The 46,667-nt window shown below is 45.8% G+C and carries 37 protein-coding genes and 1 tRNA gene; 22 read left to right on the top strand and 16 right to left on the bottom strand.

The annotated features are described in order from the left end of the window. The first annotated feature begins 709 nt into the window (after nt 1-709). Nucleotides 710-1,444, top strand: a complete 735-nt coding sequence (locus tag QT979_RS11915) for a phosphoadenylyl-sulfate reductase (protein WP_333211291.1) — start codon at nt 710-712, stop codon at nt 1,442-1,444. Nucleotides 1,445-1,738: 294 nt separating this feature from the next. Then, nucleotides 1,739-2,716 carry a class II fructose-bisphosphate aldolase gene (locus QT979_RS11920; protein WP_333211289.1) on the top strand — a complete coding sequence of 326 codons (978 nt, stop codon included), beginning with the start codon at nt 1,739-1,741 and terminating at the stop codon, nt 2,714-2,716. Nucleotides 2,717-2,771: 55 nt separating this feature from the next. Here QT979_RS11920 and QT979_RS11925 read toward each other — a convergent pair whose 3' ends face one another. Further along, entirely contained in the window at nt 2,772-3,611 is an 840-nt protein-coding gene (locus QT979_RS11925) for a Uma2 family endonuclease (RefSeq protein WP_333310100.1), read from the bottom strand. A 162-nt stretch (nt 3,612-3,773) separates the two neighbouring features. Here QT979_RS11925 and QT979_RS11930 point away from each other — a divergent pair, with 162 nt between their 5' ends. Beyond that, nucleotides 3,774-5,984, top strand: coding sequence for a Tex family protein (locus QT979_RS11930; protein ID WP_333310103.1), 2,211 nt, complete (start codon nt 3,774-3,776; stop codon nt 5,982-5,984). Nucleotides 5,985-6,213: 229 nt separating this feature from the next. On the opposite strand, the gene QT979_RS11935 is transcribed toward QT979_RS11930, so the two are convergent. After that, entirely contained in the window at nt 6,214-7,461 is a 1,248-nt protein-coding gene (locus QT979_RS11935; RefSeq protein WP_333310106.1) for an MFS transporter, read from the bottom strand. 489 nt (nt 7,462-7,950) lie between these two features. On the opposite strand from QT979_RS11935, the gene QT979_RS11940 reads away from it, so the two are divergent. Then, on the top strand, nt 7,951-8,115 hold the full coding sequence (locus QT979_RS11940; protein ID WP_333310109.1) for a hypothetical protein: 165 nt from the start codon (nt 7,951-7,953) through the stop codon (nt 8,113-8,115). A 293-nt stretch (nt 8,116-8,408) separates the two neighbouring features. Here QT979_RS11940 and QT979_RS11945 read toward each other — a convergent pair whose 3' ends face one another. Next, nucleotides 8,409-9,488, bottom strand: coding sequence for a PIN/TRAM domain-containing protein (locus QT979_RS11945; protein ID WP_333231576.1), 1,080 nt, complete (start codon nt 9,486-9,488; stop codon nt 8,409-8,411). A gap of 395 nt (nt 9,489-9,883) precedes the next feature. On the opposite strand from QT979_RS11945, the gene hemW reads away from it, so the two are divergent. The 4 genes from hemW to QT979_RS11965 all read left to right on the top strand — a co-directional run bounded on the left by hemW (nt 9,884) and on the right by QT979_RS11965 (nt 14,062). Next, entirely contained in the window at nt 9,884-11,227 is a 1,344-nt protein-coding gene (hemW, locus tag QT979_RS11950; RefSeq protein ID WP_333211279.1) for a radical SAM family heme chaperone HemW, read from the top strand. A gap of 226 nt (nt 11,228-11,453) precedes the next feature. Beyond that, a complete protein-coding gene (locus QT979_RS11955; RefSeq protein ID WP_333211277.1) occupies nt 11,454-11,675 on the top strand; it encodes a hypothetical protein in 222 nt (73 codons plus the stop codon). Nucleotides 11,676-11,830: 155 nt separating this feature from the next. Next, the gene (locus QT979_RS11960; RefSeq protein ID WP_333057596.1) at nt 11,831-12,103 is read left to right on the top strand and encodes a DUF1830 domain-containing protein; all 273 of its coding nucleotides are present in this window, start codon (nt 11,831-11,833) and stop codon (nt 12,101-12,103) included. A gap of 393 nt (nt 12,104-12,496) precedes the next feature. Further along, nucleotides 12,497-14,062, top strand: a complete 1,566-nt coding sequence (locus QT979_RS11965; RefSeq protein ID WP_333211275.1) for an FAD-dependent oxidoreductase — start codon at nt 12,497-12,499, stop codon at nt 14,060-14,062. A 181-nt stretch (nt 14,063-14,243) separates the two neighbouring features. Here QT979_RS11965 and QT979_RS11970 read toward each other — a convergent pair whose 3' ends face one another. Further along, a complete protein-coding gene (locus QT979_RS11970; protein ID WP_333211273.1) occupies nt 14,244-15,113 on the bottom strand; it encodes a lipid kinase in 870 nt (289 codons plus the stop codon). 228 nt (nt 15,114-15,341) lie between these two features. Between QT979_RS11970 and QT979_RS11975 the strand changes: the two genes are divergently transcribed. Next, nucleotides 15,342-16,634, top strand: a complete 1,293-nt coding sequence (locus QT979_RS11975) for a HEAT repeat domain-containing protein (protein WP_333310111.1) — start codon at nt 15,342-15,344, stop codon at nt 16,632-16,634. A gap of 112 nt (nt 16,635-16,746) precedes the next feature. On the opposite strand, the gene QT979_RS11980 is transcribed toward QT979_RS11975, so the two are convergent. Then, nucleotides 16,747-20,175, bottom strand: a complete 3,429-nt coding sequence (locus QT979_RS11980) for a PAS domain S-box protein (protein ID WP_333310114.1) — start codon at nt 20,173-20,175, stop codon at nt 16,747-16,749. A 595-nt stretch (nt 20,176-20,770) separates the two neighbouring features. Here QT979_RS11980 and QT979_RS11985 point away from each other — a divergent pair. The 7 genes from QT979_RS11985 (at nt 20,771) to QT979_RS12015 (ending at nt 27,938) form a co-directional block, all read left to right on the top strand. Continuing rightward, complete coding sequence (locus QT979_RS11985) at nt 20,771-21,745, top strand: LysR family transcriptional regulator (protein ID WP_333211244.1); 975 nt, start codon at nt 20,771-20,773, stop codon at nt 21,743-21,745. Nucleotides 21,746-21,941: 196 nt separating this feature from the next. Beyond that, complete coding sequence (locus tag QT979_RS11990; RefSeq protein WP_333211243.1) at nt 21,942-23,006, top strand: anthranilate phosphoribosyltransferase family protein; 1,065 nt, start codon at nt 21,942-21,944, stop codon at nt 23,004-23,006. 285 nt (nt 23,007-23,291) lie between these two features. Then, nucleotides 23,292-23,897: a molybdenum cofactor guanylyltransferase gene (locus QT979_RS11995; protein WP_333310116.1), complete on the top strand. Its 606-nt coding sequence runs from the start codon at nt 23,292-23,294 to the stop codon at nt 23,895-23,897. 130 nt (nt 23,898-24,027) lie between these two features. Further along, nucleotides 24,028-25,203 carry an aminotransferase class V-fold PLP-dependent enzyme gene (locus tag QT979_RS12000; protein WP_333310119.1) on the top strand — a complete coding sequence of 392 codons (1,176 nt, stop codon included), beginning with the start codon at nt 24,028-24,030 and terminating at the stop codon, nt 25,201-25,203. Between the two features lie 421 nt (nt 25,204-25,624). Beyond that, nucleotides 25,625-25,972 carry a DUF6717 family protein gene (locus tag QT979_RS12005; RefSeq protein ID WP_333211239.1) on the top strand — a complete coding sequence of 116 codons (348 nt, stop codon included), beginning with the start codon at nt 25,625-25,627 and terminating at the stop codon, nt 25,970-25,972. 14 nt (nt 25,973-25,986) lie between these two features. Further along, a complete protein-coding gene (locus QT979_RS12010; RefSeq protein WP_333310122.1) occupies nt 25,987-27,336 on the top strand; it encodes an LCP family protein in 1,350 nt (449 codons plus the stop codon). 92 nt (nt 27,337-27,428) lie between these two features. Further along, the gene (locus tag QT979_RS12015) at nt 27,429-27,938 is read left to right on the top strand and encodes a pentapeptide repeat-containing protein (RefSeq protein WP_333310124.1); all 510 of its coding nucleotides are present in this window, start codon (nt 27,429-27,431) and stop codon (nt 27,936-27,938) included. A 128-nt stretch (nt 27,939-28,066) separates the two neighbouring features. Here QT979_RS12015 and QT979_RS12020 read toward each other — a convergent pair whose 3' ends face one another. Further along, nucleotides 28,067-29,320, bottom strand: coding sequence for an S-layer homology domain-containing protein (locus QT979_RS12020; protein ID WP_333310126.1), 1,254 nt, complete (start codon nt 29,318-29,320; stop codon nt 28,067-28,069). Nucleotides 29,321-29,666: 346 nt separating this feature from the next. Here QT979_RS12020 and QT979_RS12025 point away from each other — a divergent pair, with 346 nt between their 5' ends. Continuing rightward, nucleotides 29,667-31,145 carry an amidase gene (locus tag QT979_RS12025; RefSeq protein ID WP_333310128.1) on the top strand — a complete coding sequence of 493 codons (1,479 nt, stop codon included), beginning with the start codon at nt 29,667-29,669 and terminating at the stop codon, nt 31,143-31,145. 207 nt (nt 31,146-31,352) lie between these two features. Here the strand turns inward: QT979_RS12025 and QT979_RS12030 are convergent, their stop codons facing one another. Continuing rightward, nucleotides 31,353-32,045: a GDSL-type esterase/lipase family protein gene (locus tag QT979_RS12030; protein ID WP_333216046.1), complete on the bottom strand. Its 693-nt coding sequence runs from the start codon at nt 32,043-32,045 to the stop codon at nt 31,353-31,355. Nucleotides 32,046-32,125: 80 nt separating this feature from the next. Here QT979_RS12030 and QT979_RS12035 point away from each other — a divergent pair, with 80 nt between their 5' ends. The 4 genes from QT979_RS12035 (at nt 32,126) to QT979_RS12050 (ending at nt 33,884) form a co-directional block, all read left to right on the top strand. Then, nucleotides 32,126-32,362 (top strand): DNA-directed RNA polymerase subunit omega, encoded by a 237-nt coding sequence (locus QT979_RS12035; RefSeq protein ID WP_333080095.1) that lies wholly within the window; start codon nt 32,126-32,128, stop codon nt 32,360-32,362. A 252-nt stretch (nt 32,363-32,614) separates the two neighbouring features. Beyond that, entirely contained in the window at nt 32,615-33,256 is a 642-nt protein-coding gene (locus QT979_RS12040) for a hypothetical protein (protein WP_333310130.1), read from the top strand. A 148-nt stretch (nt 33,257-33,404) separates the two neighbouring features. Continuing rightward, a complete protein-coding gene (locus QT979_RS12045; RefSeq protein ID WP_333233128.1) occupies nt 33,405-33,773 on the top strand; it encodes a DUF1818 family protein in 369 nt (122 codons plus the stop codon). Between the two features lie 37 nt (nt 33,774-33,810). Continuing rightward, nucleotides 33,811-33,884: transfer RNA gene (locus QT979_RS12050), tRNA-Pro, on the top strand. 238 nt (nt 33,885-34,122) lie between these two features. Here the strand turns inward: QT979_RS12050 and QT979_RS12055 are convergent. Both QT979_RS12055 and QT979_RS12060 read right to left on the bottom strand, forming a co-directional pair. Further along, entirely contained in the window at nt 34,123-35,799 is a 1,677-nt protein-coding gene (locus QT979_RS12055; protein WP_333310132.1) for a mechanosensitive ion channel, read from the bottom strand. Nucleotides 35,800-35,900: 101 nt separating this feature from the next. Next, nucleotides 35,901-37,103 (bottom strand): transposase, encoded by a 1,203-nt coding sequence (locus QT979_RS12060; RefSeq protein ID WP_333310134.1) that lies wholly within the window; start codon nt 37,101-37,103, stop codon nt 35,901-35,903. Nucleotides 37,104-37,250: 147 nt separating this feature from the next. On the opposite strand from QT979_RS12060, the gene QT979_RS12065 reads away from it, so the two are divergent. Further along, entirely contained in the window at nt 37,251-37,715 is a 465-nt protein-coding gene (locus QT979_RS12065) for an SRPBCC family protein (RefSeq protein WP_333057572.1), read from the top strand. 159 nt (nt 37,716-37,874) lie between these two features. Here the strand turns inward: QT979_RS12065 and QT979_RS12070 are convergent, their stop codons facing one another. From QT979_RS12070 to QT979_RS12100, 7 genes are all read right to left on the bottom strand, one after another. Next, entirely contained in the window at nt 37,875-38,696 is an 822-nt protein-coding gene (locus tag QT979_RS12070) for an alpha/beta hydrolase (protein ID WP_333310136.1), read from the bottom strand. A gap of 187 nt (nt 38,697-38,883) precedes the next feature. Beyond that, nucleotides 38,884-39,708, bottom strand: coding sequence for a transglutaminase family protein (locus QT979_RS12075; RefSeq protein ID WP_333310138.1), 825 nt, complete (start codon nt 39,706-39,708; stop codon nt 38,884-38,886). Nucleotides 39,709-39,876: 168 nt separating this feature from the next. Beyond that, nucleotides 39,877-41,754, bottom strand: a complete 1,878-nt coding sequence (mutL, locus tag QT979_RS12080; RefSeq protein WP_333310140.1) for a DNA mismatch repair endonuclease MutL — start codon at nt 41,752-41,754, stop codon at nt 39,877-39,879. Nucleotides 41,755-41,936: 182 nt separating this feature from the next. Further along, nucleotides 41,937-43,046 carry an ATP-binding protein gene (locus QT979_RS12085; RefSeq protein ID WP_333310141.1) on the bottom strand — a complete coding sequence of 370 codons (1,110 nt, stop codon included), beginning with the start codon at nt 43,044-43,046 and terminating at the stop codon, nt 41,937-41,939. A gap of 335 nt (nt 43,047-43,381) precedes the next feature. Then, nucleotides 43,382-44,617, bottom strand: coding sequence for a beta-ketoacyl-ACP synthase (locus tag QT979_RS12090; RefSeq protein ID WP_333310143.1), 1,236 nt, complete (start codon nt 44,615-44,617; stop codon nt 43,382-43,384). A gap of 105 nt (nt 44,618-44,722) precedes the next feature. Then, entirely contained in the window at nt 44,723-45,505 is a 783-nt protein-coding gene (locus tag QT979_RS12095; RefSeq protein WP_445242650.1) for a peptidylprolyl isomerase, read from the bottom strand. A gap of 316 nt (nt 45,506-45,821) precedes the next feature. After that, complete coding sequence (locus tag QT979_RS12100; RefSeq protein ID WP_333216027.1) at nt 45,822-46,388, bottom strand: photosystem I assembly protein Ycf4; 567 nt, start codon at nt 46,386-46,388, stop codon at nt 45,822-45,824. Nucleotides 46,389-46,667 lie beyond the last annotated feature (279 nt).

Below are 46,667 nucleotides of genomic sequence, written 5' to 3' on the forward strand. Positions count from 1 at the left end.
ATTTTTGGTGATTCGCTGTGTTGAAACCAACAACTCTTAGTAGAAGGAGCGCTTGGGGTACTGAAGCGATATTTTCTACGTATATTTTTGAAATTTGTTCCCAACTATCTAGTTAATTTTATTGCCTAAATAATGCTAGCTAATTGATTTAATTAGTGCCAATAACGGTCACTCAAAAGTAGCTATGACGGGGGAAGTTATGGCAGTGAGAGAAACTTTGTTCACTTAATATACAGCGCTATATTTCTGAGCTAGCGCTATTTTGTAATTAATAATACAAGCTTAATTTTAGGAGGGTAACAATGACATTTAAAGAATTTTATTGTCTGTGCTTTATAATTTGGAGGCAAAATAAATTGACCGCGCGATAGTCCCATTTGACCCAGTAGAGGAGTGTTGAGTTCACCAAAACTACTGCCAGCAGGCGATATCAATCCTTGAGCTTGATTGTGAACCCCGCCGAAAAGACTGCGGAAAGATGCGGTCAATCGATTTTAGATTTTAGATTTTAGATTTTAGATTTGAAGAAAGTGCTCGCGCTGATAAATCTGGGGGCCGGTGATGAGCAGTCGGAGCTTTTTCCTCGCTTCACGGATGAATCCGGGAGCCCCGGACGACATTGCTTGATTGTCAAATTAGTCGGCGAGGGAGAGACGGCGATCGGCTATAATAAAGGGCTAGAGGAAAAGAACACCGAAAACCCGAAAATATGGTTGCCATCCAAAGAAATCTCAACATTGCCGCCCTAGAATCAGAATACAGTCAAAAAACACCGCGAGACATTCTCAAATTTGCCCTAGAAAATTTTGACAATATCTCCATTTCTTTCAGCGGGGCTGAAGATGTAGTTCTGATCGATATTGCCTCAAAAATTACCAAAAATTTCCGCGTTTTCACCCTAGACACCGGACGATTGCACTCGGAAACTTATCAGTTTTTGGATCAAGTCAGAAAACATTACGGCATTAAATTAGAAGTAATGTTTCCCGATGCAGCCGAAGTACAAGCCCTAGTAGAAGAAAAGGGATTGTTTAGTTTTTATCAAGACGGTCACAAAGAATGCTGTGGCGTCCGGAAAGTCAAGCCGCTGCGCCGCAAATTGAATACTCTTGATGCTTGGATTACCGGTCAGCGGAAAGACCAAAGTCCCAGTACCCGCAACGGTATTCCGGTTATTGAAGTTGACACTGCATTCTCAACTCCTGACCATGAATTAATTAAATTCAACCCCTTAGCAAACTGGTCTTCGGCAGAGGTTTGGGAATACATTCGCGCTTTGGATGTGCCTTACAACAAGTTGCACGAACGCGGTTTTGTAAGTATTGGTTGCGAACCTTGTACAAAGCCGGTATTGCCGAACCAACACGAACGCGAAGGTCGCTGGTGGTGGGAAGAAGCGACCGTAAAAGAGTGCGGTTTGCACGCAGGTAACGCCCAAAAATAGTAAATCACTTAGTGGGGTGCACCTAGCGCACCCTACTATTTGTTTGGTGCGCCTAGCGCACCCTACCCAAGAATAAATGCACTTCACAACATAAATAGTAGCGGAAGAATTCGCAATTAAAATAAACAAAAGTTACGCTGAGCTTGCCCTTGAACTTTGATAAAATAATCGATAGTCAGAATAAATAGTAGCGGAAGGATTCGCAATTAAAATAAACAGAAATTACGCTGAGCCTGCCCTTGAACTTTGATAGAATGATCAACATTCAGAAAAGTTTTTAAAGCAGGTACTATTATGCTTGTCTCAACTCGCGAATTGCTGAACACGGCCCGGAGAAAGGCTTATGCGATCGGCGCTTTTAACGTCTACAACCTCGAAGGAGTAAAAGCCGTCATCAATGCGGCCGAAGCGCTGGACAGTCCTGCGATACTGCAAATTCACCCCAGCGCCCTCCTATACGGAAAGTCGCCTTTAGTCGCGCTGTGCATCAAAGCTGCCCGCACATCTTTAGTACCGATCGCAGTACACTTAGATCACGGCACCTCAGAAAAAGATATTCACGTCGGTCTAGCCGCCGGCATTAAATCAATTATGGCAGACGGTTCTCCTTTGCCCTACGAACAAAACTTAATATTTACCCGGGAAATGACTAAATTATCCCACGCTAACGGTGCGGCAGTTGAAGCAGAAATCGGCAGAATTAGTGGCAGGGAAGAAGGTTTGACAATCGATGAGAAAGCCACAAGGATGACAGATCCAGTAGCAGCAGTAGACTTTATCAAAGAAACTAAGGTGGATTTTTTAGCCGTAACAATTGGTAACGTTCACGGCAAATATTTAAGCCAACCCAAACTCGATTTTTCGCGTCTGGCAAAAATCCGGGCTGCTGTTTCAGTGCCGTTAGTGATGCACGGGGCGAGCGGTTTGCCGAACTCAATGATTCATCAATGTATTAAATTCGGAGTATCTAAATTTAATGTGAATACGGAAGTTCGCGAAGCTTATATGGACGTGTTAAAAAGTAACATTTCTGAGCCACATCCGGATTTGTTGGAAATAATGGAAAAAGCTATCGCTGCTATGCAATCGGTCATTTCTGACAAACTGCAACTTTTCGGTTCTGTCGGTAAAGCTTATTTGCATCAATCTCCCTACGCGGATGACTTGACTGACCAGAGTACCAGCAACAAAGAAATAAGCCGCAACCAATCAAGTTTTGATCAAATGTTAAAGCCTGCCTATAGTGAGGCCTTCAGTCTTATGTTGAAGTAAAAAAAAACTAACGTCCTGACGGCGAACCACTTTTTAGTCAGGACTTTAGTCCTCTTTAACCGTTTAACAATTTATCAGGATCGATGCCAGATTCCCGCAGCCGCCGAATTAAAGACTGTAATTGAGCTTCCGCTGACTCAGCCCGCTGCCGTTGCTGTTCCGCTTCAGTGAGAATCCAATTACCATCAACATCATACCAGCGCAACCACAGTCGATCGATTCCCTGAAACTCTCCTTGCCACAAACCCAAGCCCAAATTTAGGTCAGCAATCCACACTCGCGACTCGGGCAATTCTAATTCTTGATAGTGTCCGCCCTTCAATTCAAACACTCGCAATTTGTTAGTATAGCGGCTGAAAACTGCATAAATAGGAACCCGCAAAATTTGCTCGTAAACCTCCCATTTTCTCGGCGGTTCCTCCTTCGTCTCGTCCTCCAAAACTTGCCCGTTACCCGCAGTGTTTCCCGACTGAGGTGGCAAATTTTCTTCATCGGTATTGTCGCCTAAATCTTCTTTTTCCGTTCCCGGCGAAAGCAGTTCTACAATTACAAAAGGATTCACGCCTTCCTGCCAAGTAACATAACTCATCCGCAGTTCGGATCGATCGTAAAGTCGGGGAACTCCCACAACTCCAAACCAATCCGGTCGCTTGTGCCACAGAGTGTGATGCACGTCATAATAAAGGTTCATGTCGGTGCCGCTAAATATCTCAGAAGCCGGATAATTCCGAGATCGAAACGTCAGGCTCAACAACTGTGGCTGTAAATCGTGAAATTCGTCAGGCAAACCAGGTTCCTCCGGGTCTTCGCTGGGTAAATCGTACATCGTCGGCAGCGTTTCTCGGGGCGATCGCGGCGGATCGGTTTGCGGCACAGGATATTTAAAAGGAAACATATAATATTGAGAAATGACTGCATTTATGCTAACATCATTTTAATACTTGCAGGACGAGCGCCAACACCCTGTAAAACGTTTATTTCAAACTTTTCTTCCTCTTTTCCGTGAAGTCAATCTCACCTCTTAAATCTCAAATCGACTGATCCGAAATTCTGCACTATGATCGACATTCCTCAACTGATTGCTCAAGAACTTTCCATCAATTTGTCTCAAGTCAATAATGCTCTGGAACTTTTCGCCGAGGGAGCAACTATTCCGTTTATTGCCCGCTACCGCAAAGAACGCACGGATTTGCTGAATGAAATTCAGTTGCGGGACATCTCCGATCGCTTCACCTATCTGACGGAAATTGAAGACCGCAAAAAGTCGATTTTAGAGACGATTAGCTCTCAGGGAAAACTCACAGAAGAACTGCAAGCTAAAATCGAATCGTGCTTGCAAAAAAACGAACTCGAAGACCTTTATCTGCCTTACAAACCCAAGCGGCGGACGCGAGCGACAATTGCTAGGGAAAAAGGTTTGGAGCCGCTGGCGAATTTTATCAAAACTCTGAATTTACCGACGGCTAAACCAGCAGATTTGGAGGCGGAAGCTGCTAAATATATTTCGGAAGAAAAGGGAGTGAAGACAGCAGAAGAAGCTCTCAAAGGTGCTGCGGATATTTTGGCGGAAGCGGTTTCGGAAAAAGCCGAATTGCGGGCTTATTTGCGAGAGTTTTTGATGAAAACAGGAGTTTTTGTCTCGAAAATTAAAGATGATTTCCCGGAAGGAAGCACTAAATTTGAAATGTACCGCAATTATCAAGTGGCAGCGAGAAGCGTTCAGTCGCACAATATGTTAGCGCTGTTTCGCGGGGAAACGGAAGGGGTTTTAGATTTGGAATTGGCTTTTGATGAATCCGCCGTGATGGCTTATTTGGAAGCTCAGGAAATTAGAACTAGGATACCGGAAGTTAAAGAGTTTTATCGATCGACTTTGAAGGATGCCTTCAACCGACTGATGAAGACTTCGTTAATTACAGAAGTACGATCGCACAACAAAGCCGTCGCTGATATCGAGTCGATCGCCACTTTTGAAACCAACCTCCGCGAGTTGCTGCTGTCGGCGCCGGCGGGAATGAAACCCACATTGGCGATCGATCCGGGATTTCGCACGGGGTGTAAAGTTTCCGCCCTCGATGAAACCGGGCAATTTTTAGAATATCAAGCTATTTTCCCCCACCAAGCGGCCGCTCAGCGACAGCAAGCTGGTAAAATTGTCAAGCATTTAATTGAAAAATATAAAATTGAATTAATCGCGATCGGCAACGGTACAGCTTCCCGCGAAACAGACGAATTTGTTTCGGAAGTTTTGGCCCAAATGGACAGGAAACCGATTAAAGTCATGGTGAATGAATCCGGTGCATCGATTTATTCAGCAAGCGAAGTGGCGATCGCCGAATTTCCCGACCTCGACATCACCGTTCGCGGCGCAGTCAGCATCGGACGACGTTTGCAAGACCCCCTCGCCGAACTCGTGAAAATCGACCCGAAATCAATAGGAGTCGGTCAATATCAGCACGATGTTGACCAAAAACTGCTCAAAAAGAAACTCGACGAAACAGTCGAAAGCTGCGTTAATTATGTCGGAGTTGACTTAAACACAGCGTCCAAAGAACTGCTGACATTTGTGTCAGGAATGACGGCAACAGTTGCTAAAAATATCGTCAATTACCGCAACGAAAACGGCGCATTTAAAAATCGCCGCCAACTCCTGAAAGTTCCCAAACTCGGCCCAAAAGCTTTTGAACAAGCAGCCGGGTTTCTCCGCATTCGCGGCGGCGAAAACCCCCTGGACAATACAGCAGTTCATCCCGAAAGTTATCCTGTCGTGCAGGCGATCGCCAAGGATTTAGACTTGCCGCTGACAGGAATAACACAAATATCGGAAAAAATCAAGACTGTAAACATCAAGAAATATGTCACTGAAAAAGTCGGAGAACCAACACTCCGAGACATTATTTCCGAACTAGAAAAACCGGGAAGAGACCCGCGAGCCGAGTTTAAATATGCCACTTTCCAAGCAGGAATTAAAGAAATCTCCGATTTGCAAGTTGGGATGGAATTAGAAGGCATAATCACGAATGTAGCTAACTTTGGAGCCTTTGTTGATGTGGGAGTACACCAAGATGGTTTGGTTCACGTTTCTCAATTAGCCGATCGCTTCGTAGATGACCCTAAACAGATTGTTAAAGTCGGACAAGTTGTGAAAGTGCGGGTTTTGGAGGTGAATGAGAAGTTAAAGCGGGTTAGTTTGACAATGAAGCTGCAAGAAAAACCGCAACCGCAAAATGGCAATAGCGCGAGGCTTCCGGCCCCGCGCCGACGTTAAAACTTTGGGGGAAAGCTGAAATACTCACCGGCCTGAAGGCGCGGTGAGTATTTCAAAAGTCTGGAACTCTCATAAATGCGTGGAATGAAATTCGTCTGAAAGCGCTAACCCAAGCGTATTGCTCTATATATGCTCTATAACAGAACAGTATCAAGAGCGTTCTCACCACCAGTGAGCGCAATGATTTGAGCAGTATTAATGTATGCAACATTGGTTTGGGCAAAAGTCGCTAACCCCGTAATCGAGAGGGGACTTCCTGCCAGAATAGTGGGACTGCAATCAAACCAGTTATCAACTGAATGCCACCAAAGATAGCGAGAGAAGGCCCAAATCCAAAGCGCAGTAGCTCTCCAAATATGAAACTGCCTACACCAAATCCAGTAAAGAGAGTAAATACCTTCAGTCCCATCGTTTGCCCCAAATTGTTGTCATCTCCGAGATCGGTCACAATTCCTACAAACAACGGTTGAGTCAGGTCATACCCTAAAGACAAAATAAGAACTGCGATCGTCGTTCCGATTGGCGGAATCTCAAAAATCATTCCAATCCCAGCCACAGCAGCCATTACCAACCCTGCTGGAACTAGCCAACGCCGTCCCCACCGATCGACAGCTTGACCAATGAAAGAACTCAGCAATAAACCGGGAATGCCGTACCCAAGAATGTTTAAACCAATGCTCAACGCATCCATACCGTACCGTTCCGATAAATACAACCCTAGCCATGTATATACCCCAGAGTGGTAGATACCATTCCACAGAACATAAGCATATGTACGCTGCCCCCGAAAGGTTGCTAATATCTGGCTGTATCCCCTAAAGATTTGGCGAATAGGCGGTAATTTGGTGACTTTTGGTGTATCAAATAAAGAGCCGTAAGGATGAAGTCGCCAAAGCACAACAGCAGCAAGCACAGCAGTACCTAGAAAGAGCGATCGCCAACCTACAAATGGCTCAAGAATCGCTCCCCCCGCAGAGCCTGCTGCCATTCCCCCTTCCATTGCTGCAAACACCAATCCTAGCTTGGCACCTCGCTGATCAAACGGGAATAAATCGCCAATTAAGGCGAAGGTAAGGGGAATCACACCACTGGCTCCAATCCCGGTTAATAGCCGCCAGGTTGCCATCTGCGAAGCATTTTGAGCAGTGGCAGTTAAAGCCGTGAAAATGACAAAAAGAGCAAGCGAGATGCGAATAATAGACCATCGACCAAAGCGATCGGACAGGAGGCCGAAGAATAATGCCATCAGTGCATAGGACAGCATATAGGCTGGAACGATAAAGCCGATTTCCTGAACCGGAACATTAAAAACTTCCGCCAAACGTGGAATCAGGGGAGCAATCATGTACCCCTGTAGAAAAATTAGCCCCGCAGCGATCGAAAGCCAGGAAAACAGGTCTTTATGCTGCTTTAGGCGAATCGTGGCATCGGCTGGTTCGGTATGAGGGTGATTAAAAGATTCTTTGAGTTTCGGCATGGATTTAAGAGATTTCAACTCATATCACATTTCACAGATGACTAAAATCTGAGAACTTAGCTGGAGTGCCAACGCCAACAACCAAAGCCCCTAGCCTGGTAAAAGCTTGGAGTACCTTCTCAACTCTGGAGGTTACAAATTTTGTAGGTAAGGTGTGGAATCTAGCTCTTAATGTCAGGATAACTTGATAAATGTCATGATTTATACAAAAAATGTATATTTAGATACAGAATTTCTTATAAGACTTATTACTTCAGGCTATCAACAAAGCTATGGTTTACGCATTGAGCAAAAATTTTGGGTTTCAAGCCCCTTCTTCAGTGGCCGGCTTTATGTTAGAATTTAATTGATTGAAATACCCACCTAAGATTGCAGCAATATATACTCATTTTGAGTTGAAACCGCGACTGATTCAGTAATAGGGAAAGACTGAAGGTCAATGGTTAAAATCCAACAGATTACCGCACTTCTGAAAGTTTGCAAGAGGATGTGCTAATCAATCAAGAAAGAGTTAGTGTAGAGTGTTTTCGCCGGAATGCAGAGGATTTGTGGGTGCTTGATTCTTACACTCAAGGGCATGACGTTCAGTTGAAGAACGTTAATTTTAGCTGTGCGATCGAGACATTGTATGAAGATGCGATCGAGATTAGTTGATTTTAATTACTCCTGAATCACTGATATTGATATGATTGAACCGCGAAGACGCAAAGGACGCGAAGGAACAGAAAAGAAGAAGAAGCTGGTAATTGCTATTTTTTCTTGGTGGCTTTCCAAGTGCCGCCGTAGAAGTAAAAAGGATTGTTTTTACTTACCGATTTCCAACATTTAAGACATAAAAAAAACCACTGCCCCGACTCGTCATACCGGGCACGGTAGAGAGTCGGGGCAGATTGGGAACAACGATCGCAATATTTGATTCTGATTGCCCTGGCCATTGTTTCTCAGTTTTAAACAATAACGGACTCTTGAGGGCGGGCGAATATCATGCGACCGGCGCTAGTTTGCAGGGCGCTGGTGACTACGACTCTGGCTTCGCCACCGACATAGCTGCTTCCTGCTTCTACTACAACCATTGTGCCGTCATCCAAGTAACCGATTCCCTGAGAGGGTTCTTTGCCTTCTTTGCGGATTTTGAGTTCGATCGTATCTCCCGGCAAATAAGTCGGGCGCACCGCATGAGTCAAATCATTGATATTCAAAACCGGCAGTTTTTGGACGGTAGCTACTTTCGATAAGTTGTAATCGTTGGTAAGTAAAATGCCGTCGATATCCAAGGCGAAGCGGACTAATTTGGCATCGACTGTGGCAATATCTTCGTAGTCAGCCGAGTGAATTTGAATCCGTTCTGGATATGTTTCTTTGATGCGGTTGAGTACATCTAAGCCGCGGCGTCCGCGCACTCGCTTTTGATCGTTGGCTGAATCAGCTACCAGTTGCAGTTCTTGGAGCACGAATTGCGGTATGATAATTTGACCTTCGAGGAAACCTGTTTCTAGGAGGTTTTCAATCCGGCCGTCTATTATACAGCTAGTATCGACAACTTTGGCAGAAGCTGGTTTGAAAGTACCTTCAGCTACCAACACCGTGTCAAAGCTTTTGGGGTTGATCAGCCGCAAGAAAGCGCGGCCGTGGGTGTCGGTTAAGCTGACGCCTGTGAAGCCGAACATGACGCTTCCCAAGACTGCGACTAGAGGTTTGATGAAGCCGAACTCGCGGGGAATTGGCAGCAGGAACAGCGGAGCCAGCATTAAGTTTGCTACTAGCAGTCCGATGATTAAGCCGATCGCCCGCGTCAGCAGCATCTCCACTGGCATATCGCGGACTTGTTTTTCCAAGCGCCGATAGGTTGTTTGAGCCACTAATCCCATCACGAAGCCGATTAATGCTCCAAAGGAACCTAGTACAGAACTTAAGCCTTGTATATTTGTAACTTGCTGCAGGAGATTGCTCGGCAGGAGTTCGACTCCGTAATAGCCGATGCCTCCGCCTGCGATTATGAATGAGATTATTATGATTGCGTCTAGCATTAGTTCTAGGTTAATGAATTTATTCACATTATATCTTTGCAGTGCTGATACTTGTTTTCATGCTTTGGTCGGATATCGCCCTATTTACTCAGCGATTTTCATAAACTTATATTTCGCGGTTGTACCCTTTGGGGGATGTGCCAGGGAGGCGCTCGAATTTACTACGCCGGACCCAAAGCAGGCACGAAGTGCGAATAGACCGCCCTGCGGGATGTTCGGGGATTTTGGTCGATTAAAACTGGTATGAGGTTAAATTAACAGAGCCGTAGCTTGCGGGGCGGGACGCCATCGTTCGCAGCGCTTTTTTGGTAAGAAAATGTCATAATATACATAATTATTCATGATGGTTTAATTAAAATTTTAGATTTGAAGTTGCGCTTTTGGCTTGAAATGTAATGAACCCTCCCACAGATTATTTAACATTTGAATTAAAAAAAAGTGTGCAAGCGACAAATTCCGGGATTCCTAGTTCGGCTTACCTGCACATACCTTTTTGTCGCCGCCGCTGTTACTACTGCGATTTTCCGGTTTTTGTGGTGGGCGATCGCAAAAATGGCGAGAATTCCGGGACAATTGTGCAATATGTTGCTGTACTGTGTCAAGAAATTCAAGAAACTAAAAATTTAGGCGCATCTCTGAAAACAGTTTTTTTTGGTGGTGGCACGCCTTCGCTGCTTTCTGTCAGTCAGTTGAGCAATATTTTAGAGACTCTCGACGGCAAATTTGGGATTGCTGCTGAGGCGGAAATTTCTATAGAAATAGATCCGGGTACGTTTACTTTAGAACAGTTGCGGGGATATGTAGCGGCGGGAGTAAATCGAGTTAGTGTGGGAGTGCAAGCTTTTCAAGATGAATTGCTGCAAACTTGCGGGCGATCGCACTCTGTCGCTGATATTTTTGAAGCAGTAGAAATAGTGCGATCGGCGGGTATTGTCAATTTTAGTTTAGACCTAATTTCGGGACTGCCACACCAAACTTTAGAACAGTGGGAAGCTTCCCTGAAATCGGCCGTCGAAATTTCGCCGACTCACCTGTCGAGTTATGACTTAATTGTTGAACAGGGAACTGCTTTCGGGCGCTACTTTGAAGCAGGCGCGCAGCCGCTACCAGCAGATGAAACCGCTGCTGGAATGTACCGTTTAGCGCGGGAAATTCTGACAGGGGCTGGCTACGAACATTACGAAATTTCTAATTACGCTCGCTCTGGCTATCAGTGCCGCCACAACCGCGTTTATTGGGAAAATCGCCCTTATTACGGTTTGGGAATGGGGGCGGCGAGTTATGTGGAAGGCCGGAGGTTAACGAGACCTCGCAAAACTCAAGAATATTATCAGTGGGTGCGATCGATCTCTGGCCTCAATTCCCCAGCTACTCCTCGAATTGGGGGGGAAACCCAGCCAGATATTTACCCACCAATTGAGCAAAATTTTCCCGTCTCAGAAAATGACGTTTTGTTAGAAACGCTGATGCTAGGTTTGCGTTTAGCAGAAGGAGTTAGCCTGTCGGCGCTGACTGAAAAGTTTACTCAGCAAACAGTTGATAAAATTTGGCGTTGTTTACAGCCCTACTGGCGGCAAGGATGGGTAGAAATTATCACTGCGGATGGGGCGATCTCAAATTTAGGTGAGGGCGAGAAACTGCCACTGTCGGGCAATTTGAGGTTGAGCGATCCCGAAGGTTTTTTATTTTCTAATACAATTTTAGCCGATTTGTTCAGCAACTTAGGCGAAGATAATTAGCTCTGTCTGAGGAAGTATACCCCCTGACAAGCGCGATCGGCTCTAAAGCCGGGGCCGCCAATTCGATGAAAGGAAATTTAATCGCTCCCTAGCTTGATCCTCTCTAAAATAGTATATTTTCTCTCGATCCCTACACAAAACTTAAAGGCGAACTAAGCCTTGGGATAGACGCCACGACAGCACTCCAGCCGTCATACTTAAGACTGAACATTTAAAAAGTAATTTAATGAACACTTTAACAACTATCGAGCGCAACCAAACCCAAAACCAGCCCTGCCTTGTAATTAGCGATCGCGGGTGCAATCCTGCTTCCAAGTGTAATTTTTGCGGTCACTACCAACAGGCAAGAGGTTCAGTTGGTCACTGTCAATTGTTGAACGCACCTGTTAGGGGAGGATGGAAATCTTGCACTTTAGCACTGCCGGCTTTTGCACCTTCTTGGGAATAAGTGGAAGGCGCTGATGTTTCCCTGGCGCAATTTATTAATTAACCCAAAAAATATAAAAAAAATGTATAAAAAATTGTGTTTTAACTGGTAATATGCTATATTAAGTCTAGGTTCGTCGCCGATCGTTCGCACAATTGCACAAACAAGTTAAAAAAATGAATTTGACACTAAATCAGGTAATTTCCGAAGGTCATACGCGCATTTTGTGTTGGTACCTTAATAATACTAGCAAAGTGCAAATCGCTCGTATTACAAATATTCCTAATTGGTATTTTGAGCGGACGGTTTTTCCGGGAGAGCGTTTTTTGTTTGAAGCGTTGCCGGAAGCTCAGTTAGAAGTTTGCAGGAGTGCGGATACGGGTGGTATAGTGTGCGAGCGAATTTTGTGCGATCGGCTGCGAGTTGAAGAATTAAGCACGGCTGATTGAAGATAATTCCTTAGACTTACCAAACAGATGTAGAAACCCGGTTTTTTTTCAGAAACCGGGTTTCTCTGTATGATGATAAAAACTTCGTTTGCGATCGCACTCCCAACCTCATAAACCCGGTTGATTCCTAGATTCCTTGTTACTAAGCCCAAAATTCGTAGAAACTCACATCTTGCACCATTCTCAAGAACAGGCAAGATGCCTGTTCCACAAGAAAATCTACTCTTTGTGGAACAGGCATCTTGCCTGTTCCTAAAAAGCTTATTGACAAGGGTGCAACATCTTAGTATGAACCGGGATTCTCGCCACCCCATGCGTCAGCCCTGAAACTGTCGGAAATGTGGATCTAAGCTAAATTATAAAAAATCAACCACTGTTTAATACTAAAACCCGATGTCCCTCACCGAACAAATCCTCTCCCAACTGCCAGGAGACGCCCTCACAGGCCTGAGAAAAGTCGATCGACTCTGGGAAAACCTCAAACAAAACACCGCAGCAACACCCCAAGCAGTCAAACACAGCCAACAACCCCTCGAAACCCTCGACTTCGACATAGTTATCGGCGGCGGAACCCTAGGAATATTAATCGGTACAGCCTTAGCCGTGCGGGGTTGGCGAGTAGCCTTGATAGAACGCGGCACCCTGCGAGGACGCGATCAAGAATGGAACATTTCTCGCAAAGAATTAGACACATTCTTAGAATTAAATTTGCTATCTGTTGCAGAGATAGAAAAAGCCATAGCTACCGAATACAACCCAGCCCGCATCAGCTTTGCCAACAGCCCAGACATTTGGGTGCGCGACGTACTCAACATCGGAATAGACCCAGTTTACCTCCTAGAAACCTTGAAACAGCGATTCCTAGAAGCCGGAGGCGAACTATTTGAAAATACACCATTTAAAACAGCCACAATTCATCCAAATGGAGTCCTTGTAGAATCGGAAAATACCGATTTACAACTTGACAAAAAATTATTTAAAACCCGATTATTATTAGACGCAATGGGGCATTTTTCGCCTATTGTCCGCCAAGCAAGACAAGGCAAAAAACCCGACGCCGTATGTTTAGTAGTCGGCAGTTGCGCTCAAGGATACCCCAAAAACGACACTGGCGATATATTTGCATCCTTCACCCCAATGCAAAATCAGTGCCAATATTTTTGGGAAGCATTTCCAGCCAGAGACGGCCGCACCACCTACTTATTTACCTACATAGACGCCGACACAGAAAGATTCAGTTTAGAAACATTATTTGAAGAGTATTTGCGCTTGCTTCCCCAATATCAAAACGTCGAAATCGAACAGTTAAAATTCCAAAGAGCACTCTACGGATTCTTCCCCTGTTATCGCCAAAGTCCTCTAAAAACCCCTTGGGATCGCATACTTCCAGTCGGAGACAGCAGCGGTAGCCAATCTCCCCTCAGCTTCGGCGGTTTCGGCGCCATGGTACGCCACCTCAAACGCTTGACTCTAGGAATTGAGGAAGCTTTGACAAGCGACAGTCTCAGCAAAAATTCCCTCGCACTTTTGCAACCCTACCAGCCGAATCTATCAGTTACCTGGTTGTTTCAGCGTTCGATGAGTGCTGCGATGAATCAAAGAATAGACCCTAATCAAATAAATCAACTTTTGGCTGCCGTATTTCAGGTAATGGAAGACTTGGGAGAACCAATAATCAAACCGTTTCTTCAGGATATCGTGCTGTTTCCGGCTTTGTCACAAACCCTGTTTAAAACAGCAATTAGCCATCCCGGATTAGTTCTGAAAATTATCCCGCAGGTAGGAATAGCTAATTTGCTCGATTGGATGGTTCATTATGTAAATTTAGGAATTTATACGGGATTGCAGCCTTTGGGGAAAGCCGTAGAACCCCAGGTAAAAAATTTAGCCCCGGAGCAGCAATATTATTTTCACCGATTAGTTGAAGCCTGGAAATATGGCGCTGGAGGCGATTATTAACTGATTAATTGTGGCACAGGCATCTTGTTCGTGGCTAATATCTGAACAGGCAAGATGCCTGTTCCACAACACAATATAATTTATTGATTAATTGTGGCACGTGCAAGATGCCTGTGGCTAATATCTGAACAGGCAAGATGCCTGTTCCACAACACAATAACATCATTATATTAGTTGTGAGTCATGAAGGAGCTATAACTGCTAAAGCTTGGGGAATCACTCGAAATTTTGCAGGCGTGTAAGTTGTAATTTCACCGTCAGTATTAATCGGACGGCGTTTGCTAGTATTAACCTCAAATTCTTGAGCGTGCAAGGCGCGAACGTTAGGCCAACTGGTATGATTTCCTTGCCTCATAGCTGGCAGCAAAGCAATGATTTCCCACCATTTTTTTATTTCCAAACTGTACAAATCTAGTCGCTTGTCGTCGATTGTGGCATCCTCGGCAACTGTCATGCCACCGCCGTAGTAGCGGCCGTTGCCAATGGCAATTTGAATAGTTTTAACATTAAAAGATTGATTTTTTATCTTAATTTGTGCTCGGAAAGGTCGCGCTGAAAAAATTGTCTGCAAAGCAGTAAAAGCATAAGCTAACACTCCCCAGCGCTGCTTTACGTCTTTAGTCAGGCGCTGGGTAATTTCCACGCTTAGTCCCAAACTGGCAACATTAAAAAAATATTGGCTGTTAACCCAACCCAAGTCTATTAGCCGAACTTTACCGCTGGCAATTACTTGACAAGCTGCTGATAAATCTGTAGGAATCCCCAGAGTGCGGGCTAGGTCGTTAGCTGTTCCCATCGGCAAGATACCCAGGGGTAACTTGGTGTCTATCAAACCTTCTATGGCGGCGTTGAGAGTGCCGTCGCCACCGCCAATTATTACTAATTCGACTCGATTTTGGTAGTGGCGAATAGTGTCGGAAAGTTCGTGGGCGTGGTCGGTAGATTCTACCATTAACTCAAAACCCAGTGTTTCTAATTCTACAGTGGCTTGAGATAATAGCTTTTGCCCTTTTCGGGAGTGCTGGTTTACTAAAAGTAGAGCTTTCTTCATTTGTTAATTTTTAATTAGGAATATTGCGTATTTTAAATTACAAAAAGTATAGATTGATGCCTTAACTACATCAAATTAATGCTTTACTTCCATTTTACCAGTTATGATGGATTGACAAAAATGTTAAAAAATGGATAATTGTAGCAAAAGATTCGTACAAAGTAGTTCCCTCCCGCTCTGACCTAGCAGCAAAAAACCTTGCTTCTCGATCGAACTTAATTTAAAATCATGTATAATATTTTACAAAAAGCGCAAGTCGCTGCCGATCGCCAAAACTGGCCGGGGTTAGTCGAATGCTTGCAGCAAGTGACAGCCAAAGCCGGCAAGCCGCAGGAACAACACATTTTAGAGCAAGCTGTCAGTTTAGCAATAGAAGCCTTAGAATGGGGCGATTTTCAAGACCGCTGGGAAATTGCTAAAGTATTGCCCAATTTGGGAAATGGCGCGATCGCACCTTTAATTGCCGTACTCGAAGATGAAGACGCAGACACGGAGCCCCGGTGGTTCGCTGCCCGCATTCTCGGAAAGTTCGATCGCCCGGAAGTGATTCAAGCTTTAGTAGAATTGGTCAAAAATTCCGACGAAGAATTGAGCCAAATCGCCGCCCAAACCCTAGGGAATTTCGGCCCGACAGCCATAGAATCCCTCGCAACTCTCCTACTCCAAGAAGACTCGCGACAGTTTGCCACAGCAGCACTCGCCCAAATTCGGCGCACCGAAACTATCCCACCGCTGTTGAGCGTAGTCGCAGACTCTCAAGTTGCGGTGCGGGCGCACGCAATCGCTGCCCTGAGCAGTTTTCACGACTCCCGCATCCCCCCGATACTGGTAGCAGCACTCAAAGATCCGGCAACAGCAGTCAGAAAAGAAGCCGTGCGAGCTCTTGGGGTGCGCGCGTATTTAGATGCGGAATTAGATTTAGTTAACTTGCTCAAACCTCTGCTTTCGGACATCCGATTAGAAGTTTGTCAGCAAGCGGCGATCGCGATCGGGCGAGTAAAAACCGATGCTGCAGCGGCTGCTTTATTTGAATTGTTGCGATCGCCCACAACTCCGATTGAATTGCAAATCGAAACTGTGCGCGCCCTAAGCTGGATGGAAACTGCAACCGCTTTAGCATATTTGCATCAGACATTAATGGAGCAATTCACTAACATAAATTCTACTGTTTATCAAGAGATAGTCACTGTTTTAGGGCGAGTAGAAAAGCCAGAATTAAAAGCTGCTGCTGCTGAAATTCTGATTGATTTGTTGAAAACAAATCATCCGGCCGTGCAGGAGGCAGTCAGCAAAAAATCTTTAGCTTTAGGTTTAGGAAAATTAGGAGATATGAGAGGGCTAGATGCTCTGATTTCAATGTTGGGCGACACAGAAAGCAGCGTCAGGTTACACTGCATGGCAGCGCTCAAACAGCTAGGTGCTGCCGAGGCCAGGCAGAAATTAGAAAGCTTAGTTAAGCAAGACAATCTTGAACCGAGATTGAAACAAGGAATTGCGATCGCCCTGCAAGAATGGCAATAAAATCAAGAGCGAGCGGATTAGCGGAGAACATTTAAATTTAGGGTGCGCCATCAACACCTTACGTAGAACTTAAATATTGAATTGTGAAATCGATAACTGAAAAATCAAAACTTTAGCTCTGCTCAATTGGCAGCCGCACTCCGAAAGTCGATCCGAGTCCTTCCCCTGAACTTTCGGCCCAGACACTGCCGCCGTGGAGTTCCACGAGATGGCGGACGATCGCCAATCCCAGTCCCAGACCGCCGTAATTGCGCGTAGAAGTGCTGTCAGCTTGGCGGAAGCGATCGAACACAAAGGGCAAAAACTCCTTGCTGATGCCAATTCCCGTATCGCTGACAACGATCGAAACAGAGTGCACCGGAGACGGCCCAGACAATATGGCGCCAGCCGCTGCTCCCGGTTCCCCATCCTCCGAGAGCCTTATTTCCACGCGACCCGACGGCGGCGTAAACTTAATAGCATTCGAGAGCAAATTCCACACCACCTGCTGCAAACGAGTAGCATCGCCCTTCACCAAGCTCACCCCTTCGCCACAAAAACTCACCAATTCAATTCCCCTAGCTTCAGCATCAGGGCTCAGCGTCTTCAGCGCTGTTTCTACAATCCGCACCAAATCCACCGGGAACAGCTTCAAACACACTTTGCCGCTGACAATCCGGGAAACGTCCAGCAAATCCTCAATCATCTGAGTCTGCAACCGCGCGTTTCGCTCAATAGTCTCCAAACCGACAGCCGTTTTTTCGGCACTCATTTGGCGCTGCCGCAGCATCTGCGCCCAGCCCAAAATTGCGTTCAGAGGCGTCCGCAACTCGTGAGAAAGCGTTCCCAAAAACTCGTCTTTAATCCGGTTGGCCTCCGCTGCTTCCCGGTAAAGCCGCGCATTGTCGATCGCCACCGCGGCATCCCGCGCCAAATCCTCCAGCAAAACCAAATCGCTCTCCCCGCAGCGACGGCCAGATTCCCCGCACAGCAACGAAATCGCTCCCAGCGTCCGCCCGCGAGCGATTAGCGGCACGCAGATTGCCGACAGCACTTGGGATTGGGATCGCAGCACCAACTGCAGTTCCCTGTCGGGCACAACCGCCTCGATCACCCATTGCGGTATTTCTGGGTAGAGCTTCGACTCACCAGTCCGTAGCACCTTTGCTACTCCGTGCCGTCCCTGGGGGTCTAGCGGCATACGCCGATCGATTTGCCACAGCAGAGCGACTTTGCTCGGATCTGAGTGAGCAACTGCTTGCAAGCGGATCGAGCCGTCGGCATCAAGCAAATGCACACAGCACCAATCTCCCAGCCCCGGTACTGTTAAATCTGCCAAACCTTGCAGCGCCTTCTCGTAATCCAGGGAAGCTGACGACAGCAAAGCCAAAGCTTGAGCGTTAAAATAGGCTGTTTGGGCCGATCGCTGGCGATCGTCAATATCGGTACAAGTCCCGAACCATTTGAGAATTTTCCCTTCAGCGTCCAGCACGGGCAATGCCCTACCCAAATGCCAGCGGTAAGCTCCATCAGATGCCCGTTTAAAGCGGTATTCCACCTCGTAAGTCTTCCCCGTCTGCACCGAGGTTTTCCAACTTTCTACAGCATCTTCCACGTCATCTGGATGTAGAGGTAGCTGCCACCCCCAGCCTTGAGTTTCCTCCAGCGTCAAGCCAGTATATTCAAACCAGCGCTGGTTGTAGTAGTCGAACCAGCCGTCGGCTGTGGCAGTCCAAACTATTTGCGGGATCGCTTCAGCGAGGACGCGGTACAACTGTTCGCTGGCTTCGGCTTCGCGGCGGGCTGCCTGTTCCCGCGCCAATGCCCAATTCCGCTGTTCTTCGGCCTCTTTGCGAGCGGTGATGTCGCTAATTACGCCGATCCATTTGTAGGGATTGCCTTGTTTGTCAAGCACTGCTTTGCCCCGATCGATCCAGTGGAGTAAGCCGCCCCCTTGGCACTGAACGCGGTATTCCTGAAAAAATGGGGCGGCAGAACTGTCTGGCGCAGTCAAATACCGATCGACTGCCGCCAAAACTCGATCGCGGTCGATCGGGTGCAAGATACTGTTCCAAGCTGCTCTTGTCCTCGGAAATCCGCCTTTTGCGTACTCCAAATGTTCGTCTACGTGACCGAACCACAGCACGATGTCAGTCTCGATATCCCATTCATAAATCAAATCGCTGGCACTTTCTGCCGCAATCCGAAACCGCTCTTCAGACTGTCGCAGCACTTCCAGAAATTTAAAGCGTTCCGTCACGTCCAAAACCAGAGACAGCACCGATATCAACTCTCCCGAATCGCTGTAAAAAGCCGAATTGTACCACTCGCAGTGTACCAACGAACCTGACTTATTATAATTGCTGTTGTGAACTACATTGCACCGATTTTCTGGTTTTTTTAAACTATAAATTACCGATTTTACCTCTTCAAAATCGCCCTTACAAATAAAGTTCCATTCGCTAAAATGCTTGCCTAAAACTTCGGTTGATTCCCACCCAAAAATCTTCTGTGCCGCCGGTGACCACCCGCTGAGATGAAAGTTTTCATCCCACTCAATCACCGCTAGGGGGGTATTTTCAAAATGAGAAGTGAGTTTTTGCAACGCCTCGCGCAGGGATGCTTCTACTTGCTTACGCTCAGTAATATCGCCAAAAGAAATAGCAATGCCGTCGCCCAATTTAACGGTCATAATCCGAAACCAGCCGACAATGCCTTCGCTTTCGCTGTTGTAATAAATCTCGGTATCGAGGGGAATTCCTGTTTCTAAAACTTGGACGTAACGGTCGAACAAACCGCTATCTTTATGGCCTGGCAGCACTTGCAGCAATCGCTTGCCGATTAATTCGCCCGGGGTACTCTGCTGAATTTTTGCCGCTGCGGGATTGACGTATTCCCATTCAAAATCCACAATTGTGGATTCGTCACGAATGCTGCGAAACACGTTAAATCCGTCTAGAGATAATTCCTGAAAAACGCGGAAGCGTTCTTCGCTTTCTTGCAGCTTGCCTACGGTGTCAAGCAGGAGATCCTCGACTCGCTCGCGCTGTGTTATTTCTGCAAGCAATTGCTGGTTAATTTGCTGGAGTTCGGTTGTGGGGGATGCGACGGAATTTGTAATATCAGAGTTGGCTTGCAGTCGATCGACCTTTTGGGTTTCCAGCGCCGTATTTGCTGGTAAAGAGGCCGCCCCAGCCAAAGCCAACACTTGAGAAATCGAGGGTATCAGGGACGCTACAGCCCACAAAGAGATGATAGCGGTTAAGGCGGCGATCGAACTTGACAGCCATTCGCTGGGATGCACCAGCATCCAAACTTGCATCAAGTGAGTTGTCCCGCCGCAGAAAAACCAGGCTCCCAATAGGAGAAACCCCTTGCTCAAAGGCACCTCTCGCTGCTTCCGGGCATAGTATGTCAGAAGTGCTGGAATTGAATAATAAGCCAAGGCAATTAACACATCGCTGACCGCGTGCAGTCCCATCAACTGGGGTTGCCACTGGCAACAGCCATCTTGAGGAATAAAATTGTGGTTAAATGACATAATCTTAATAAATGGCAGCATTTCGGCTTTCCTGTGCGATCGATCCTAGTTGCACTTGTGTTGCTGACCCGCTAATTTCTAGTTTATACACAAAAAAACAGAAAACAAGAGTGACTTTAGTCCGGGGAGGAAAGTTCACAGCAGGCTTTAACCTGCCTGCAATATTAGTACATTAATTGAGAGGTAGAGGGAGAGTGAGGTACTATAATTCCCAAAGAGGTACGAAATTAAATGCTATTTTTTGAATTCACAACTTACGGAAAAACAGAACAATTAAACTCTGTTGATGAAGGGATTACTAGAGTGCCGTTCATTGAAACGGTTTAGCTAGAAACTGGCAATATTCGATAAATTCATCTTTATGGAATCTATTTTTTGATAATTTTGCAGATTCAGAAATCCCTTCAACATAGGAGAATCGACCTCTACTTGGAGGCTCAGAAATCCTGCCACAGCAGATTGATGCTTAGATCGCAGCATCCCCGCCTCTGACCTCGGAATCAAAACTAATCTGTACCTGTATCAAAGTCTACTAAATTCTGCTACTAAATCGGTTAATGTCACAGATTATCTTCCAGTAAAATTTCTGAAACCATCTCTCTCGAATTAAACCTCCATGCGCTTAGAGCAGCTTCAAGCATTTCTTTCAGTTGCTGAAACTGGTAGCTTTCAGCAAGCGGCCCGGAAGTGTGGCGTTACCCAATCGACTATTAGCCGCCAAGTGCAGGGATTAGAAGCGGAAGTGGGTTTGTCGCTGTTTCACCGCACGGCCCACGCGAAACTGACTGTGGGAGGGGAATGCCTGCTACCTCACGCTCGCAAAATCTGTCAGACTTGGCGAAATGCTGCTGAAGAATTGGGAGACTTACGGGCGGGAAAGCAGCCGGAACTTTGCGTGGCTGCGATTCATTCGGTTTGCGCTGCTTATTTGCCGCCTGTGCTGCAAAAGTTTTGCCGTGACTATCCAGACGTGCAATTGCGGGTGACTTCTCTGGGGAGCGATCGAGCTCTGAAAGTCCTCAAAGATGGTTTGGTGGACATAGCAGTGGTGATGAACAACCGCCATTTTACTCACGCCCCGGAAATGTTGGTTGAGGTGCTCTACAATGAGCCGATCGAGGTGTTGATGGCGGCGGGTCATCCCCTGGCCCAGTACGATCGAGTACCTTGGCCGGAATTGATTTGTTACCCGCAAGTGGTGTTTAAGGACGGGTACGGAATGCAGCGGATGGTGCAAGAACAATTTGGACGCATGGGTGCTAAACTTCATGCTGTTTTGGAACTCAACACTCTTGATGCTTTTCGGGGTGTGGTGCGACAGGGAGAGTTGATTGCTTTGCTGCCGCATTCAGCTTTGGTGGACGCGAAGGGCGATCGCACTTTAGCAATTCGGTCGATCGCCCAAGAGCGGTCAAATTCCAAGGTTTCGACGATCGGTCAATTGGCCGCAGATCCTACTTGGACTCGCGAAGTAGTGTTGGTGACAACTCACGATCGAATGCAAATTCCGCCGATCGCCCATTTTTGGAATCTGGTACGCGAATTTGTGCCACCACTTGATGTAATCAAGCTAGAAAAATCAGGGAGTTAATACCATTTTAGATTTTAGATTTTAGATTTTAGATTGGGAATGACTGATGAAATAATGGTTTGGATATTTCCAACAATTGCCTTCTTTTAGGGAACTGGTATAATTCGATAATTTTGAATAGATAATTCTGAAATTTAAATTTAAAACAGTTCAAATACTACCAATTACCCCTTACCAATTACCAACTTCAAAAGTTATGAGTGACGCATTTAGAGAATTGCTGCGAAAAATTGGCAGCGGAGTACACACAGGAGAAAACTTAACTCGTTCCGAAGCAGCAGCAGCCACGCGGATGATGCTGCTGGGGGAAGCAACACCGGCTCAAATCGGAGCTTTTATGATTTCCCACCGCATTAAACGGCCCACCGGCGAAGAATTAGCCGGAATGCTCGATGCTTATGAAGAATTGGGGCCTATGCTTGCCCCCCCAAACCGAGAAAAAGGGTTTTCCGTCTCTACCGTCGCCGTGTTTGGCATTGCTTACGACGGGCGATCGCGCACGGCTCCAATTAGCCCAATAACCGCCCTAATTTTAGCCGCTTCTGGCGTCCCAACCCTCATGCACGGGGGGGATACCATGCCAACCAAGGAAGGCATTCCCTTGATTGAAATTTGGCGCGGTTTGGGAGTTGACTGGAGAAAACTGAGTTTAGAAAAAGTCCAGCAAGTTTTTGACAATACGGGTTTGGGTTTTGTTTACCTTCCCAAACATTTTCCTCAAGCCGCTGCTTTAGTACCCTACCGCCGCGAAATTGGTAAACGGCCACCTTTTTCGACAATGGAGTTGATGTGGTGTCCCTGTGCCGGCGACGTTAACGTCATATCAGGCTACGTCCACCCGCCGACAGAAGGTATGTTTCAAAAAGCCTTTGAGTTGCGGGGAATCAAAAATTATACCACAGTCAAAGGATTGGAGGGAAGCTGCGATTTGCCGCGCGATCGTACTGCGATTATCGGCATTGCTAAGCCCGCTGCCGAGTTTGAACGAGTGCTTTTAGCTCACGGAGATTACGGTTTTAGCAACACAAATCCTGCCTTTGAATCAGCCCCTGAGTTATTCAAACAAATGCAGGAAGTTTTGCTGGGAAAACCATCGGAATTAATGCAGTCCGCTATCTGGAACGGCGGATTTTATCTGTGGCGCAGCGGAGTTTGTTTGGATATAAACTCTGGTTTGATTGAGGCAGAAACTTTATTAAGTCGCGGTCAAGTAGTGCAAAAACTTGAGGAAGTTAGCCAAGCCGTTAGTGTTTTGAGTTGACAGTTGACAGTTGACAGTTGACAGTTGACAGTTGACAGTTGACAGTTGACAGTTAACTAATGACTAATGACTAATGACTACTAGAGATCTCCAATAATTATTGTGGAACAGGCATTTGGCCTATTCAAAACAGGCAATTCTTGCGATAACTACTGACTGCTGACTACTGACTGCTGACTACTGACTGCTGACTACTGACTGCTGACTAATGACTAATGACTAATGACTAATGACTAATGACTACTGACTACTGACTACTGACTACTAACTACTGACTAATGACTAATGACTAATCATAAAATTGCCGTAATTGTGCTTGCAGGCGGCCAAAGTTCGCGGATGGGTAGTGATAAAGCTCTACTGGAAATAGAGGGCAAATCCCTCTTGCAGCGTGCGTTGGAAGTTGCCGCAGTTGTAACCCCCGAAGTTTATGTTCTGACTGCTTGGCCCGATCGCTATCGATCGACCTTAACCGAAACATCCCAATTTCTGGTAGAGTACAATCCGGGCTCCGGGCCCTTGGTTGCATTGACTCAGGGATTGACAGAAATAGCCGCCGACTGGATTTTACTGTTAGCTTGCGATTTGCCTTTGTTGGATGCCCAGATTATTCAGAATTGGGCAAGTCAGTTAACCGAATTTCCCCCATCAACTTTAGCAGTTGTGCCTTATCAAAATTCGCGCTGGGAGCCTTTGTGCGGTTTCTACCGCCAACAATCTCTGCCCAGCTTGCAAAGTTTTATTGACAAAGGAGGACGTTCCTTTCAAGTTTGGTTAAATCAAATACCCGCAATCCCTTTACCTGTAGGGGAACGAGAAGCAGTAATGTTATCGAATTGCAATACATTAGAAGAGTTTGAGCAATTAAAATGTAAAATGGTTAACGGTTAACGGTTGACAGTTGACAGTTAACTGACTACTGACTAAGGACAACTGGCTCATGACAGTTAACTGACTAATGACTACTGACTACTGACTACTGACTAATGACTAATGACTAATGACTAATTACTAATTACTAATGATTAACCAATATTGGTTGCTCGATCGCAATATAACTTTCCTCAATCACGGCTCTTTTGGGGCCTGTCCGATTCCCGTACTCGAAGCGCAAACCATTTTTCGAGAGCAACTAGAAAGAGAACCATTGCGCTTTTTACTGCGGGAATTTGAACCCTTGTTGGATAATGCAAGAAATCAGTTAGCAGCATTTATCGGTGCGAGTGAGGATGACTTGGCGTTTGTCCCGAATGCGACAACGGGAGTAAATGCAGTTTTGCGATCGCTCTGTTTTTCTCCGGGCGACGAATTGCTAACTACAAATCAGGAATACAACGCTTGCCGCAACACACTTAATTTTGTAGCCGAGCGTACAGGCGCTAAAGTAATAGTAGCAGAAGTCCCCTTTCCCATTGAGTCACCCGACCAAGTTATTGAAGCAATAATTAAGTGCGTTTCACCGCAAACAAAGTTAGCCTTATTAGACCACGTTGTCAGCCAAACAGGTTTAATTTTTCCCATCAAACACTTAGTGGGCGAGTTAGCTAACCGTGGCGTGGATGTATTGGTAGACGGAGCTCACGCGCCGGGAATGGTAGCACTGAATTTAGAGGAAATTGGCGCAGCTTATTATACGGGAAATTGCCACAAGTGGCTGTGCGCGCCGAAAGGTGCGGGCTTTTTATACGTGCGGCGCGACAAGCAAGATGCCATTCGGCCAACTACAATCAGTCACGGTGCTAATTCGCCCCGCGCTGATAAATCGCGCTTTCAGCTAGAATTTGACTGGATGGGAACAGTCGATCCTAGCCCCTATTTGTGCGTGCCTGTAGCTATTGATTTTATAGGTTCTTTGTTGAGCGGCGGATGGCCGGAATTGATGGCAAAGAATCATGCTTTAGCATTGGCGGGGAGAAAAATATTGGCGGACAAATTAGATTTGTCGCTACCTTGTCCAGATGAAATGGTGGGTTCGATGGCTGTTGTGCCACTGGCAGACTCCCAGTCTGATGTGGTTGCAAAGGGAGGAATTCCACCTTTGCAAGAGGCGCTGTGGGAGATTTTTAAAATTGAAGTTCCGGTGATTCCTTGGCCGGATGCTAGCAAGCAGTTGGTGAGGATTTCGGCTCAGTTATACAATACTTTGCCGCAGTATCAATATTTAGCTAATGCCCTGGTTGAGCTGACGAGAATTTGAGCGTGAGCTTCCCGAAAAGAAACATCACACCCAGCTACAAATAGTTATAGGTTTGTAGTTAGGGTGTCGGTTCTCATAGTTTGGGAGAATACAGACTATTTGTCCTTACTATAAACGTAGTAAAGGTTATACAAATAGGCCCCATAATAGTAAAAATCATGCCAGTAATCCCCTTTATTTCCATGATTAGAATACTATTTACCTAAAATAAAAAACACACAAAAATAGATCTAAAGCCCCATAGCCCTAAACTTCGCCAATCCGCCCAAACCGAATAAAGTTTGTAAATAACCCGCCAAAATTCCTAATTTAAAACAGGGTTGTCAAATCGGATAGCGCACAACTTCCGCGCAACAGAATATAATGTATCCACACTTGCATTTTTGCAGACAAAAAAAGGAAATGAAAAGAGGCGAATACCATGTCCAATGCCATGATGGTAATTTACCCCTATCGCGAACAGTACACCTGGGTTTTTGACGACGAACGAGTCGGACTTGTCCGAGAACCTTTTGTTCAGGGCGTCCCCGAAATGATTAACGTGCTCGTCGCAGACATTCCCAATGCCACTCAAGGTTTCCGACTTTTATTTTCAGCCAATCCATTTCCCGGATATCAAGCAGAAATGCTGTGGTTGAAAGCAGAATACGGCGGTAACTGGTATCGGTGGGAATCGAAAAATCTCGAAGGCTGGCTGTGTCCGGCTATGTTCAAATACTTTCCAGAAGCACCGCCCAAGTTTTACTGCAAAGCTGAAAAACTGCAATAATCAACAGCAAGTCAATGAAAAACTTGTCAATTTTTAAAAGAGACTTTGTTAAACCAGTCGATCAAATCTCTCGAAAAAAGCCTAAATTCTTCCTGTATATAGTGGGGCTATTTTTCCTAGTTTTCACAGCCGCCATCTCGGCTACATTGGGGGCAATTACCGCCCTTTTAGCTCCCGTGGAACCCCCAATTATCAATAGAGTATTAGAGGCGACGGGCTTTGACTATCTATCCTCCAACCGCTCTGGATACCGCCTGTCGCGGTCAGTTAATATCTTAATATTGGGAATTGACGGCGTGCCGGAAGATGTCGCCAATTCCCCTAAGATTTTTGAGGGTCGCAGCGATACCATACTCTTATTGCACCTCGATCCTAGAGATAAATCTATTAGTTTGCTTTCAGTTCCACGAGATACTCAAGTCGAAGAGCCCGGAATTAGCTTCAGCAAAATTAGCGAAGCCAATGCTAGAGGAGGAGCAGCTTTGGCGACGCAATTGGTTAGCAGTATGCTGAACAATACGAAAATTGAACGATACGTGCGAGTCAGCAGTAATGCGTTTCAGGAATTAGTCGATTTGTTGGGCGGAGTTGAGGTATTTGTACCTCGCGCGATGTCCTATACAGATAGCGCTCAAAAGTTAAAAATAAACTTAGGGCAGGGATGGCAAACTCTCAACGGAGAACAAGCAGAACAATTTGCTCGATTTCGCAATGATGGTTTAGGAGATATCGGCCGCATTCAGCGGCAGCAATCTTTAATTCAAGCTATTCGGGACCGCCTCGCAAGTCCATCAGTATTGGTGCGCTTGCCACAAATTGTTCGATTGATGCAAAAATATGTGGATACAAACCTAAATTATGAGGAAATATTGACGCTGGCAAATTTCGGTTTGCAATTGGAGCGAGATAATTTTAAAATGGTAATGTTGCCTGGACGTTCTAGTTCAGAAACAGGGGATTTGAGGAGTTATTGGATTGTAGATGCGCTGGGGCGCGATCGCATTATGACACAATATTTGAACCTGGGTGTGCCGGATTTTGAACAAGGACGAATTCGCAATCCCAGCGAGTCCCTGTTGCCCAAAAACCTCAAAATATCTGTCCAAAACGCTTCTAGCAAACCGACAACCGCAAAAAACGTTGCTGAATTTCTCACAAAAAAGGGCTTTTTTAATGTATCTGTAGTGCAGGATGCGCCCCAGAAGCAGCGTCAAAGTCAAATTATTGTTCAGCAAGGCGATTTAGAGGCAGCGAATCTACTGCAAAAAGAGTTAGGCGGCGGTAAACTTGAAGCATCTTCTACCGGTGAAATTAATTCTGACTTGACGCTTCGCGTTGGCGAAGATTGGGTAAAACGATTTTAATTAGTCAGTTGTTAGTTGTCAGTTGTTAGTTGTCAACAGTCAACAGTCAACCGTCAACAGTCAACTATTCCCCATTCCCCATTCCCATCATTATGAAAAGCGTTTTCCGAATATTCCTGAGCCTGTTTTTAAGTTTAGTGTTGGCTGTTGGGTGGGTGCTGCTGAGTGCTACTCCGGCATTTGCCCTGCCGAAAACAAATATTAATTACACAAATATTAATTTGTCCGATCGCGATTTTTCCAACTCGGATTTAGCGGGGGGAACATTTGTCGCTGCTGAAATGCGGGGAACCAATTTTCAAGGTGCTGATTTAACTAATGCGATTTTGACTAAGGGAGTTTTGCTGAATGCCAACTTGTCAGGTGCCAACCTCTCCGGTTCTTTGGCAGATAGAGTTACATTTGATGGCGCTAATTTGACGAATGCTAATTTTTCCGAGGCAATTATGACTCGAACTCGGTTTTTTGATGCTGCAATTTCCGGCGCTGATTTTAGTGACGCGATTATCGACGCTTATCAAGTGACTCTCCTGTGCGAGAAAGCAGATGGTGTCAATCCCGTGACGGGAGTTTCTACCCGCGAAAGTTTGGGATGTCCATAGGAATTCACACTTAAATAAAATCCCTGGCTCATTATCTGATTAGATGTACCTTTAGCGAGGTCAAATACACAGATTAAAGCCCCTCTCCTGCAAGGCGAGGGGTTTGAGGAAATTTCCAAATATCGGCTCTATCGAGCGCTACAAATGCCTGTGCTGGCAGTACCAACTACCAAATCGGAATTCAACAGCAAATCTAAATCGGTGTCGGGATTAACAGCATACAAATCGACTTTATCTCGACCCAAAAACACCCCGATCAAAGTCCCGATTCCCGCACCGCCGAGCACCTCTTCAGTGGCGATCGCCCGATCGCCCGTAACACCTGCGATCGCCGCCGCTGCTGCTGCACCCAACGCCGTATTCTTAACCAGATTACCAACATTAACGCCTTTCGTAACAGTTTCTTTCCTAGTAATCACTTGCGAAGTGGCATTGAGAGGCACTCTGCTGCCATTGATGATACTTAATTCTTGAGCCACAAACTGAACGCCCGAAGTAGTCGATCGCAATTCGCCGCTAATTTTCGAGCCTTCCGGTATCAGCACTTGGCCATTACTTCCCGTGATATCCGAAGCAACAGTCAGCGTAATCGGAGACTTGTCATTAGGGGCGAGCAAAATCTTGCCTTTTGCATACTCGATGGGGATAGTCACCCCCCTGGGAATTTTCACAGCAACAGACTCGCTAACATCAATCTTAGCAATGTAAGGAGAATTAATTGCTCTTGCTTGATTGGTACTCACTAATGTTTGATAGATAAAAGCAGCTACTTCAGCTCGCGTTGCTGACTTGTTCGGCTTGAGAGATTTAGGATTAGGATAGCTGACAACTAACTGTTTTTCAGTAGCAGCAGCAACGCTTTTGACAGCATAAGTTTGAATCTCACCCGCATCATTATAGTAGCTGAGAACATCTTGAAAATCGCACGTAGGCTCATAGCCCAGGCCGTTATTTAAAGCGACTACAACTTGAACGCGAGGAATCTGCTGTGTCGGCCTGAAAACATTGCCGGGATAGCCAGACATCCATCCCATTTCGTAAGCTTCGGCGATCGCCCCGCTTGCCCAAAAATTAGACGGAACATCGGCAAACCTTACAGCACCGCGGGTTTTTGCCTTTTTCACCGAACGGATCATAGCCGCAAATTCAGCCCGCGTTACCGGTGCATCCGGGCGAAAACTGCCATCGGGAAATCCTTTGATAATTCCTCTTTCGGACAAATCTCGAATAAAATCTTTTGCCCAGTAGTTATTATTAACATCCGAAAAAGCTGTTTGAGCAAAAGAAGGCGCGGGAGCTAGCATCGGTGCTGCGGTTCCGGCAACTGTTCCCAAGGTTAATAAAACAGATGTACCGGATTTGATGCGATGTAATACAGACATTTTTTGATTCTCCAATTTACACAATTTTTTTATTGAGGATAACTCAGTTTTTGATAGGCTGATTAATTACTGCCTAACTTGCTCTTTCCCTCAGTTATGTAATCATTATTGAAGATTTTTACTTCTTAAGCGGGGAAGATACGGTCTTTTAAAATAAATATTTTGATGCTTTTTGGGGGATTTTAAAATGCTTAAATTCCTTAAAATCCTTATGTTGCTTATCTCCCTTATCTACCTTGTGTCGGCAATTAACAGGATTTAGGGACAAAGCCGTTTGATATTAGTTAACTATATTAACTAAAAGTGAATATAATTGACTCGATCGAGAAATACCTGTTTGTTGCTTATGAGTAGCCTGACGTTTGCCTCTGCCCATCAGCTAGCGCGAATGATTCGCGATCGCCAAGTCTCTGCCGTCGAAGTTCTCGACGCTTACCTTACTCAAATCGCAAAGCACAACTCGCAATTAAACGCCCTTTGTACCCTGGATGAAGACAATGCTCGTACTAGAGCAAGACTTGCCGATGAAGCCCTAGCTAGAGGAGAAAACTGGGGTGCTTTACATGGGGTTCCCATCACGATTAAAGACATTTTTGAAACAGCCGGACTCCGCACCACAGCAGGCTATATTCCCCTCAAAGATTATGTGCCTCAACAGGATGCAACTGCTGTTGCAAGATTGCGGGCAGCAGGTGCTGTCATCATGGGAAAAACCAACATGGCGGAACTGGCTGCCGATTATCAAAGCACAAATTCTCTGTTTCCACGGGTGAATAATCCTTGGCATCTTGACTACACACCTGGGGGCAGTTCTGGAGGGAGTGCTGCGGCTGTCGCAGCAGGACTTTCACCGTTGGATTTGGGGAACGATTTCGGGGGTTCGGTGCGTCAACCCGCTCATTTCTGCGGCATATATGGTTTAAAGCCGACAGATCGCCGTATTTCTACAGCAGGGCAGATTCCTGAAGTGCCGGGAATGCCACTGTCTATTCGGCAAATGATGACCGTTGGGTGTTTTGCTCGATCAATCGAAGATATCCGGCTATGTTTTTCGTTAATTGCAGGCGCGGATCTGCGACGCCCTGATGTCCCGCCGGTTCCGCTCGATCGACCCTCTGGCAAGCCTTTGCAGAATTTAAAAATCGCTTGGACTGCTGAATGGGCCGAAGTTCCCGTTGCTTCTGAAATTCGAGCAGCTATGGAGTCGATCGTGCAGACACTCTCTGACGCAGGTGTCCAAATCGAACGCTGGCTTCCCAAAGACTTTGACCTTTCCAAAATATTGAATCTCTACGGACGGATGTCAATGTACCTCACTATCTACGCTCAACCGCAGGATAGATATAACCTGCGTCGTAGTTTAGAGTTAATCTTCCGCACCGCAACCCAAGGCGACAAGGAACTCCGAAAATTGGGAGATTTCAGCAGATTCCTACCTGAGATATTGAATCCAAGTTTGAAAGGATATTTCGAGGCACTCACACAGCGCGATCGCTTCACTGCCCATATAGATGAGGCATTAGAACCTTGGGATGTATGGCTTTGTCCCGTTGCTGCAACCGCTGCGTTTACTCACCGTCCCGCTTGGAGTGCCGTTGACATTGATGGCAGATCCTATCCTCATGCAGTGGCAAACGGGGCTTACACGATGCCTTCTAATCTTAGTGGACATCCTGCCGTGGTAATTCCAATTGGACAAACTCAAAATGGTTTACCGATTGGAATGCAAATTGTTGGTAAGCGGTGGCGTGAAATGGAGTTGTTGGCGATCGCAGAAGCGATCGATAAAGTGGTTGGTAGTTTGCAACATCCACCTGGTTATTGAGCCTTTTATCAAGTTTTCTTTGATGGTCAAGAATACAATCAGTGGTAGGGTTCGTCAGGTTTGAGATTTTCAATTTGCACGGAAAGTATGAATCTGACTCACCGTTTTTTGGGGGAGTGGGTCAGTTGTGAGATTCTTAGTTTGTAGCGGAAATAATGCTAGCTGACGCACCCTACTTCATTTTTACGGATGACTAATGACTACTGACTAATGACTAATAGAGGCTAGCGGCTCCCAACTTGTCACATCTTCAAATAAAGATTGATACCCCGCTGCATTGGGATGCAGCCCGTCTGCAATCAGGCGCGATCGCCACCAATCACTGCCCCGATTTATCCATTTATCAAAAATATCTAAATAGGGAATTCCCCGCAACTCACAAGCTAATTTCGTTGCTTCTTTATACCGATATTGGTCAGCATGACTGTAATACAAACAATCTTGAAAAGGCATTTTACTTTCATCCACCGGCACCATCCCGACAAATATCACCGGACAAAGTTGTTGGGACAGGTTTAACAAATGATCCAAAACAGTTTTAAAATGTTCAAACTCAGTGTAGCTGCGCCCGGTAGGCGACTGCACTCTCGCCGAATCGTTGAGGCCTACCGAAAGAATAATCGCATCCGGGAAACGGTTTCTCAGTTCGCCACGGTGGCGAAACTCGTTTTCGAGCCGCTGGGAGACTTGATAGGTGCGATCGCCCCGAACGCCCAAATTGTATAAAACGTGTCCTGCACTCTCCGGTAACATCCACTGGCGCCGCAATCTTTCCACCCAACCCCCACCTACACCGTCGCCGAAACCGTAGATTAAGCTGTCGCCGAAAGCAACCAATTTGAGGGGATGAGAATTTCCCCGATGCAAGTGACCAAAGGAATAGGCTGTTGCTACCTGCATAAGCAATGATACTCAGTTAATAAATTATGAATCTTGACATACTAGACTAGAATGTAACATTACATAAAGTAGGTAGTCTCATGGCTAATAAGCGTCCACCCTTCGATTCTACTCAGCTAACCCGTCGCGCGGAAGAGTTGATTAACGGTGCATCCAACCGCTATCGGATTACGGTGCAGGTGGCGAACCGCGCAAAACGCCGTCGCTATGAAGATTTTGACAATATGGACGACCATCAAATGAAACCTGTAATGCGGGCGATATTTGAGATGTCGGACGAACTGACTCAGCCGGAAATTATCGGAGACAAGTACTAGACTTCTGGAGTTTTGGGTTTTGAGTGGTGAATTGCCAGCAATTTTTGTCAACTCAAAACTCACAACTTTTTCAAACTAGACTTGGGCGCGCGGGAGGATAAACCCGGTTTATTTCTAGTTCCCTCGTTAACAAAAATCTGATTTTTCTAATAAACCGGGTTGAGGAGTGTAAATCCTAAAATTAGAAACTAGGACATCTGCTTGGGGGTAAGTTTATGAAATTATTCTATTTTTGAAAATTTTGTCAAAACCGTGAATAGATTAAAGCAGGGCTTAAGTTTTCTGTTGGTTACTTTGAGTGTAGCGATTTTCACGCTTTTGAGTTGGGTATTGGAATCCGGGGAACTGAGTATGTCGGCTTTGGAACCTTCGCTGCTGCGGAGTTCTGAGTCTGCCTCAGTGCAGCGGGTGGCTCAACAATCTGCGCCCCCGCAAGTGAGGGTGCAAGATGCGTGGAAATTGGTGTACGAAAAATTGCCGGATTTCCCGATCGAAAATAACTACATTTCTAAGGAAACTGGAAAAGTCGATTCTACCAATACTTTAGTCGGGCGGTTGATTCGATATCACGTATTTGTCAAAGGACGGCCACCCAATTACCGCTTTGATTGGAAGTTGAGTTTAGCTGACTATTTGGGCGCCACTCCAGATTATTTGGTGGAAAGTGTTTATCCGGGAAAAGACCTTTTGCGCTCAAATCCCATGGAACAGGATCGCGCTGCTATTCAAAGGTTAAATAGAGCACAGCGGGATGCTTTGGTTCAAGCTTTGGTTGATGTTTTTACGGAGAGTTCGGGGGGTGGGCGCACACCGACGGCGGGGGAAAAACCACAAGGACGATCGAATTCGCCGGAGATACCGCAGCCGGGAGATGCGAAGTTGCTGGCACCTTAATACTCAGGAATGCAGAAACCGGGTTTTTTACGGGAATATTGCTGTTGAGCCTTTAACACAGGTAAAAAACCCGTTTTCTTTCGTATTTATGAGTAAGTCCTACTAATCTAAAATCCAAAATCTAAAATCTAAAATCTAAAATCCCTTAATGGTGGAACGTGTAATTAAAACGGGTGTTGGGTGGCGTTTGGGATGGAACCCGGAGGCCCAGGAGTTTAAGGGTTTGGTGGCTGGCGACGGTTGGGCGATCGAACTCACGGAGGCTGAGTTAAACGATTTTTGCCGATTGTTGGGGCAATTAGCCGGCACAATGAGTCACATGGCCTCTGAGTTAATGGACGAGGAAAAAATAGCTATTGAAGCCGAAAGCGACTTGCTGTGGGTGCAGGTGGAAGGCTATCCCGAAGCTTACAGCGTGCAGTTGATCTTGAATGCTGGCAGGAGGTGCGAGGGTTTTTGGCCGACGGCTGTGGCTCCGAGTTTGGTGCAGGCTGCAAAAATTTTAAAAGTTTTTTGACTTTTTAGGGAATTCTATGCTAAGCTGTTAAAGCTGTCGGGGCGTAGCGCAGCTTGGTAGCGCACTACTTTGGGGTAGTAGGGGTCGTGGGTTCAAATCCCGCCGCTCCGATTGTGATAAAACCTTCTCTATGAGAAGGTTTTGTTGTTTTAGGGTCGGCGACGCAGCTCTTACCATTCTCAATTAGGGGCATCGGCCCAGAAACAAACATCAATCTCTGCTTCCGAAAAGTCTATAGTCTATAGCTGTATCCTCAACTTCAAAGGCTTTGCGATTGCTTCGCGACCCTCACAATAAAGTTAATCATAAAAAAAAGGCGTTTGTACTTGACAAACGCCTTTTTATAGAATTACAAACGCGGCGTCTTATCTTGTTTAAACGACGCTAACAATTCGCGAATTTGGTCGGCAGCAATCTCGCGCCCGCCCAAACCAAAAGCTAGAGCAATACCAACTGCGATCGCCCCAAGCAGCAGCCCGAAAGCCAAATTCACAATATCGCTGCCAATGCCCATTTGTTGCAGCGCCAAGGCCGAAACAAAGGCAATAATCGCAATCCGAGCCGCTTGGCCCAAAAGCCGCGCTTGGCGAGTTCCAGAACTGGCAATCAAACTAAACGCCAGATTCGCCAAATACAAGCCGATCGCAAATACCACCAAACCGGCCAGCACCCGACCTGCAACCAGGACAATACCGCTAACAATTGCCGTCAGTGCTGGAATCCCCAGCACATCGGTAGCCGCCACCACAGCAAACAGCATGATGCCCACCTGCACCACGATGCCGACAAACTCAGAAGGCGTGCGGGCCGGAAGTTCCGGTTCCTGAAGAATCGTTGCCTCCGGATCGATCGAACTTGGCGGTAGTCGCAGTCGCTGTTTCGGCTGCTGCACTCCCAACCAAGAAAAGACATTGTTAAAGCCAATTCCCGTCAGGATATTAGTCACCAAATCGCTGATCCAGCGCCCCAAAAAGTAAGCAACCCCCAGAATTAGCGCTGCTGTAAAAATGTTGGGAAGCGCGCCCAGAATCGTGTTGAGCATCGCGATTGCCGGCTGCGAAATCGCCTGAATGTCCAAAGCGTTCAGAGCTGCGATCGCCGTTGGAATCAAAATCAAAACATAGACGATCGTACCGACAATCCACGACAGCGATTGTCCGCCCGAAGTCCGCGAAATTCCAAACCGAGTGCCCAAACCGTCCGCCCCAGCAGCAGCCAACAGGTTCGTGACAATCCGCCGCACCACCATAGCCAGCAGCCAGCCCACAAACCCAATCACCACAGCTTCCAGAATTTTCGGAATTGCTGCCAGAATTTGGTTGAGTAAATTATTAACCGGCAGCAGAGCCTGCTGCATTTCCAGTGAGTCGAGAATCAACGGCAAAAACAGCAGGAAAATGAACCAGTACAGCGCATTCGCCACAGTATCGCTCAGCAGCAAAGGGCGCTCAGTGGGCGCAGCGCCCACCTCCTGATTCAAGCGCTCGTCCACGCTAAAAGCCCGCATTGCCCGCGATACGGCTATTTTGGCTACAGTCGCCAACACCCAAGCAATCCCCAACCAAATTAGCGCGCCGGCTAACTTCGGCAAGAAACCGGTAATTTGATTCAGAAAAGTGTTGAGGGGTTGCGAGACAGCCGTTAGATTCAGCCGGTTGAAAAAGGCAATTAGGAAAAAGACAAAAATGATCCAGAACACCGCTGCGGAAATCCATTTTTCCACTTGCGGGGCTCCAGCTCCTTCCGGGCGCCCGGTAATCCAAGCAGCCAGCCGATTGTCGATCGTAGTCTTCTTGAGCAATCCCCCGACGACAGAAGAGACGAGGGCTGATACTATCAAGCCAATGAGCAGGATACCGACCGCCCAGAGGAGATTTTCAATGTTTGAGCCCTGAATAAAATTGTTAATTCCGCGTTCTGCATCTGTCAGCGGATTCCCGGGCTGGGCCTGGGCCAAAATGCGATCGGACAAAGCCACTATGGGGCCCGATATCGGTTGAGTTATTTCTTGCCAAGTTTCATTCATTTTTTTCTCAGGTTAACGTCACATTTGACAAGGACAAGACGAAACTTTAATAATAGTTCCAAAAAATCTAGACATCGCCTAAATTTAATGTTTGTACACTTTTAATGTACTGGGTTAACTACAAAACCCTCTATCGAATTTGGGATAAACCAATCTCCGACTGCTTTTGGGCCAATATTCCAAGAACCTTTTATATCGGCATTGATGAAGCGTCCAGTTTTGGTTCTGAACAATTCTCTTTTTACCCTACTGCCAATGTAGTCGGAATGTTGTTGAATTGGTTCCCAATCCAAAGCTGAACATTGGGAGGTGTAACTCTCCTCAACTAACAGAACTTGAATTCCAGCAAGTTGTCCTTTGTACTGCAACATTTGCACAAACCGGCGATGGGGAATACAGGGAAAATTTTGATTATTAACCAAACCCGTATTAATCCCATCTTTAAAATCATCGTTCCAGCCTATAGCCAGCAAGCCAATGTGATGATTAAGGAGTTCTTTAATAATTGCGTAACTCGTCGTGTGGAGGTAGTAATCCACTTTACAGTTACGCTTGTGCCACAATTGGGCAAGTTGTTTACTGTTTTTTTGCTGCGCTACGGGCAGCAATAATTTCAATGCCGATGAAACTTGATTGCAGTATTGATTGGTTGACTTAACAGCCCGTCCGTCGTAGATTGTCGCTACTAACCCACGAACATTGTAGGTTAATGTTGCCAGATTGTTTAATCCTAAAGCTATGGCAGCTACTGTCTGATTAACTTGTAAAGGCTTTTCTAACTTCTCATAGAGCACCTCGACCACATAACAACCTACTTTGGGAACAATCCGGATTTCCAGAATCGAGGTGACTTTTGATGGCAACCAAATATTAGTTCCAGAGGGGCGAACATATCCTTTTTTTAAAGCTCTTTTGCTGACAGCTTGACAATTAAATACAACTACATAGCGCCCGTTCTCTCTTTTTCGATCTCTTGAACCTTGATAATGAGGGCTTTGCGCTGCGGTTTTAAATTTAGTGGTGTCTTCCTGATAGTTTCGCACCCCTAGATAGTAGCTAGTCCATGCTTTGATCACTAATCCGATCGTGCTTTGTGCTAATTTTGCGGGCAGTGCTTTGTAATCAGGACTTGTTTTGAGGGCGTGATCAACAGCCAGAGCATTTGTTTGTTGGCTAGCAAAAAATTTTTTACGGTAGATGTAGTTAGCGCTATTGTAAAGATTTTTGCACAGCAAAGAGAGTCTATCGGCTTCTCGATAAAACCTATGATTTGGTTTAATGATGTGCCTTTCGACTAACTCCATAATCGGTATATATACTTTAATTCAAGATGATACACTGTATTTATGAGTGTGTCAATCTTTTAATTTCTGGGAAAATTGACGTTACAAGTAAATAAAGGACTATCAAGTAAGCAAAGTTTTGTAATACCCTCCTTGTTGCAGGTTCTCATGTCAATTCGTCAAGTTTTCGAGCAATCCATTGAAATTCGCGCTGCTGCTACTCTGGTGGAGCAATGTATAGTCGATCGCACTTTAATGCACAAGTGGCTCAATCCCCTGCTACGCTGCGATCCCCAGGGCGAATGGGATACTGCCGTAGGAAGTCGCAGCTTATTTATCATAAAAATTCCCGTTTTGCAACCCTCTTTAGAGAGTGTTGTGTTGGAGCGACAACCCGGTTTAATTGTTTGGGGGTTTGACGGATTTTTCAAAGGATGCGATCGTTGGGAATGCCAGCCGCAAATCCAAGGAACTCTCTTGATTAACCGCTTTGAATTTCAAATTCCCAATCGTTTAATTAGATTTGGTTTCAATCGCTTTGCAGCCCCTTGGACAGAAAAAGATATGAAAGACCAACTCCGCAGACTCAAGCGGGTAGCAGAGCAACTATCTCAAAGAATGGGTAAGGGGTAATGGATAATGGGTAATTGGGAACTTTTACCCTCGCGTAGCCGAAGAATTGGTAATGGGTCATGAGTAATTGCTAATAGCTGAAAGCTAGGGCTAATAGGAAAAAAGCACCAATTCCCAATTCCCAATTCCCAATTACCCCTTCCCTCCAACTTCAGTTATTTATTTCGCACTTCCCGATGGATTGGGCTGACAAATCATTTCTCTCGCCGAATTCACGGCTTGGTTAGCCGTATTTTGCAAAGCCGGGGAATTCTGATACAAAGCTTGCAAATCTTGCACATCTTTAATCACTCGCTCGTAAATAACCATCGCTTGATTGCCGTCAACTTCTAAGGCAGTAGGGCTGTAATTTTGCATCACTTCAATCAGCGATATTTTGCCATCTTTGGAAGCTGCGACTAAAGCATCGCGCAGTGCGGGCGCGCTTTGCAGCCGAGTTGCCGGCGCATAAGCAACCTCCCCCAATTGTTTGAAAACAATTTCCCCAAAATAAGTGCTTGCTAGGCGCGCTACTAATTGGGAATCTAAAGGCACTTCTCGCGTTAATATTTCGCGCATCGACTCAGGAGTTTGTTTCGCAAGACTCAGAACGCTTTGCAGTTGAGATGATGCTTGGCCTGTTTGTGCAAAGCTTTGCAAGTCGCTCATCGGTAATGTTACGTCAACAGCACCGTATTTTACGGTAACATTATCTAATGCAAAGGCTTTGCCGCTGCTTAGGAATACTGCACTTGTTCCCAGCAAAAACGCCAAACCTAAGGATAAAGACTTTGACATCCTTTTGGTTAAATGGGCTGACAGGGGTTGCATTGCGTTGAGATACCGTTGTTGAAACTGAAAGTTCATGAGTTTGTGCCTCTTTACATCAAAATACTTTTTAGATCGCTCGTCTGTGCGGACATCTGTGCGGATATCAGTGCGGATATCAGTCGGGAAAGTCAAATCTGGATTTCCGTAAATGACCTCTGATTTTACAGTCAAGTCAAGCAAATTCAACCTATCAAAAGATATGTGTTAATTGACAATTAATATGTTATACTTATATTTTTGACAATTTTAGATACCTTTGCAAAAATGATAAAAGCGAAATTTGGTCGTCAGGCAGCAGTTTATTGAGCACCACTTTTATGTCTTATAGTGTGCTGTGCGACATATAGGGAATTTAAGTTCAAAGATCCCGATCGAGCCGATCGACCAATTGGCGAATTCTAGCAGCATCAGGAGCATTCGGAGCATTTCTCAGGTATAGTTCCAAATCGTGGCGTGCTTCCACCAAGCGTCCCAGTTGATAATAGAGAATTCCGCGATCGCGCCGTTCCCCCAGCGCATCGGGAAACAGCAGCAAAATCCGTTCGATCGCCAAGAGTACCCTCACAGCATCTTGCTGTTGCAAGTAAATCGCCTTCAGATTTCCCAGCATTCGCCCCAACAAATGTCGGCGACTTACCGGGGCGAGAAAAGCCGGCTGCAACTCCATAGGTTGACCATAAATTTGAGAAAGTCTCGCTTGACAATCTTCAGGAAACAAGATTTCGCCGCCGTTAAACGCATCAACAAAAATGCCAGCATCTTCAAAATCTGGTCTAATTAAAAAATGTCCTGGCATCCCAATTCCCACCATTGGAAAATCAATGCGCTTAGCAACCTCCAAATAAACCAAAGATAAAGAGATCGGAATACCAGTACGCCGATCGATAACTTCATTCAAAAAGCTATTGCGGGGGTCGTAATAATCAGCATCATTGCCCGAAAACTGCAACTCCCCATATAAATAGGCGTTAATAGTTTGAATAATCCGCAGCGGATAATTCTGTGCCGGCAGGCGATCGCGCACTTCATCTGCGATCGTGTCGAGAGCGTTGAGATACTCCTCGGGCTCTAAATTGGGGTATTCTTCCCAAGCCATGTAAAGAGCAGCTTTCGCCAGGTCGATCGAGCCATCCGGCTGATTTATTTCTTGATAAAAGAGTTGTCGGGCGATCGGAAAATCCATATTTATGATTTATTTGATTTTAATTGCCATTTTATACGAATATCCTGTTGCCCAAAAAAATATTAAAAACATCTCTCTACTCTTCCTCTCTGCGTTCTCTGCGCCCTCTGCGGTTCAAAAAAAACAGTCTTGTATGTAACGCGAACCTTACAGCTTAACTTTTAACCTTCAAATCCCGTGACTTTTACCAATCACCCAACTGCGGCGAAAAATCCGAGCCAGAGTCGATTCTTCCAAAGCAAAATAGATAGGGCGGCCGTGAGGACAAGTACGCGGATTACGAGTTTGCTGCCATTCATCCAACAAATTTTGCATTTGGGAAAGAATCAAAGGAGTACCGTTTCGCATAGCGCTACGGCAAGCAGTCGCAACTTGAGCTGCTTGTAAATCTGCGACTTTACTGAGTTCAAAAAGCGCATCCGCACAGTCATCTCGATCGGCTAACAATTCAGGAACTTCGCGGGCAGCCCATAGCTGTTCTCCAAAACTTTCTACTTCCAAACCTAAGCGGGATAAATTTTCAATTTGCACTGCCGATAATTGACTGAGAATTACTGGTTTTTCTAGACATTTTAGCTGCCACGCCGCACACAATTGCTCGTATAAAACGCGCTCGTGAGCGATGTGTTGTTCCACCAACCACATTCCACTGGAATGTTCCGCAACAATGTATGTATTGTGAACTTGAGCGATCGCCCTTAATTCCATCAATCTTATTTTATTAGCTTTTTCCTGTTCGCCGCCTTCATCATTCTGCCTAGCCGAAATCCCGACACTGTAAGCACTTTTTTGTTCCGATGCCTTCAGCAATTTTCCCACTCGATCGGGAATTGGGGCAGGCGGCAAAACTTCATCGTTCAAATGCAAAGCACGAGTAATTGCCGCGCTAACTTGCGCTTGCCAAAAACTCGGATCATGCAGATAAATTTCCACCTTAGCGGGGTGGCGGTTCCAGTCGATTTCCGAAGGGGAGATTTGCAGGTGGACAAAACACACGGGATAGCGATCTCGCGGACAAGTGCGGGCAAAGGCGCTGAGAATAGTTTGCTCTAATTCGGGCGATCGCACAACTCGCCGATTTACCCCAACTTTCACCCAATCCGGCCGTCTGCGGTGACAGCGATCGGGCAAACCAATTACTAATTCTAAAAACTGGGAATTGGAAATTGGGAATTGGGTAGTAGCAACTGGTAATTGGTAATTAGGCTTAACTGTAGCGCCCACAAGTTGAGTTTCTAGCAATAAACTTGCAGCTTTCTGATTTTGAGGACTCGCAGGCAAATCTAACTTTAAATACTGCAAATCGCTTGATCGCACACCGCGCACGAACTGAGGTAAAAGTTGTTCTGCTGTGCTACCAGGAGTTACGTGCAAACAAGGGGTATTTGCTTGACGCAACTGCCAATTAACGTGCGGGTGACAAATAGCAATTTGCTGAAGGGTTAATTGGATCGATCGCATTTGCTGTGCCGGCGACAAAAAACTGCGGCGCACAGGCCAATTGCCAAACAAATTATCAACAGTCACCACCGTACCCGGAGCGATCGCGGCTGTTTCCACCTCTACAGCAACGCCCGCGTTATTGTAAACCACCCGCCAGCCCGATCGAGCATTTTCAACTCCCCCCTTGTTAAAGGATGATTTGGCGGGGGTTTGCGCCGACTCTCGATTTTCCGAAAAATCCCCCAATCCCAAATCATTCGATCGGCTCAAAACCTCCAAACAGCCCAACTGAGCTAAACTGTGCAAAGCTTCCCCCCGAAATCCCAAAGTATCAATTTTATAAAGGTCAGCTTCAGTGGTAATTTTGCTCGTACTGTGAGGGGAAGCCGCCTGCTGCAAATTTTCCAGATCCATTCCTGTACCATTATCTGCAACTTGCACCCGCCACTGTTCGGGCCAGACAGAAACAATGATGCGAGTTGCGCCAGCATCCAGAGAATTTTCAACTAATTCTCGTACCGCTGCGGCGATCGAGTCAATCACTTCGCCGGCGGCAATTAAGTTGATAACTTCTGTGGGTAAGGTTTGAATATTAACTGGCATCAAATTTTTAGCAGTTCGTTAATTCAATTATACTTGATTCTCCAAGTCGCTACACAGTATTAGGACTTACGCTCTTAAAGCCGGTTTATTAGAAAAATATTGTTTTACAACAAGATATTTACTCATCAACTAAGTCTCTGATGCTTAGTGAAAAAGTCCTAAGTATATATCTTCCAACCTACTTAATTTTGCTCTCCTAAAGCCATGATTTTCGGCAAGCGGATGTAAAAAGTTGTGCCTTTTCCGTCCTCTGACTCATAAGTAATTTTCCCTTTGTGAGCCTCCACAATCGACTTAACAATCGCCGTTCCTAACCCAGTACCAGTCCGCTTGCCATAAGTCACAAACGGTTCAAATAACTTTTCCTTAATTGTCGGCGGAATGCCTGGGCCGTTATCGTAAATGCTAATTTCTGCCCACTCCTCACTTTGCGTCACCCCAATCTCCACCCGACCCCCTCTGCCGCCAAAAGCCTCAACAGCATTCCCAACTAAATTTTGTAAAACGCGCAAAATCTTATTTTCATCCGCTTCCACTATTACTTCTGTCACCCGTACTGCTAAATCTACTTTTGCTGCTTCACAATAAACTCTGTTCAACTTTTCAAACTGCTGCAACGTCTGAATTAAATTAACTGGTTTTTTATTGAATACAGAATTACCTCGCGAAAATTCTAATACTTCTTCAGCCATCCCCAACATTCGATGAACCTGCAATTGAATAAGTTCACACCACTCCTGAGTTTCCTCATCTGGGTGCATTTCTTTGAGCATTTCACTGGAGAGTTTAATTCCGGTAAAAGGACTTTTGAAATCGTGAATAATTGTACTCACCATTTCTCCTACCAATACCATTTTTTGTTTGTGTACCAACTGGCTCACATATTGATCCGTGGTCTCCCGTAAATTTTTAGTAATGAAACTAAACATTTGCAGTACCGAACTGCCTTTAGCAAACTGGAGAGTTGTGATTAGTTCTTCACGGCCTATTTTCGCCAAAGTCGAGCCTGCAACTGCCACAGCTCTAGCACTGCGAGGCTCTCCGTCTAAAACTCCGAGTTCGCCAAAATAATCGTCTGGCTTAGCGACAGCAACCGTTTGATATTTATGATTTTCAATCCGCTTGCTAAACTCGACTTTACCTTCTAAAACTAGATAGAAAAAATCGGCTATTTCTCCTTCTTCAAAAACCAGCGTTTCCTCAGCAAAACTCTCCAAAACAGCTATTTGGCAAAGGTGAGCAGCTTGCTCTGGTTCAAAATAAGACATAAATCGATGAGATGCCAGATCCATGTGAAAATACCTGAGACTTAATTTAAACAGTTTCTTTCTTCTATTTTCGCCGATCGCCCTCGGTGCGTTAATAAAATACAATACTGCTTTAATCTGGCTCTCTTTTCTAGCCTCCCAGGCTGTGACGCAAGGATCAGCGTCGGGATGCAGAGCCAGACTAGGACAGCAGCACCAGCAATCTCACCAAAGTTCTCAGTTAGTTGACTAAAATACATAAATATTGTACTATTTTTGAGATTTAAATTGGACGTGGGAGAGTTCTCCGGCCACCTCAGAAGATTTTAACTGTAGAGAGATCGTGTAAATTAAATGCCGATCGACCGAGTTTACAAAAATTAACGATTGCCCGATAAAACGATCGCAGCATTCTGCCCGCCAAAGCCAAAACTTAAACAAACCGCATTTCTGACAATAGCCGATCGCGCACAGCGAACAAAATCTAATTCAAACCCCGGTTTTTTCATTCCCACGCAAGGCGGCAACATCTGATATTTAATACTCATCAAACAAAAAGCCACGCCCAAAGCTCCCGAAGCTCCCAAAGTATGACCCGTAGCCCCCTTAGTCGAACTAACAGCAACTCCTGGGTGAAATAACTTCTCAATTAACAGTGCTTCGTGTCGGTCATTTAACTCAGTTGCAGTACCGTGAGCATGAATAAAATCTATATCAATCGTCGCTAAATTGCTGCGTTTCAAACATTGATTTACCGCCGCGATCGCACTTTCCCCCCCCAGCTCCGGCGCATTAGCATGACAAGCATCATTTGTCAAGCCAAAACCGGAAACTCGACCGTAAATTTTAGCACCACGACGCCTTGCCAACTCGGCAGATTCTAATACAAATAAAGCCCCGCCTTCACCGAGCACAAAGCCTTCCCGATTTTCATCAAAGGGATAGCACCCATTGTTTGCCAAAGCACCCATCCGGCTAAATCCAGCCAGAGTCAGCGGTGTGATAGGCGCTTCCACAGCACCTGCGATCGCCCGCTGACACTCACCAGTGCGGATTAAATCAACAGCACGGGCGATCGACCAAATACCCGTGGCACAAGCAGCCATCGGCGCCAATACCGGCCCCGTTGAGCCAATTGCCCTCGCCGCTGCGATCGCCCCCATGTGAGGCAAAAAATTCACAAATTGAGAATTGGGAATTGGGCATGGGGCATGGGGAATCGGTAATTGGGAATTGGGAATTGGGCATTGCGAATCGGTAATTGAGAATTCTCTTCCTTTTTCCTTCTTCCTTCTTCCTTCTTCCTTCTTCCCTCTTCCTTCGCTTGCCAACAGTTCCAAATTTGCCTGGAAGCCACGGCTAGAACCGATCGCAATCCCGCAATCTGGCAAAGGCAAAGTCAAATTAGCATCTTGCAAAGCATCTGCTAAAACCTGCCGAATTAAAGTTATTAAATCAGCAGGTTTTGTGCCAACCAAAGCCAAAGGTAGCGGTTCCATTTCTAAAAAAGGTTGATGGTGTCGAATTCCCGACTTCCCGGACAACAATCTTTTCCAGCCATCATCCAGAGTACCTAAAGCCGAAACAAGACCAATTCCGGTAACAACAACATCCATAAGTAAAAGGCTTGCTTTTGGCACAAAGTAGAAAGTAGAAGGCAGTTGTTTCTCAAATGACTACTGCCAACTGCCAACTGCCAACTGCCAACTGCCAACTGACTACTAATTAACAGCCTTAAAATTTTCCAAACCCTGAGTAACGGTAGCCTTATCAATGCGATCGCCCGCTTCAATCTTATCAATCACATCCATGCCTTGCTTGACGTACCCAAAAACCGCATAGCTACCGTCCAAAAACGGTACATCGGTCAAAGTAAAGTAAAACTGAGAAGAAGCCGAATCAGGACTCTGCGATCGAGCCATAGCAACAGCCCCGCGAGTGTGCATCAACACGGGTTTCTCCTTAACCCCAGCTTCTTCTAGCGTTTGGCTGTAAGTCGGATTGGCAGCACCTTTTACTTTAATTTCCAGAGGAATCCTGCGTTCGGTAGAAGTTTTTGGGTCAATAAAACCCCCAGTTCCCAGTCGCGCTGTAGGGAATTTAGGGTCTTTACCCTGGGGGTCGCCGCCCTGAACTACAAAAGGCTGAGGTTCCCGCACGACTCGGTGAAATACCAGCCCATCGTAGACTCCTTTCTGAACCAAATCGACAAAATTGCCCGCAGTAATTGGCGCATTTGTGCCGTCGAGTTCGATCGTAATTGGAGCACCTTTAACCGTCATCACCACCGTTGCTTTTCCTTCCAATCGTGGCAAATTGCTAAATTGCGAACTCGCCACTACAGCAGGAGAAGGAGACGGAGACAAAGAAATATTTTCACCCGACGCCGGATTTGGTGTCGGAGTCGAGTTTGCCACAGGGGAACTACCGCATCCTCCGACAAACAGCGCGCCAATTATTAAAAGTGAGAACAACCACCGCTGAATTTTGATTTGCATTTGCATTTGTATTTTCACTTTGAGTCAATTACGGACTTGGCAACTAAAGATTTTAATTCAATAGTCCGAACTGTTTTTAGTTCGTAGTCTAAAAACCGCGATTTTCCTTGGATAGCGAACTTGCCTAATCGCCTTGAAACCCTTATTCTACAGTTGGCAATCAAAAACTATCCGAAGTATTGTGAATTGATAGATTCAAAAATTGGTAACGGGCTTACTCGCAGATCGATCTTTTTCACTTACCAGCTAGGTAAGGTGCGCGGCCCGGCGCACCCTACGAGACATTACCAATCTAAAATCTAAAACCGCAAATCGAAAATCCCTAAAGTCCTTCTAGGGGAACTTGCAAAAATCGAGCCAATTCGGCCGCTTGATTTTCCACTTCAGACAAAGCAATCGGCTGTCCGACTCTAGTCAGGGGAAACTGACGGCGGTCTTTGAGCTTAAGATAAATACTGCGGCGGGGATTGAGACCTTCTTTAATGTCTACCCGCACAGATTGCACATCCGATGTCTTGCAATTAAAATCAACTTTGCGGTTTTTGCCGGGAAAACCCCAGCGAAAGATCCGAATGTTACCAGTTTGTCGATCGAACTCGTTGTAACCGCCACCGACATCCCAGAGAATAGTCAGCCACAGGTAGAGCGCCAACAGCACGCCACAGACACCGTAGAAACCCATCGCAATGCCTTGGGGGATGAAAACAAGCTGAGTCGGGTCAGCAAAAGGCAGCAGGTTAACGTGCAAGTAGCTGGAAATGCCCGACAGCAGGAAACCAGTCCCTCCAATGCTGACCACCGTCGCCCACCAGTAATTGCTGAAGCGGCGGGAGCCCAAAACCGGGTAGCGCAGGACAGGATCGATCGAGGTCATTGTTTTTGCAGTCATAAAATTAAACAGCCTTAAAGCCAAATCTTAATTCAATTAGCCCACCGAGCGTCACGCTTCGCTGACGAGATCGCGATCGACCGATCGGCATTGTGTATCAACTCCTGCTAATTATGTTGAAAAATTATGAACTTCTAATATATAGTTATGTTAACTTTAATTAGAAACCTTGGTCTTTTAACAAGCAAAAGGATTTTACCCCAATGACAATCGCAGTCGGACGCGCCCAGACCGAAAGAGGCATATTTGATGTCCTCGACGACTGGCTCAAACGCGATC

This window comes from Microcoleus sp. w2-18bC1, assembly GCF_036700365.1.
Taxonomy (GTDB): domain Bacteria; phylum Cyanobacteriota; class Cyanobacteriia; order Cyanobacteriales; family Microcoleaceae; genus Microcoleus.

What these genes read in the sequence shown, in the direction of transcription:
- QT979_RS11915 (WP_333211291.1), top strand. Translation starts at nt 710, where the DNA reads ATGGTTGCCATCCAAAGAAATCTCAACATTGCCGCCCTAGAATCAGAA.
- QT979_RS11920 (WP_333211289.1), top strand. Translation starts at nt 1,739, where the DNA reads ATGCTTGTCTCAACTCGCGAATTGCTGAACACGGCCCGGAGAAAGGCT.
- QT979_RS11925 (WP_333310100.1), bottom strand. Translation starts at nt 3,611, where the DNA reads ATGTTTCCTTTTAAATATCCTGTGCCGCAAACCGATCCGCCGCGATCG.
- QT979_RS11930 (WP_333310103.1), top strand. Translation starts at nt 3,774, where the DNA reads ATGATCGACATTCCTCAACTGATTGCTCAAGAACTTTCCATCAATTTG.
- QT979_RS11935 (WP_333310106.1), bottom strand. Translation starts at nt 7,461, where the DNA reads ATGCCGAAACTCAAAGAATCTTTTAATCACCCTCATACCGAACCAGCC.
- QT979_RS11945 (WP_333231576.1), bottom strand. Translation starts at nt 9,488, where the DNA reads ATGCTAGACGCAATCATAATAATCTCATTCATAATCGCAGGCGGAGGC.
- hemW (WP_333211279.1), top strand. Translation starts at nt 9,884, where the DNA reads ATGAACCCTCCCACAGATTATTTAACATTTGAATTAAAAAAAAGTGTG.
- QT979_RS11955 (WP_333211277.1), top strand. Translation starts at nt 11,454, where the DNA reads ATGAACACTTTAACAACTATCGAGCGCAACCAAACCCAAAACCAGCCC.
- QT979_RS11960 (WP_333057596.1), top strand. Translation starts at nt 11,831, where the DNA reads ATGAATTTGACACTAAATCAGGTAATTTCCGAAGGTCATACGCGCATT.
- QT979_RS11965 (WP_333211275.1), top strand. Translation starts at nt 12,497, where the DNA reads ATGTCCCTCACCGAACAAATCCTCTCCCAACTGCCAGGAGACGCCCTC.
- QT979_RS11970 (WP_333211273.1), bottom strand. Translation starts at nt 15,113, where the DNA reads ATGAAGAAAGCTCTACTTTTAGTAAACCAGCACTCCCGAAAAGGGCAA.
- QT979_RS11975 (WP_333310111.1), top strand. Translation starts at nt 15,342, where the DNA reads ATGTATAATATTTTACAAAAAGCGCAAGTCGCTGCCGATCGCCAAAAC.
- QT979_RS11980 (WP_333310114.1), bottom strand. Translation starts at nt 20,175, where the DNA reads ATGCTGCCATTTATTAAGATTATGTCATTTAACCACAATTTTATTCCT.
- QT979_RS11985 (WP_333211244.1), top strand. Translation starts at nt 20,771, where the DNA reads ATGCGCTTAGAGCAGCTTCAAGCATTTCTTTCAGTTGCTGAAACTGGT.
- QT979_RS11990 (WP_333211243.1), top strand. Translation starts at nt 21,942, where the DNA reads ATGAGTGACGCATTTAGAGAATTGCTGCGAAAAATTGGCAGCGGAGTA.
- QT979_RS11995 (WP_333310116.1), top strand. Translation starts at nt 23,292, where the DNA reads ATGACTAATCATAAAATTGCCGTAATTGTGCTTGCAGGCGGCCAAAGT.
- QT979_RS12000 (WP_333310119.1), top strand. Translation starts at nt 24,028, where the DNA reads ATGATTAACCAATATTGGTTGCTCGATCGCAATATAACTTTCCTCAAT.
- QT979_RS12005 (WP_333211239.1), top strand. Translation starts at nt 25,625, where the DNA reads ATGTCCAATGCCATGATGGTAATTTACCCCTATCGCGAACAGTACACC.
- QT979_RS12010 (WP_333310122.1), top strand. Translation starts at nt 25,987, where the DNA reads ATGAAAAACTTGTCAATTTTTAAAAGAGACTTTGTTAAACCAGTCGAT.
- QT979_RS12015 (WP_333310124.1), top strand. Translation starts at nt 27,429, where the DNA reads ATGAAAAGCGTTTTCCGAATATTCCTGAGCCTGTTTTTAAGTTTAGTG.
- QT979_RS12020 (WP_333310126.1), bottom strand. Translation starts at nt 29,320, where the DNA reads ATGTCTGTATTACATCGCATCAAATCCGGTACATCTGTTTTATTAACC.
- QT979_RS12025 (WP_333310128.1), top strand. Translation starts at nt 29,667, where the DNA reads ATGAGTAGCCTGACGTTTGCCTCTGCCCATCAGCTAGCGCGAATGATT.
- QT979_RS12030 (WP_333216046.1), bottom strand. Translation starts at nt 32,045, where the DNA reads ATGCAGGTAGCAACAGCCTATTCCTTTGGTCACTTGCATCGGGGAAAT.
- QT979_RS12035 (WP_333080095.1), top strand. Translation starts at nt 32,126, where the DNA reads ATGGCTAATAAGCGTCCACCCTTCGATTCTACTCAGCTAACCCGTCGC.
- QT979_RS12045 (WP_333233128.1), top strand. Translation starts at nt 33,405, where the DNA reads ATGGTGGAACGTGTAATTAAAACGGGTGTTGGGTGGCGTTTGGGATGG.
- QT979_RS12055 (WP_333310132.1), bottom strand. Translation starts at nt 35,799, where the DNA reads ATGAATGAAACTTGGCAAGAAATAACTCAACCGATATCGGGCCCCATA.
- QT979_RS12060 (WP_333310134.1), bottom strand. Translation starts at nt 37,103, where the DNA reads ATGGAGTTAGTCGAAAGGCACATCATTAAACCAAATCATAGGTTTTAT.
- QT979_RS12065 (WP_333057572.1), top strand. Translation starts at nt 37,251, where the DNA reads ATGTCAATTCGTCAAGTTTTCGAGCAATCCATTGAAATTCGCGCTGCT.
- QT979_RS12075 (WP_333310138.1), bottom strand. Translation starts at nt 39,708, where the DNA reads ATGGATTTTCCGATCGCCCGACAACTCTTTTATCAAGAAATAAATCAG.
- mutL (WP_333310140.1), bottom strand. Translation starts at nt 41,754, where the DNA reads ATGCCAGTTAATATTCAAACCTTACCCACAGAAGTTATCAACTTAATT.
- QT979_RS12085 (WP_333310141.1), bottom strand. Translation starts at nt 43,046, where the DNA reads ATGGATCTGGCATCTCATCGATTTATGTCTTATTTTGAACCAGAGCAA.
- QT979_RS12090 (WP_333310143.1), bottom strand. Translation starts at nt 44,617, where the DNA reads ATGGATGTTGTTGTTACCGGAATTGGTCTTGTTTCGGCTTTAGGTACT.
- QT979_RS12095 (WP_445242650.1), bottom strand. Translation starts at nt 45,505, where the DNA reads ATGCAAATGCAAATCAAAATTCAGCGGTGGTTGTTCTCACTTTTAATA.
- QT979_RS12100 (WP_333216027.1), bottom strand. Translation starts at nt 46,388, where the DNA reads ATGACTGCAAAAACAATGACCTCGATCGATCCTGTCCTGCGCTACCCG.